Genomic DNA, 57671 nt, shown 5'->3' with positions numbered 1-57671 from the left:
TGATGGAAATGTCCTTTGTCTGCATCCGTGAATTTCTTTCCACTAAAAGTTCTTCTCACAATTGCACTTAAGGTATCCACAATTGGTACACTTAATAACAACATTGGAAAACCTAATGTGATAAATGTAGAACCTTTAAATCCCATTAAGGAAATTGCGGCAACCACAAACCCAAGGAACAAAGCCCCACAATCACCCATGAAAATTTTCGCAGGATGAAAGTTAAAGAATAAAAATCCTAATGTTGAACCAGCAATAATCAATGAAATCATTGCGATATCTGGTCGATCATCTGCCACGGAAATCGCAGCAATTGTCAAGAAGACAATCGTTGTAATTCCACCAGCAAGTCCATCCAACCCATCTACAAGATTGATGGCATTACTAATCCCTATAATCCATACAAAAGTAACTAGGAATGAAACTACACCCATATTGATAACAATACCAAATGGTAAGTGAATCACACCTAACTCGACTCCACCTACTTTGATTAGAATATATGCTGCTAATACTTGAAAGGCAATTTTTAGTATGGGTTTCAAATCCAACATATCATCAATTAGACCGCCGATAAACATAACCGTTGATCCAATCAATAAACCACGAAAAGCATCATCAATTCCATCCATAAAGAAGGTCATGGATAAGATAAATGCAACATAAATAGCAATACCACCCACTCTGGCAATTTTTCCATGATGAATGGTTCGCTCATTTGTATGTGCATAAATATCTAATTTAATCCCGATACGATTTACGATGGGAGTAATCACTGTCGACAGTAATAAAGGTACAACTAAGTAAAGTACCCATTGCATGTGCGAGCACCCCCTTAGCTAACGATATCTAGGTTTTCTAATAGAACTCCACATCCCTCAGCAACACAACTTAATGCGTTTTCAGCGATGTATACAGGAACTCCTAGTTCATTTGCAAGCAGTTCATCAATTCCATGTAACAAGGCACCACCACCTGTAATAACTATACCGCGAGTTACGATATCACTACTTAATTCTGGAGGTGTTTGTTCAAGAACAACTTTACAAGCACTTACGATTTGCACAAGGTGCTCACGCATTGCTTCTTCTGTTTCAGCACTAGTTAGTGTAATTTTGTGTGGTAATCCAGTCACAAGGTCACGTCCACTTACTTCTACAGATTCTTTTCTTGTTTTTGGCCAAGCTGTACCCACTTCTTTTTTGATGTGTTCTGCTGTACGTTCACCAATCAACAATTTCTTTTTATCTTTTACATATTTAATAATATCTTTATCTAATGTATCCCCAGCGATTTTTAATGATGTACTAGTTACAATTTCACCTAATGATAAAACTGCGATATCAGTAGTTCCCCCACCTATATCAAGTACCATACATCCACTTGGTTTACTAATATCCAAACCAGCTCCAACGGCAGCTACTTTTGGTTCTTCTTCAATAAATACTTTCTTCGCACCTGCACGGTATGCACAGTCACGGATCGCATTACGTTCTACACTTGTAATGTTACTTGGGCAACAAATCAAAATTGTTGGACGTTTGAACATCCCTTTAATATTGATTTTCTTTAAGAAGTAGTTAAGCATAATTTCAGTTACCTCAAAATCAGCAATCACTCCATCTTTTAATGGACGAATTGCTAAGATTTTACCAGGTGTTCTACCTAACATATCTTTCGCTTCATTACCAGCAGCTAAACAGCGTTTGCTATCTGCATCTATCGCAACTACAGAAGGTTCATCAACGACGATTCCTTCACCTTTAACATAAATTAATAAGTTTGCTGTACCTAAGTCGATACCAACTTCTTTGCTAAAAAACATCATCTTCCTCGCTTTCTACAATTTCATACATTTTCACGCTTTATCATTATAGCACAAATGTTTGAAATGAAAAGATTTGCTAGAGGAAAACTATTTTTTACATATTTCAACTATTTCATGACCATAATGTATAAAAAAAGGAATCTTGGTATGTACCAAAACCCCGTATCTTGCTTATATTTCTGTATCTTCTTGGGTTGGTTTATGTGCCAATCGATAATCGACAAATTGTTTCGTTAAGTAGTATAAAGCCGCAAAAACTGGCACTCCAATAAACATACCTACAAACCCAAATAATGCGCCACCAACTGTAACTGAGAATAGTACCCAGAAACTTGGTATCCCTAATTTATCTCCAAGGATTTTTGGTCCAAGAATATTTCCATCAAATTGTTGCAACACAAAGACAAAGATTGCAAAATATAATGCTTGAATTGGCTCAACTAATAGTAAGATAAATATGCCTGGGATTGCTCCAATGAACGGACCAAATACAGGAATCATATTCGTAACTCCTACAATTACACTAATAAACGGTGCATAGCTGATTCCTAATAATTCCAATCCAACATAACATATGATCCCGATGATAAGTGAATCTAAGGCTTTACCAACAATAAAGTCATAGAAGATTCTACGTAATACTGGAAAGAAATCTTCAAAGAATGTAGACACCTTACTTGGAAAAATCGCTTGGTTTAATTTTCTAAATTGTGAAATGAAGCGCTCTTTATCCATCAACATATACACACCAGCAATAATTCCAACTAGCACTTTTATGATAAGTGAAATAAATCCTAACCCAAAATTAAAGATCGTTGGTGCATACGCTTGAATATTCTTTAATAAATCACCAAGTAAATCTTCACTAGATTCTAAAATACCTTGCATTTCAGCTTGGTCAATGTGAAAGAAGTTTAATGTATCTTGCATAAACGTTTCAAATGTCTTCAAATAATTATCATAATTTGCAAGTAAATGGTCCAACGAATCACGCATTTGATTTCCAATGACAAAGATTAGCAAACCCACAACCACCACACCAAAGATAACTGCAATAATCGCAGAGATATTTCGTATTGCTTTTTTAGAGAATGGTAGTTTGGCAAATACCTTTTCTTCTAACATCATCATGACTGGATTCATTAAAAAGGCAATCGCAAACCCAATCACAAATGGCATTAATACTTGGAATACATTATTTACCCACACCTTCAATACTTCAAAATTGCTGAAGAAAAAGTAAATAGCTATCGCAATAAATGCAACTAGCCCACCAATGTATACGGTCTTCTTACTTCGTTCATCTAAATTAAACTTCATACATTTCCCTCACTAACACTTTATCGATAAATGGTTAAGCTAAATAGAAACTGTGTTGCCAAATACGAAAGTGCAAATGACAGCAATATCAACAACAAGCGAACCTTTTGTGGATTGCTTGTAAAACATAGTTTATCAAAACGTACTGCAGTGAGTGCCCACATACTTAAAGCAAACATCACAATATACGCTCCAACTTCTACAATATGAATTACACTCATGCTTCTAACTCCTTCTTATTCATTTCACTACATCCTAAAATCAAAAGGAAGAGTGTTCCTGTTTGAACCCAGAAAACTGGAAAATCAATAATACAGAATGCAATCGTACTAAGTAGTACCCCAGTAATTAGAGTTGCAGTACTTGCATCAATACGACGAGCAATCATACGAATGTATCGTTTTACTTGGCTTAGTATGTATCCACCAATAAAAATCGTTCCGATTAAACCAAAAGAAATAAATGGTTCAATAAACATTGAATGTGTATGTGGTGCAGAAATTCCTAAGCGTTTTGATAGATGAGAAGCTCCCCATTTATCAACATATGCATTATAGTAATTTGGATAGAAGTGATAGTACGTCAACGGACCTTTTCCAAACAACCATGTATCTTTTACCATCAATGATGCGGTTTGCCAAATGTGCAAGCGTCTACCAATACTCAATCCTTGTGAAGCAATACGTGGTAGTAATCCAGGTTTTAATGCAAGAAGGCCTAATGCCGCACCTATTCCTGCAATACTTGCAATAAACGTTTTATACCATTTTGCCACCAATAGCATTCCTAGAAGTGCAACTGCTAAACATAACCAAGCAATTCTACCTCCAGTTAAGAAAATACCAAATAAGTTGATCACTCCGGCAATCACATAGAATATTCTTCTTGATGTTGGTCTTGTAAACATAAATTGATGTACACAAAATGTACTTGAAAACACTAACATCATGGCATAATAATTCGCATTAAAGAAGAATGTATGAACGCGATGTTCTGGCTTGTTTTGGATATCAAAAAAACCGTGCATAGCATCTACATTATTCATATAGTAAATATTTTCACCAATTGCATACACCACACTAACAATGCTTAGCACAATCATAACGTTAATTACAATTTCAAGTAAGCTGCGATGTATATATTTTCGAAAATACACAACATTAATAAATATCGCTCCCATTCCTACACTTAATAGTGCACCTAAATAGTTTTGAAATAGTAAGGATACAACAAAAAGATAAATAGCAAACATAAATAGTAAATTTGCTCGTTTTACACTTTTCATGATCATTGGCATTTTCTTTCTTACCAATACATAAATCGCGATTCCAATAACTGTGGCAATCGATACTACATAAGGTAAAAATAAGGAAGCACACATGATTACAATCAATTTGTCTTCCAATGTATAAATATGTCTAAAGTCGTATAAAAAACTTCGTATATGTCCCATAGGTCTAACCTCGCATATAGAATTATACCATAGCCAAATTGAAAGACAAACTAGCGATGGTTTTATTCACATTACAATATTGAAAGAATACAAGTGAAATCACATAGAAAAGTAAGCACACCAATAAAAAAACACCATACATTTTTTAATGTACAGCGTTAACTTTTGAGTATCTTTTTAGTCCACATGATTTGTCTATGAAAACTTATAAGTCCTATACTAAAATACTTTAATTCTTCTTTTTGATGATAAAGTAACTTGTGATTAATCCACCTAGAATAATCAAATAAATAGTCGCTGGCATCACTAAGTAAATAAGTAGATCTTCCGATTCAATATCCATATAGAAATCATAACTCAAATAGAATTGCATCAATGCAGCAAACAGTACAAATCCGATTGCTATTTTTATTACTAATAATATGGTTTTTTTATTTTTCATGTTCCCCTCATTCTATCAAACACAGTTTTTTATGATTTGAATTTTAGTACTCTTTTAATTACCAAAATAAAAATCAAACAAGCAGATAATCCAAAGAAGATACTACTTGATAAGAAGGATAACTTTGGTCCAATCGTGTAAATCGCTCCTGCATACACACCACCAATAACCATCCCCATAGACTTCATTGAATTATAAAATCCCATAACTTCTCCACTATGTGCTTCATCTGCGTGTTTTGCACACAAGTCTTGAATGAGTGGAATATAAATCGCATTAGCTCCAAAGAATAAAATATTGAAGAACGCAAATGGAATAACATCTACACTCATATACACCCCAAAGAGTAGTAATGCTGCAATCATACAAACTACAACAAATGATTTTGCCACATTGGTATGACGCATAATCCATAAAGAAATTGTTGTATTGGCAAGTAAGGAAATTAGTCCTACTACTGCTTTCATGATTCCGTTATAACTTGAGTTGAAATTGAATACATCTTTAAGATAATAGTTCAAACTTTGATCATACGTTGTTGTTGCTAATGACGTTAAAAATACGACGATAAACAACACAACAAATCCAACATTCATAAACTTACGCGCATTGAAGAATGCACGAAATGGATTTGCTTCTTTAGAAAATGAGAATTTTTCAGTTTGGATTTCTTTATCCTCTTCTAAAATAAAATAGAACAAGATTCCACTGGCTACAAGTGTGACAACTTGCAACATAAATGTAAACTCCGTCGATATCAATCCACTAAATCCACCAATCATAAACCCAAATGCACCAAACACAGTTTGTATAGTTGCGTTGAGTGCCAAAAACTTCCCACGATTTTCATAATCTGCTTTATGAATGATATACGTTAATTGACTTACGAAGATTCCACCAACAAAGAACCCACTAACCATTCGTGCAATCATAATAAGAATTGGTGTTTTAAATACCATAAATAGGAATTGACCAAGTCCATACCCACAACAACAAATTAATAATGTCTTTTTACTACCAAGGCGTTTGCCTAGGGTTGCCCACATTGGTGAAAACAGAAAGTTTGTAAATGACATCCCAGCATACACAAAGCCAAACATATAGTCTGGCATGTGTAGATTTTTTAATAATGTAGGGGTGATTGGATGGGCAAAGTTTGCCGCCATAATCTCAACAGCAACAACGACTAAAAATAAATACATTCTACGATTTTGTTGCTTACTCATTACGTAACTCCAATAGTATATCTCTAAGTTCTGCTGCACGTTCGAAATCTAGAACTTTTGCGGCATCTTTCATTTCTTTCTCAATATTCTTAATCATCTTATCTTTATCTTTTTTCGACAATTTCTTATCTTTATTCATGTATTTTTTTGCCATCTCTTTTGTTTCTACAGAGTGCAATGCTTCATGAATCGGTTTAATAATTGTTTTTGGTGTAATTCCATGTTCTTTATTGTATGCTTCTTGAATTGCACGACGACGACTGGTTTCATCGATTGCATATTGCATACTATCCGTCATTTTATCTGCATACATAATGACACGTCCATGTTCATTACGAGCTGCACGTCCAATAATTTGGACAAGTGAACGTTTGCTTCGCAAGAATCCTTCTTTGTCTGCATCAAGAATACAGATCAAACTAACCTCAGGAATATCTAGCCCTTCTCGCAACAAGTTAATCCCAACTAGTACATCATATTTACCTTGACGTAGTTCACGAATGATTTCTGTACGCTCAATGGTTGTGACTTCGTGGTGTAACCATGCAACTTTGAAATCCAGTTGCTTTAGATGGGCAGTTAATTCTTCTGCCATACGCACTGTTAACGTAGTAATCAAAGTTCTTTCGCCACGTTCAATTTGACTGTTGATTTCATCCACAATATCATCGATTTGTCCCATTGTTTTACGGATCTCCACATTTGGATCTAAGAGTCCGGTTGGACGAATGATTTGTTCGACAATTTCTCCATCCGTTTTTTCAAGTTCATAATCACCAGGTGTCGCACTTACATAGATTGCTTGATTGACTTTTCCTTCAAACTCTTCAAATCGTAATGGACGGTTATCTAGCGCACTTGGTAGACGGAATCCATAATCTACAAGGGTTGTTTTTCTAGCACGGTCACCATTAAACATCCCGCGGATTTGCGGTAAACTTACGTGACTTTCATCCACAACAATTAAAAAATCATCTGGGAAATAATCAAATAAGGTATATGGCATTTGGCCTGGAGCACGTCCATCAATATGACGTGAATAGTTTTCAATACCTGGACAAACTCCAAATTCACGAAGTGCTTCTACATCATATGAACAACGTTGTTCCAAACGTTGTGCTTCTAGTAATTTATCATCCGCACGGAAGAATTCTAAACGATCTTCCAGTTCTTTTTCAATACCTACACAAGCACGTTCAATTTGTTCTTTTGGTGTGGCATATCCACTAGCTGGATAAATATTATACAGTTGATATCCTTGGTGTACTTTTCCAGTTAATGGATCGACTTCTACAATTCGTTCCACAATATCATCAAACAATTCAATACGTAAAATGTAATCATCTGTATATCCCAGTCCAATTTCTATACTATCTCCACGCACTCGGAAGGTACCCTTTTTAAGGTCCATATCGTTACGCACATATTGACGAGCAACAAGATTCCCAATTAATTCTTTACGATCAATTTGTTCATTCACTCGAATGTTCATAAACATTCCACGATAAATGGATGGATCACTACTACCATAGATACAAGCTACCGAAGCAACAATAATCGTATCACGACGTTCCAATACACTATTTACTGCAGACATACGAAGCATCTCAAGTTCTTCATTTTGCTTTGTTGTTTTATCAATATATGTATCACTTGTGGGAATATAGGCTTCTGGTTGATAGTAATCGAAATTTGATACGAAATATTCCACTCGATTATGTGGGAAGAATTCTTTAAACTCCGTATACAATTGTCCAGCAAGTGTTTTGTTGTGGACAAACACCAATGTCGGTTTATTTACCTTCGCAATTACATTCGATACAGTAAAGGTCTTACCAGTACCTGTTGCCCCTAGTAAGACTTGTTCTTTTTTATTATCAAGAATTCCTTGCGTCAACTCTTCGATTGCGTGAATTTGGTCTCCTTGTGGTTGGAATTCACTTACCAACTGAAACAATTGTTCTTCCATAGCATCCTCCCTTTGTATGCATCATTCTACCATAGAAGGCCTACTTTGTATAGAAATCCAACCTCCTACTTTTATGTGATTTTAAACGTAAAAACCTGGATTTCTCCAGGCTTTGTCTTTACTATTTTACGACTTCAATCGCTTTTAATAATTGTACGTCCAATGTTGCTTTTTCATCATGCCATTTACGTGCACACGCTGAATTTAAAGCAGTTAAAATATCATCATTGATCGTTTCACTAATTTCAAGTTGGTTATCTTTTTCAAATTGTTTTACTACATCTGCTGTTTTTTGTGAGTAGTATCCATCTTGACGATCTACATCATAACCTAAGAAATCCAAATAGATTTGCGCATCTTGAATCCCTGCACCAACAGCGTCTACTTTGTATGCAGTTGTATCTGCACTAGGTGCAAAGGTTAATGCAGTTGGTAAATTGACTTCTTCATCTGGTTTCAATCCAACCTTATTAATTTTCTCTTTGCTTGGTGTTAACCATTCCGCAACTGTAAATTTAAAGATACTTCCATCATTGAAATCAATGGATTGTTGGACTGTACCTTTTCCATAACTTTTTGTTCCTACTAAGGTTGCATCCAAGTGTTCTTGGAAAGCAGCGGCTAGTAATTCTGACGCACTTGCTGTATTTGCGTTCATTAAAATTGCATAATGATCAAATGTATACTCATCTTCAACATTACTTGATTCATAAGATGTTAAATTTCCATTTTTATCTTCTTGGTAAATAACAGTTTTTCCTGAACCCATAAAGATTCCAGCGATATCCAATGCAGTTTGCACATAACCACCACCATTATTACGTAAATCAAGCACGATGCTTTTTACGTTTTGTTCCTTAAATGATTTTGCATATGCAGCTACTTCATCCGCTGTGTTATCTGAAAATGAAGACAATTCAATAATTCCTACACCATCTCTGACATATCCATAGGCAGTAATGGAAATGGTTGCACGTGTCATCTCTACTGTTTTCACTTCTGAACCACGTTTGATTTCAACACGTACTTTTGTGCCTTCTTCTCCCATGATCATTTCTTTAATCTTATCGATGTCCACATCTGTAATATCCACTCCATCGACTTTGGTAATGACATCTCCTTGAATTAATCCACCTTTTTCAGCTGGTGAATCTTTATATACTTTATCTACTAGAATGGTATCATTTTGTCGGTAATACTGAATTCCTATTCCTGTTAAGGATCCACTTAATGAAGTCATTAAACTCTCTGCTTCTTCAGCGTTTAAATATTGTGTATGTGGATCTGCTTCATTGTAGTTTGCTAATCCAAAGATACTTTGATCCAGTAAGTATTCGCTAATATCTTTTTCATCTTTACCAAAGTACCATTCATTTTGCATGATTTCGTAAATTTCGTTGAATTTTCTTGATTCACTTTCCAATGATCCATTATTGTTGTTGATCATTGGTGTTGCACTTGTCACATGATTAAATAGGTATCCCCCTAAGAAAAATACAATGCATAGTGCAACAGTTAGAATTTGTTTTCTTCGTTTTTTACGTAGTTCTTCTAATTCATCAGGCCATACATGCTTTTCAACCTTGATTTTACGTGTATTGTTTTCGTCCATAATCTTTCCTCGCTCAATAATTTTACCACAACAAGCACCATAAACAAATGAAATCCATGTGAACGAAAGAAAACCTTCAAACATCGTCTGAAGGTTACCCTGTTATTTTATATCTTTATATGTGCAAACTTCGATACGCACTATGTGAATATCTTTTCCTGGCGTTCCATTTTGGTCAGCTTGTAGTGAAGCCATTTCATCTACAACATCCATACCATGAACAACCATTCCAAACACCGTATGCACACCATCTAACCAAGGAGTTCCTCCTAGACTTTGATATGCATCTTTGATGTTGTCGTAGTTTGCATTTGAATTATCATAGCTTTGGCTAAATCCATTACTTGAAGTTGCTTGTACGATAAAGAATTGTGAACCATTCGTATTTGGTCCACTGTTGGCCATTGATAATGCACCACGTACATTGATTAAGTGACTTGAGAATTCATCTTCAAAGCTACTACCCCAAATACTTTCTCCACCACGTCCAGTTCCTTCTGGATCTCCACCTTGTACCATAAAATCTTGGATAACACGGTGGAAGGATACATTATTATAGTATCCATCTTTTGCATGTGTGATAAAGTTTTCTACCGCTTTTGGTGCCTCTTCTTCAAATAAGACAAGATCAATTTCTTTTTCTACACCATCAACTGAGACAAACATCTTAACTGCAAGCATATCATCTGTATATGCCTTGCTCACTTGAATTAACTCTTCACTTCTTTTTTCTTTTTCTTCTTCTTTTGTATCTTGCACATTACTCTCATCTTCTGTTTTTTCACCAGAACATGCAACTAGCATCCCAATCATACAAAACGACAATATTAATTTCTTTAACACGATTTTATGCTCCTCTAACAATTGGATAGTTAACTGTTAACGCACGAACTTCTTCTTTGATTTTTGCAAGTTCTGCTTCATCATCGATGTTTTTAAGTGCGCGTGCAATCCAACGTCCAACTTGTTCAAATTCTTTTTCTTTAAATCCACGAGTTGTCATCGCCGGTGTTCCTAAACGAATTCCACTTGTCGTGAATGGTTTTTCCTCATCAAAAGGAATGGCATTTTTATTACATGTAATTCCTGCTTTATCTAATGCTTTTTCACATGCTTTTCCCGTAAGACCAAATGATTTTTTCACATCGACTAATAATAAGTGATTATCTGAACCACCAGCAACTAAACGGAATCCTTCTTCTGTTAATACAGTTGCTAATGCTTTGATGTTTTTGATTACTTGTTCTTGGTAAGTTTTAAATTCTGGTTGTAATGCTTCATAGAAACATACGGCTTTTGCGGCAATGACATGCATTAATGGACCACCTTGCATTCCTGGGAATACCGAACGGTCTAAATCTTTCGCGAATTTTTCTTTGCACATTACAACTCCACCACGAGGTCCACGTAAGGTTTTGTGAGTTGTTGTTGTCACAAAATCTGCATATGGAACCGGATTTGGATGTAATCCTGCAGCAACTAACCCTGCAATGTGTGCCATATCTACCATGAAGTAACATCCAACTTCATCACAAATCTCTTTAATTCGAGCAAAATCGATAATTTTACTATACGCACTTGCTCCAGCAACTAGTAGTTTTGGTTTTTCTGTTAAAGCAATTTCACGCAGTTGATCATAATCGATTTCTTCTGTTTCTTTGTCTACTCCATAACTAACAAAGTTATATAGAAGTCCTGAAAAGTTTAATGGGTGTCCGTGTGTAAGGTGCCCACCTGCTGCTAAATCCATACCGAGCACTTTATCTCCTGGTTGTAATACAGTTAAATATACTGCCATGTTTGCTTGACTACCAGAGTGTGGTTGTACATTTGCATGTTCTGCTCCATATAGTTCTTTAAGACGTTCACGTGCTAAGTCTTCAACAACATCCACGTATTCACATCCACCGTAGTAGCGTTTTCCTGGATATCCTTCTGCATATTTGTTTGTTAGTACAGATCCTGCTGCATCAAGCACATCTTGACTTACGTAGTTTTCTGAAGCAATTAATTCAATGTTGTATAATTGGCGATCTGCTTCTTTTTGAATCGCATCAAATATTTCTTTATCTTTCATCTAGTTCTTTCTCCTCTATGACACATACTTTATCGATTCGTCTTTGGTGTTTTTCTTCTTTCGAAAACTCTGTTTCTAACCAAATACGTACAATTTCTTTCATTACAAGTTCACCAATGACACCTTGTCCTAAGGCAAGTACATTGGAATCGTTGTGTTCTCTTGTGAGTTTTGCACTCACGATATCACTAACTAATGCACAGCGTACACCAACAACTTTATTAGCTGTAATACTTGCACCAATTCCTGTTGTACATAGTACAATCCCACAATCATTACTTCCTTTTGCGACCGATTTAGCGGCAGGATATACCGTGTCTGGATAATCCATGGAGGATATATCATGTGTCCCAAAGTCTTCAACTTCATGACCCAATTCCTGTACATACGTTTTTACAATTTCTTTGTAATCATAAGCTCCATGATCACATGCTAATGCAATTTTCATTTCTGTTCCTCCTGTAATACTGCTTGTATCTGTGCAAGTGAATACTTTCCTTCGCGAACTACACGAACGTCTTCACCTGTTAGATCTACGATTGTACTTGCAACATTTTCTTTCGCTTGACCAATTACGATTGCATCGATTCGTCCATCTAGTTGTTGCAGTACTTCTGTTTCATCTTTTCCTGGTGTTTGTCCTGACACATTTGCTGAAGTGACCAACATCGGTCCTTCTTCCAACATATCTAAAACAAATGCATCATCAGGAATACGAATCGCAATGGTTGGCTTCCCATCACTTACATATGCTGGAATTTCTTCCTTTTTATTTACAATGACCGTGAGTGCTCCTGGCATAAAATGTTTATACAGTGCATCCATTTTCCAATCCACATTCGCAATGGCTTTGATTTGTTGCAAATCTTTTACCATCGTTGGAATGGGCTTATCACGATCGCGATCTTTTGCTTGTTTTAATGCTTCAAGTGCATCGGGATTTCCATATCTTACACCAACCCCGAATACCGTATCTGTAGGAAATGCGATGACCTTTCCTTTATATATATAGTCTTTGATTTCCTTTATTTCAGCGGTTGTGAAAATTTTAGTCTTCATAACCTTCACCACTTGCTTTTGCACGATAAATTTGTGCTTTTAATTCATTGTATGCTGCAAGTGACATCATCACCACTGGTTGACCTTCACTACGTTTGATTAATACTTCATCATGTTCTTCTGTAAGCGCTAAAGCGGACGCTAAATGATTCAATAATAATGCCTCTTCAACTATCTTCATTTTATCACTTCCTTCATCCTATTATTATACGCTATTTATGTACGGATACAATTTTAGATATCACTTATTTTATTATGTTTTTTACTTGATTTTTAGCAAAAACATTGAAAACATTTTCATTATACACCAAATTGTTACAAATTTTTACATTTTCTTTCATATTCTCTTGCATTTCGCGAATAACTCGATATAATGAATATTATTATATATAATGTAGTGTAGTTATAAAGGGGGAACAGAATATGAAACTAAAAGGTTCACAAATCATTATGGAAATATTAATGGAACATGGTGTTGATACTGTCTTCGGTTACCCTGGTGGTGCCGCCCTTTTTATCTATGATTCTTTGTACGATTACCAAAAGCAAATTAAGCATGTACTTACAGCACACGAACAAGGTGCTGCACACGCAGCTGATGGATACGCAAGAGCGACAGGTAAAACGGGAGTATGTTTTGCAACAAGTGGGCCAGGAGCAACAAACTTGGTTACAGGAATTGCAACTGCACAAATGGACAGCATCCCACTGGTCGCTATCACTGCCAATGTAACAGATGATCTCATTGGACGTGATGCATTCCAAGAGGTATCGATTACAGGAGTTACATTACCAATTACAAAACACAATTATTTCGTTAATCGTGTAGAAGACTTAGCTGATGCATTACGTGATGCATTCCGCATCGCACAAGAAGGACGTAAAGGTGCCGTACTTGTCGATGTCACAAAAGATGTATCAAATGCACTTTGTGAGTTTACACCAGAGAAGCCTAGACCACTTGCACCACATCCTACGATCAACCCAGATAAAATTGAAGAGATCGCAGAAGTAATCAACAGTGCAAAAAAACCAGTTGTTTACTTTGGTGGAGGAGTTGCGAGTTCTGATGCTAGAGAACAACTTGCAACATTCTTAGACAAGATTGATGCACCAGCAACGTATACACTAATGGCTGCTGGTATTCTTGATGCAGATGATCCAAAAAACTTAGGATTGATTGGAATGCATGGAAGCATGGCAGCCAATCGCGCAGTAGATGCAGCGGATTTAGTTATTGCTTTAGGTACACGTTTCTCAGACCGTGTTGCATTAAATCCAAATCGCTTTGCGCAAAATGCAGCAATTATCCAAATTGATATCGATGAAAGTGAAATCAATAAAAACGTTGTGATTAACTACGATGTTGTTGCTGATATTAAAGAAGCTCTTGAGATGTTAATTCCACTTGTGGATAAAGCAGACCATAAGAATTGGGTCCAAAAAGTGCATGGTTGGAAAAAGGATATCAATGTTCCTTTAGAAAATGCACCACTTCGACCAAAAGAAGTAATTCAAAAAGCTTGTCAGCTTACCGATAAAGAAACCATCTATGTAACCGACGTTGGACAACACCAACTTTGGGCTGCACAGTTCATTAAACACAAGAACACAAAATCATTCTTAACAAGTGGTGGTCTTGGAACGATGGGATATGGATATGGTGCTGCTATTGGAGCACAACTTGGACAACCAGATAAACGCGTTATCCATTTTACTGGAGATGGTAGTTTCCATATGAATTTAAATGAGGCATGTACAGCAGTCTCACAAAACTTACCAATCATTACCATCATTATGAACAATCATGTCCTTGGTATGGTATACCAATGGCAAACTGTGTTCTATGATAAACACTACTCACAAACCGAACCACAACGGAAAACCGACTTTGTGAAACTCGCAGAAGGATTTGGTGCAACTGGATATCGTGCAACCACTCCTGAAGAGTTCATAGATGCATTTACTAAAGCACTACAAAGTGATGGTCCTGTATGGATCGATTGTGAAATCAATAAACTTGAGCGTGTACTTCCAATGATTCCAAACGGTGGAACAATTGAAGACATGATGATCGGTTAGGTAAGGGGGATAACATGAAAAAAGAAATTATTAGCGTATTTGTTGAAAACAAAGCAAATGTACTTACCCGTATTGTTAGCTTATTTGGGCGAAGAGGCTTCAACATCGATTCTCTTACTGTGAGTGCAACAAACGATCCTAGCATTTCTAGAATCACCGTTGTATTTATCGGTAATGATCAATCGTTATCACAGATTCTTACACAAACGCGAAAGCTAGAAGTTGTTAAAGACATCTTCACTTTAGAAAAAGAAAGTAGTTTATATCGCGAACTGTTACTGATGAAAGTTAGTGCAGATAAAAAAGTACGTTCTGCAATCAAAGAGATTGTCGATATATATAGGGGGAAAATTATTAGCTTAAGCAAAGATTCTCTCATTGTTGAGTTAACAGGAGCACCTGAAAAACTCGATGGGTTCATGGATCTCATGGATTGTTATGAGATTATCGAAGTTTGTAGAACTGGTATTACAGGTATTTCAAGAGGTCCGTTAAGTAATACGGATTCAGACGATTGAGGAGGAGAACAAGATGATTAAGAAATATTATGACACAGATTGTAATTTAGGTTTATTGGATGGAAAAACTATCGCAATTATTGGGTATGGTTCACAAGGACATGCACATGCACAAAACCTTAAAGATAGTGGAGTGAACGTAATTGTTGGATTACGTGAAACAAGTAAAAGTGTTGAAGAAGCAAAAGCTGCAGGTTTAACTGTAATGTCTGTTGAAGATGCTGCAAAAGCTGCTGACTTTGTAATGATGTTAGTACCAGATGAAACATGTGCAGACATCTACAAAAACCAAGTAGAAAAACACATGAAAGATGGAGACGTGTTAATGTTTGCTCACGGGTTTAACATTCACTTCCACCAAATTCAACCAGCTGACTACATTGATGTAATCATGGTTGCACCTAAAGGACCTGGACATACAGTACGTAGTGAATATACAGAAGGAAAAGGTGTCCCTTCTCTAATCGCTATCCACCAAGACAACAGTGGTAAAGCAAAAGACTACGCACTAGCATACGCTTGTGGAATTGGAGCTGGACGCGCAGGAATCCTTGAAACAACATTTAAAGAAGAAACTGAAACTGACCTATTCGGTGAACAAGCAGTTCTTTGTGGTGGGGTTACAGAATTAATGTTAGCAGGATTTGAAACATTAGTTGAAGCTGGATATGAACCAGAAATGGCATACTTCGAATGTGTTCACGAAATGAAATTAATCGTTGATTTAATCAACTCAGGTGGATTTGAAATGATGCGTTACTCAATTTCAAATACAGCGGAATACGGAGATTACCGCACTGGAAAACGTATGATTACTGAAGAAACACGTAAAGAAATGAGAAAAGTATTAGCAGAAATCCAAGATGGAACATTCGCTAGTGAATTTATCCAAGAAATGAAAGCTGGAAACAAAGCAAAATTCTTAACTACACGTACAAAAGAAGCATCTACAGAACTATGTAAAGTTGGTAAAGAATTACGTAGTATGTACAGCTGGTTACAGAAATAATTAAAGAAGGCAGCTTGCCTTCTTTTTCTACATTATGAATCGAAATGAAATATTGAAACTAGCGATCAAAACTTGGGGAGTCGATGCACAAACCAACTGTGCAATGGAAGAACTTGCTGAGTTAATCCAAGCGATTTCAAAGTTTAAAAGAGGTTACGATAATAAAGAAGATATCATTGATGAAATTGTTGATGTACAAATTATGATTGATCAAATCAAGCTTATATGCGACATTGATGATACAATGTTAGAAAAGCGAGCGACTTACAAGTTGCAACGTATCAAAAACCGTTTAGAGGAGTAGAACTATGATTGATAAGAAAAATCTAAGAAGTGCAAATGTTACGGAAGGTGTAGAAAAAACACCTGCACGTAGTTTGTTTTATGCAATGGGATATACAAAAGAAGAATTGGATCGACCACTAATTGGTGTAATAAGTGCACATAGTGAAGTTGTACCTGGACATATTCATCTAGATAAAATCGCGGAAGCGGTAAAAGTTGGAGTTCGTATGGCCGGTGGTACCCCAATTGAAATTCCTTCGATTGGGGTTTGTGATGGAATTGCAATGGGACATGAAGGTATGAGATACTCACTTCCTTCACGTGAACTGATTGCAGACTCTGTTGAAAGTATGACAATTGCCCATGCACTTGACGGACTTGTCTTAGTCCCTAACTGCGACAAAATCGTTCCTGGAATGATCATGGGAGCAAGTCGCATCAATATTCCAACTGTTGTATGTAGTGGTGGACCTATGCTTGCAGGAAATGTAGCTGGTGAAGAAGTTTCTCTATCCAAAACATTTGAAGCAGTTGGTGCCTATAAAGCAGGTATCATTGATGAAGCACAATTACTCGATGTAGAAGAAAATTCATGTCCTGGATGTGGTTCATGTGCAGGTATGTATACGGCAAACTCAATGAACTGTTTAAGTGAAGCACTAGGTATTGCTTTACCAGGTAATGGAACCATCCCTGCTATTTCAAGTCGTAGAACACAACTTGCTAAACGCGCAGGTATGCAAATTATGGAAATGGTCGAAAAAGATATTAAAATCCGCGACATTATCAATCCAGTAAGTATTCGTAATGCTTTAGCTTGTGATATGGCTCTTGGTTGTTCATCAAACAGTGTCCTTCACTTATTAGCTATCGCTAATGAATCTGGAATCCCATTAGATTTAAATATGTTTAATGAAATGAGTGAAAAAGTACCTAACCTTTGTCACTTAGCACCTGCCGGAGATACACACATGCAAGATCTTAATGCAGCTGGAGGAATTCCTGCCGTACAAAATGAGCTAGCAAAATTAAACTTGCTGGATTTAGATGCACTCACAGTAACTGGACAATCTGTTGGTGAAAACATCAAAGGAATTACCAACCGCAACCCAGATACAATTAAACCAGTTGAAACACCATTCTCAAAAACAGGTGGAATTGCTATCTTGTTTGGTAATATCGCACAAGAAGGATGTGTCGTTAAACGTAGTGCAGTAGCTAAAGAAATGTTAGAACACAAAGGACCTGCACGTGTATTTGATAGCGAAGAAGAAGCAATCGATGCCATCTACAAAGGAAACATCGTTGATGGTGATGTTGTAGTGATTCGTTATGAAGGTCCAAAAGGTGGTCCTGGAATGCGTGAAATGTTAAACCCAACAAGTGCACTTGCTGGAATGAAGCTTGATAAAACAGTAGCTTTAATTACAGATGGCCGCTTCTCAGGAGCGAGTCGTGGAGCAAGTATTGGACACGTATGTCCAGAAGCTGCTGCTGGTGGAAACATTGCACTCATTCAAGAAGGAGATATGATTGAAATCAATATCCCTGCGTATTCAATTAACGTGGATGTAAGTGATGAAGAACTTGCAAAGCGTAAAGAAGCATGGCAACCAAAAGAGCCAAACGTGAAACATGGATGGTTAAAACGTTATTCTATGCTTGTTGATAGCGCCGCTAAAGGTGCCATCATGAAAGACTAATTCATATATGAAAAAGTGCCTACATCAAGTAGACACTTTTTCATTTACAATTATCTTTTCATTTGAACGAAGTAGCTGCATCAATAAACCGATATTGAAACCCACATATCCAAATACAAGTGAAGATATATTCTGATAAACTGATTCCAATTCACTATATAGTGGTTTATCTGCAAGATTTACATAGGTAAGACAAATAGCACAGAAGGTAATTGACAACACGACAATCAATATCAGCAAATTACGATTTCCTGTTTTTGAAGCATATATCATCGCAATAAAGCATCCAATTAAAGTCAGTTGTATATATGCAAAATTACCTTTACCAACATCTGCTTGAATTCCATATGTGAAACCTAAAATCAACAATAAACTAACTACGCTAATTATAATTCCTATTCGTTTCATAGATTGATTCATAACCAACCCTCCTTTTACTTATCATATATCTATTTTTAATATCAAACTAATATATATATATATATATTACGTCTACAGCAAGAAAAAAGCCCAGGTAAGGGGGTTCCTGGACTTTCTCTGTTGCATAATGTATGCAACTATATAATTATGAAAACATGATTTCAGCAATTTCTATTAGTTAAGTAAATTACGTACATAGTTGTATGATTGTGGAGCTGCTGCTCGCAATGTACCTTGATCATAATAGTAATATACGACAAGGTTTGCTAACCATTCATAACGGTTATCGCGCATGTTTCCACTAAATTTAGCAGGCAAGTTATTCTTTTCTGCTTGGAAGATACCTTCCAAGTTACCTGATGCATTGTTTGCATAGTCATACATATGTGTCATTTCATGTAATGCTGTTGTTGCATAATATGCAGAACCATTTAGCCACAAGCGACCATCGCTATATGCCATTCCTAAATATGGATATGACAAGCTATTATCGATTGTGATGGTATGTAAGTTCGAGTTATTAAAGATTGCTGGCAATCCTTGTAGTTCACTCATATATGAACGAATGACTCCATCACTTACATCATTTCCAACAACAATTTTCCATCCACGTACATACAAATTGTTACGGTCTAGTGCTGGCGTAGTATAAGTAGGTGACGCTGGTGTACTAACTGTATTTGTAGGTTCACTATATCCTGTATAACCGCTTTGTTCTTCAGTCGTTTGTTCTACTTCATTCACTACTACTTGAACACTTTTACGTGATGTATTATGGTTTGCATCTGTTGCCTCCATAATGACTTCGTATGTTCCTGCTTTTGTACTATCTACATCATTTTTCACGTATTCAATTGGTAAATCACCATCAACAACATCATAAGCACTTGCTTCTAAATCATCAGTTGTAAATGTATCACCAACAGATAATGTAAGATCATTTGCTTTAATTACTGGAGCTTTCGTATCTTTCATTTGTACGTGAACCATATATATATGTTCGGCAATTGGGTTTTCAGCTTCAATTACTGGATTACTATCACTAATTGTTTCTACACGATAGATATCATGTAATTTAGAATCTGTACCACGTGCACTTTCGTTAACGATATGGATTACTTTTTCATTGTCTTGTGCAAACTTCTCTTTAATTTGTTTTTGGATTGTTTCTGGTTTATCATACTCCATTTGCATATCCACTTTTTGTTCAATTGCGTTGTTTGCTAACGCATTTTCATTAAAACGATTCAATGAGAACATTGATCCGGATGCTATCATTAACATCACCAATATAATACTAATTTGCTTTTTCATACATCTCTGACCCCTTTCGTCATATTCTGTTTCACAATTTAATACTTTCTAAACTATATACTTATCATAACCTACATTATTAGTAGGAATTAATATCTAAGGGAAATCCAGTTTAGCGACATGGATTGGTCGAATGAATAAATGTGTGTGTTGTGTGTGTTTATAGAGGGATTTTTCACTTAAACCTATATTTTTGGTAGGAATTTAGATTTAAGTAATAACCGCTTACACATCGCGGTTTGTAAATAGAGTAACCTTTATTTACATGCACATTCTAGCATAACTGAGGGGGTAGTCAACTATAATGCCTATCATATTAATAGGAATATAAATCTTAAGAATTACTGCCCATTATCAGCAGTTAATTCAAAGGTATCTCTCTCTTTACACTCTCATAATACCACATATTATCCACACGTCAACAGATAAGCCTATAAACTTAGTAGGAATAACATAATTTACCAAAATTGTCTTTGCATATAAAAAGAAGACTGGATTATTCCATATCTTCTTGGATCTTTTGCATCTCAACAAATTGCTTTGCTGTACGTGGACTACGTCCATTATTACGAATCGCAAACATCTCTGCTTGTGTAATCAATTCATCTCCACTGATTGTCAGTTGGTTTTCTCTAGCTAAGCCTTGCACAATTTCTAAATATAAATCTTTGTTTGGTTTTTGGAATGTAATGGTTAGTCCAAAGCGTGCAGCTAAACTCATTGTTTCTTGAATGGAATCATTGGTGAATAGTTCATCACTATTTCGATCTTTCATACTTTCCTTAACAAAATGACGTCGGTTCGTCGTTGCATAGATTAGTACATTTTTTTGACGCCCACCAACACCACCTTCTAAGATGGTCTTCAATGCCACAAAATTATCATCGTTACCTGAGAAACTTAAATCATCGATAAAGATAATAAACTTTAACGGGTTCTTTGCAAGCTCATCCATCAGTTCTGGTAGTTTGTGCAGCAATTGTTTGCTTACTTCAATTAAACGCAAACCTTCTTTATGGTATGCATTAGCAATCGCTTTTACTGTTGAACTCTTCCCAGTTCCTGCATCACCATACAGCAATGTATTACTTGCTTTCATTCCTTGCAAGAATGCCAAAGTATTTTGTTTTACCTGATTTCTTTCACGTTCATATCCAATGAGTTCGGATACATCTTGTGGATCTGGATGTTTAACCGGGAGCAATCCATGTTGTTCTAAACGGAACACATGATATTTTGCATAAACTCCATATCCATCAATTGGTAAACGCTCCATTTTTGTTAAATAGTCTTTTTTGAATTGATATTTCGTGTTTTTCCATTTCGGTAAGAACCCTGGATATGGTAAGTCTTTTAGTAATTGTTGCGAAGTTAATGAACTTACTTCTTGCAGTACACGAAGTTCATGCAACAAACTTTGATGCAATACATTTTCAACTGGTTTTTGTTGTGCAATTCTAGACACGTATACATTTTCATTACGCATCACAAACTTATATATGTAACGTGACAAGTTTGTATCTTTATCAAATAAACTTGCACAAAAATCACAATAGTAATTGATATACGATTCCACTTCTTGATCATTAGCATCTAGCAGTGTTCTAAGTTTTATAATTACTTCATCTTGTAGGAAACTACGAAAAATCACAAGTGAATTTAAGCGTTTTTGTAATTCCGTAAACTTCATATAATCACCCCTCTATTTATGGTATAATTGTAGCATTAAATAAGGGGGTTGACTAGAATATGGCAAACAATGAAGAAAACAAATCTTTGAGTATTGATTTGGTATTAGATGCACGTCGTGTGCTGAATGATGTGATTCGTAAAACTGACGTTATCGCTGCCACAAATATTCCAAGTCCAAATAACCTGTTTTTAAAAACAGAGAATTTACAATTAACGGGGAGTTTTAAAGTTCGTGGATCTTACTATAAGATTAGCAAACTTTCAGAAGCTGAAAAAGCAAAAGGAATTATTGCTTGTAGTGCAGGAAATCATGCACAAGGGGTTGCATTAGCTGCACAAAAGAATAACATTCCTTGTATTATATGTATGCCAGATAGCGCACCTATTTCAAAAGTAGAAGCAACAAAGAGCTTTGGTGCACAAATCGTACTTGTAGAAGGTACATATGATGATGCATACAAAGAAGCTGTTCGCTTACATAAAGAACATGGTTATACATTCATTCATCCATTTGATGATGTAGATGTTATTGCTGGACAAGGTACAATTGGTTTCGAAATTGTAAACCAGATGGATAATGTTGATGCAGTTGTGGTTCCTATTGGTGGTGGTGGCCTTATTAGTGGTGTTGCCTACACTATTAAAACCCTACGCCCTGAAATCAAAGTGTACGGTGTACAAGCTGCTGGTGCTGCATGTATGTATGAAGCATGTAAGCAAAATAACATTATTGAACTTGACCAAGTAAACACATTTGCCGATGGAATTGCGGTTATGCGTGCTGGTGAGTTAACCTACGATTTAACAATGAAGTATGTAGATGAAATCATTACTGTTAGTGATGATGAAATTGCCGCTGCTATCTTGATGATGTTGGAAAAACAAAAACTACTTTCAGAAGGTGCTGGAGCGGTTGCAGTTGCTGCTGAAATGTTCGGCAAAATTCCAATGGAACATAAAAACGTAGTTTGTATTGTCAGTGGTGGAAACATTGATGTAAACATTCTATCTAGAGTTGTTACACGTGGATTAATCATGAGTGGACGTAAAACATCACTAACAATTGCACTTGTTGATAAACCTGGACAATTATTAGGGGTTAGTAAAATCATTAGTGATTGTGGTGGTAACGTTGTCGCTATCGATTATGATGCAGGAGATCCAGAAATGGACATTAACTCTTGTTTCTTAAAGATTACGATGGAAACCAAAAACCACGAACATATTGAAGAAATTAAAAAAGCCCTCACGAAGGAAGGCTTTGAAATCGTTAAAGAACGTACGTAAGGATGCAATGCATCCTTTTTTTATTTACTTGATTCGTTCTATTTCTTTTTTAAATAGATCATTAAGACTGCAATATCTGCGGGGTTTACCCCACTAATTCGACTTGCTTGTCCTACTGTAATCGGTTTTACTTGATCTAGTTTTTGTCTAGCTTCTAGTGATAGATTATCTACATGTTGGTAATCGATGTCCACTGGAAGTTTTAATTTATCCATGGAAAGCATACGTTTTGCTTCTTTTTTTGCTTTTACGATATACCCTTCATACTTTACTTCAATTTCAACTGCTTCAAGTACATCAGGCGTATATGATACCCCTAGATATTCACATAATCTAGCTAGTTCTACTTTTGGACGCTTAAGTAAATCATATGCAGAAGTTCCATCATGCAATGCATCATATCCAATTTCTACTAAGTATGTATTTACTTCGCTTTTTGGTGTAAAGCGTGTTTCTTCCAATAATTGCTTTAGTTCAACGATGTGTTGTTGCTTCAAAATAAAGCGCTCATATCGATCTTGTGGAAGTAAGCCAATTTCATGCCCATAGCCACTTAAACGTGTATCTGCATTATCATGACGTAATAGTAAGCGATATTCAGCACGACTTGTAAGTAAGCGATATGGTTCTTTTGTTCCTTTATTGGCAAGATCATCTATTAACACTCCAAGGTATGCTTCATCACGACGTAAAACAAACGGTTCTTTTCCATCAAGTTTGCGCACTGCATTAATTGCTGCCATCAATCCTTGTCCTGCAGCTTCTTCATATCCGCTAGTTCCATTGACTTGACCAGCAGTAAATAAGTTTTCTACAATCTTGCTTTCTAAACTCACTTTCATTTGCAAAGGATCAATTGCATCGTATTCAATTGCATATCCATATTTATCAATAATTGCATGTTCAAGTCCAGGAAGTGAATGAATCATCAAATCTTGAATATGTTCAGGCATTGATGTTGAAAAACCTTGTACATAGGTTGTGTCTAATTCTAAACTCTCAGGCTCTAAAAAGATTTGATGACGTTCCTTATCATGGAAACGTACAAGTTTATCTTCAATACTTGGACAGTATCTAGGCCCTACACCTTCTACCAATCCAGAATACATCGCACTCTCTTTTAGATTACCATTGATAATTTCATGTGTAGCTGGACTTGTATACGTTAAGTAACATAATACCTGTTTATCTAAATCTAAGATTTTTTTCGTATCATAACTGAATGCCACAAAACCATCCGTTCCTGGTTGTGGTTCCGTTTTTGTAAAATCAATGCTATTTGTTTTGACACGTGCCGGTGTTCCTGTTTTTAAACGGAACGTTTGTAAACCTAAATCACGTAACGATTGTGATAAAGCATTCGTTGTTGGTTCTTGATCTGGACCACTAGGTGTTGCGCTATGTCCAAGCAAGATTTTTCCACTCATGTATGTACCTGTTGTTAGTATTACAACTTTTGCATATACTTCTTCTCCATCCGCAAGTTTTACCCCAATTGCTTTTCCATCTTTTGTAAGTAAGGTTTCAATCATCGCTTCACGTACAGTAAGATGTTTTTGATGTAAAACTTTATCTTGCATGTAACGACTATAGGCAAGTTTATCACTTTGCACACGAAGACATCGAACACCTGGACCTTTGTTTGTATTTAACATTTTGAATTGGATCGCTGTTGCATCAGCAGCTTTCCCCATTTCTCCTCCAAGTGCATCAATCTCACGAACGACGATTCCTTTTGCAGGTCCACCAACCGAAGGGTTACATGGCATCTTCGCAATATTCTCTTTTGATAATGTAAATAAGATGGTTTCTTTTTGCATTCTAGCACTTGCTAAAGCAGCTTCAACACCTGCATGTCCACCACCTACAACTATAATATCTACCATGTCTACACCTCCTTGTGAAATCTTTCCTATAATATACCAATTGTGTCAATACTTCAACTATTTGCGCTTGTTTTATACTTGCGAATTCCACGTATACATATCGTTATAACACCATAAGTAAAAACCTATGTAAAGGTGATTGATTTGCATTTTCATGTAAAATGCAATATAATACCAAAAGTTAGCGCATATATGCTAACGGAAAGATATATTTCGAATAGCTAAAAATCAAATATCGAGATTTCGAAAAAGGAGAGTATACTATTATGAAAAGAAACGTTGAGAAACCCACCTCCCGTTTGGGAGATAAAGTAAAGATTCTTGTTGCACGTGGGACGCAACTTCTTAACAATTCAAAAACTAGATTGAGTAACGTATGTACTCAAATCATGAAAACAGCAAAACACTTGTTATCTACTTCTGTAACTAAGGTGATGCAAGTCTTATGCAAAACAACAAACTTCATTCATGTTGAATTCGACCGCATGAATGGTCGTACATTAGGTCGTCATATATTAATCTACGTCAAAGGCGTAGAAGTTACACTACCACGTACGGTAGCAATCATAACTGTTTGTTCATTACTTGTTTATACAAGTGGAACTCAAATCCAAAAAGCACCTACAGTTATGCGTAAAAACGTGGTTGCAGAAAACTTTAGAGGTATTGAATCACAACAAAGCCCAACAAGCTTTGCCATTCAAGCTGAAGTTACACAAGGTGCAAAAGCTATTGAAATTCAAAAAGCAGAGGAAGCAAAACGTTTAAAAGAAGCTGAAGAACTTCGTCGTCAACAAGAAGAAGCAGCTCGCTTAGCTTATGAAGCACAACTTGCAGCAGAAGAAAGCAAGTATAACGTAAGCGGCACTTGTTCCCTTAGCGCAGATAACATATCATTTATGGATTATCGAATGATTCGTGTTGGTAGTCTTCAATACAATTATTTGACTTCATATATGAACGTATCATCAGATGGACTTTTACGCACAGACGATGGTTTTATCGCTGTTGCCTTAGGTTCATACTATGGTCCAATTGGTTCTAAATACCGTTTCACTACATCGACTGGACAAACATTCAAAGTAATGAAGATTGATGAAAAAAGTGACAACCATACAACTGGTGGTTGTATTGATAGTACAAACTCTATGATTGAGTTTATTATTGATACGCCAAATATTAATGGTGCAGTAAAGATGAGTGGTACTTTTACATCACTTGCTGAATTTAGTGGAACCATTGTACAAACAGAATACTATAACGAATAATATATCTAAAAAAGACATCCACCGATGTCTTTTTTAATTCAAATCCATTAATTTTGCAGTGATACCCTCAATTTCATTAAAGGCAGTCATCATATCATCAATTTCAGCTTTCGTTCCACAAGCTTGGATGATGATCAATCCATCATTTGAGCAATATTTTTCATCTGTTTCATGTAACCCCAAACGTGTTTTAATGTTACATCCAGATTTTGTGAGCACTTCTTGTAATTTTACTGCATTATGTACTCTTGATGCTAAACGTAGTCCAATTATGTAATAACAATCCATTTCTTAACTCCTCCTTATGTAACTCAAATATATCACACAAGAAGTTAGAAATACATGAATACAAATGGAAAAAGCCCTCGCGGGCTTTATACGTTAAATCTAAAGTGCATGATGTCTCCATCTTGAACTACGTAGTCTTTTCCTTCCAAACGAAGCTTCCCAGCTTCTTTTACTGCTTGTTCACTACCATATGTGTCCATATCTTCAAATGACATCGTTTCTGCACGAATGAATCCTTTTTCAAAGTCGGTATGAATAATTCCTGCACATTCAGGAGCAGTCATACCTTTTTTGAATGTCCATGCACGAACTTCGACAACACCTGCTGTAAAGTATGTACATAAATCAAGCATTGCATAACTTGCTTTAATCACTTGATCTAGTCCAGATTCACCAATTCCTAAATCTTGTAAGAACATATCTTTTTCTTCTTTGTCTAAAACAGATAACTCTTCTTCAATTTTTGCAGAGATAGCAACAACTTCATTGTTTTCACTTGCTGCTAATTCTACTACTTTATTGAAGTGTGGATTACTTTTTGGATCATTGATTTCTTCTTCAGCGATGTTAGCAACATAAAGCATAGGTTTCATCGTTAATAATTGAAATCCTCTAACAAGGTTTCTTTCATCTTTAGTAAGTTCTACACTACGTGCGGGTTTACCAACTGCTAAAGCTGCTTTGATTTTATCAAGCACTGCTTTTTCAGCAATTCCTTCTGCATCTTTTGCTTTTACTTTTCGTTCAACTTTAGATAAGCGATTGTCTACAGTTTGTTCATCTGCTAATACAAGTTCTAAGTTGATGATTTCGATATCACGAATTGGATCTACAAAACCTTCTACATGGGTTACATTTGGATCTTCAAAACAACGAACCACATGACAAATTGCGTCAGTTAAACGAATGTTACTTAAAAATTGGTTTCCTAAACCTTCCCCTTTACTTGCCCCTTTTACAAGACCTGCAATATCAGTAAATTCAAACGTTGTAAATAATGTTTTCTTTGGTTGAACGATTTCTACCAAACGATCAATTCTACTATCTGGTACTTCTACAACTCCCACATTTGATTCAATTGTCGCAAATGGGTAGTTTGCTGCTTCTACTTGCGATTTTGTAATCGCGTTAAATAATGTTGATTTTCCTACGTTGGGTAAACCAACAATTCCTGCTGTTAATGCCATAGTTTATACCTCTCAAATACTGTTATAGTGTACCTTCTTTTGCACTTTTAAGCAATATCAATTCAAAAGAATCCAACGGATTGTCCAATTATTGTGCATTATTATTTCAGGATTCTAATATCTAGCGTTTTTTCATAGCATGTTATAAATTATCGATTTCTACATCCATCGATTTTGGACATAAAAAAACTGACAATTGCCAGTTTTCAAACATTCGATTATTTCTTTACTACCTTACATGTATAGCCTTGATCTTCTAAAGCTTTACGTGTGCTTTTTAGTGAATAGTAATCACTACCTTCAGGTAGTTCTTTAAAGATACTCAACTTTTCATTTGCTTCAAGTGCCTTTTTTACATAGACAACACTTTTTGTACTTAGAACATTATCCTTTTGTTTCCAAGTGAATGTTGCATTCTTTGTACATGTATCTTTATCTGTCTTATCTGGACATTTTTCTAAGTCTTTATATGAAGCAATTTTTAAGTCTATATCTTCTTGATAGCGTTCTACATTATCAAATGTATAACTCATATCATCATCAATTTGCACGATTTCATCATCTTCAGCATGTAAAGTGATGTCTTGTTTCATGTCTATTCCATATTCTTTCCCTTGAAATGTGCATATGACTGTAACCTTTTCCGGTTCACTTTGACATCCTACACAAAAGGCAAAAATCATTAAGATACTAATTAGTTTCTTCATCGTTGATATCCGCTTTCTTTACAATCTTTTTCAATTTCTTTTCAAAATCTCTGCGTTCCATTAATACTGATGATCCGCACCCTAAACATTTGATACGAATATCGGCACCCATACGAATGATTTTCCATTCGTTGCTTTTTTTACATGGGTGTTGTTTTTTCATCTCTACAATATCGTTAAGATTGTACTCCATCTTCTAGATCCTCTCTTTTCCGATACGATTCCACCGTATTTTCTAATAACATCGCAATCGTCATTGGTCCAACACCTTTCGGCACTGGCGTAATGTATTTTACTTTATCAATCACATCATCAAAATTAACATCACCACAAAGTTTTCCATCTTCACCGCGATTTACACCTACATCAATTACGACTGCACCTTCTTTGATCCATTCTTTTTTCACAAGTTTGGCTCTTCCAACAGCAGCAACTACGATATCGGCATGTTTTACAATATCTTCAATGTTTTTTGTGCGTGAGTGTGTCATTTGCACAGTTGCATTCTTATTAAGTAATAATTGTGCAATTGGTTTTCCAACAATATTACTACGTCCAATAACAACTGCATTTTTTCCTGATAAATCATCATAGCCAATCGATTCTAATATCTTGATAATTCCTTTTGGGGTACAGGGTAGAAAAGTATCTTCCCCAATAATCATTTTTCCGATGTTATATGGATGGAATCCATCTACATCTTTATCTGGGTTGATACTGAATAAGACACGATTGGTATCGATATGTGATGGTAATGGTAGTTGTACCAAAATTCCATCTACATTGTCATCATAATTTAATTCTTGAATCTTTTCAATCAATTTTTCTTCGCTAATACTTGCATCATAACGGATAGTTGCATTTTGCATTCCAATGGCTTCACAGGCTTTTTCTTTACCTTTCACATAGGACTGACTTCCTACATCATCACCTACAAGAATTACTACAAGTTGCGGTAACCGCATCCCTTTGGCTTTATATCCTTCGATTTCTACTTTTAAATCTTCTTTACACTTTGCGGCAATTTCACTACCGTAAATAATTTTATCCATACATTTCCTCACTATCTAACATGATGGTTACAGGACCATCATTGCATAATTCTACTTTCATATCTGCACCAAAGACTCCTGTTTTTACATGCAATCCATGAGTGCGCAATTGTTCATTGAACATTTCATATAATGGATTTGCTTGTTCGGGTCTTGCCGCTCTTGAGAAACCTGGACGATTTCCCTTTTTCGTATCTGCATAAAGTGTGAATTGCGAGATACTTAATATACTTCCCCCTACTTGTTGAATATCAAAATTCATCTTGCCATCTTCATCTTCAAAGATGCGTAGTTGAGCAACCTTTTTAGCTAATTTTTCACTTATTTCTTTTGTATCATCCGTTGTGATTCCAACAAGTAATACGTATCCTTGTTGAATTTCACTATACAATGCTCCATCAATTGTGACACTTGCATGTTTCACTCTTTGAATTAATACTCTCATAGATTCTCTCCATTGTAGATGTCATCAAAATACGTATATAGTTCAGGGAAGCGTCTTTCCAACTCTTGCCCTTGATTGAAGTATGTATCACTAACTTCTGCAAAGAATTCAGCTGCACTACTTCGTGCATATTGCACATCTAATAAATTAAATAATCCATTAAACTGTTCATCTTTTGTGAAATCTTCAAATTCTTTTTTAAACTTCTTTGTTTCACTGATGAAATCATGTGAGACATCATAGTTATGTGATAATTCATGAGTAACAACACGATACATACCAACACGACTTGCATCAATATAGATATGACGATTGGTTGGCACAGCAAACGCGACTGCTTGTGCAATATCGTTCTCTTTACGAATTTCTTCAAATTGTTCGCGACTACATAAGAAAATTCGTGTGGTTTCTTTTAATAGTTCATATGGTTGTGGTTTGATACATTCATCGATGAAGTAGCTTTTTTCTTCAACACTTAAATCTCCAACAATTGTAATTGGTGGTAAATCATCTGCAATTTTAATTGTTTCATTGTCATCATATTTTGTATTTTCTCCATATAAGGAATTTTGATTACGGAAATAATTAAAAGATATCGCAACAAGTAACATGAAAACCACCAGTAAAGTTCCATAAAACTTCAATGCTGATGATTTTTCTTTCTCTTTTCTTCTTGCGACAATGGTTGCTAAACCAAACATGACAACACAGGTTACACATAATGCGTAAACAAGTGATGCATGGCGTGCTAACCAAAGTGAAATTAGTGTATGCCACCCTTGTTCATAACCAAGGTAACTCACTACCACGACCATCAACACCAGCATCACAAATGCAACAATGCCCAAACCACTATTTTTTTTCATTATAACTTGTCGTTAATCTCCTTCATTTTGTAAGCAAGTCCTTTTACTTTATCTACACTGAGTGAACATAAAGCAACTCGGATTCCTTTATTTACTTTCACAGTAAAGATGTTTTCAGCCATACAGGCTTCATGCATTTTTGTTTGCATGTCTGGATCTTCATAACGTAATGTCACAAAGAATCCTTCACGATATGGATAATATGTTAGTCCACAAGCATCTGCTTCTTCAATAAAGATATCACTACGTTTCTTTAATAAAGCAACATATGAATCTTTTTCTTTTTCAAAGTCTTCTTTTCCTTCTTTCGTTACATAGACGAAGTTTTTCATCGCAGCATTTGGAATGTTTGACCATATCGCTCTTGCGGCTTTTTCCATGACGATTTCTACTTGGCGTACGCTTTCTTTTTGTTTTGCCAAAATCATTGCTGCACCACAACGTAATCCGTATGCAGTTAATGTTTTTGAACATGAGAAAGCAACAATTACCATCACATCATCACTCATTTTATTAAATGCATGCATATAGTTACGACTTGCTTTAAAGTCCCAAGCAAAATCAATATATGCTATATCATTTAAGATAATAAATGGACCTTCTTTTCCAAGTTCATTTGCGATATCCATTACGGCATCCCATTCCTCACTTGTTAAAGTATATCCAGTAGGATTATGACATGGGTCATTAATAATCACAAGAACTTTACCTTGCTTTTTCATTACAGTTTTGCAAGTTTTCTTAAAGTCATCAAGATTGAATCCATCACCATCAAATAATGAGTAACAAACTGTGTCAATATTGTTCATTGTAGCCATCAATTTATATGAACCCCAAGCAATTTCGGGAATGATTAATGTTTCATTTTCATCTAGTAACATTGAGATCGTTGTACTTACTGCACCACTACCTCCTGGCGTAGCTAATACCGAATGTTCTAAGTCAAGTTTACTATCTTGAACAACCCAGTCGTATACCGCTTTACGATAATCATCATTACCAACAAAGCTTTGTGCATATGCTGCTTTTAAACGATCATCAATTGCATCGTATGGACGATATACCGATTCAAAAGCTACAAGTTTTCCATCTTCACCATATAGAGATCCAATTGTTGCATCAACAACTTGATCTGCTCCTACTTTTGCGATTGCTTCTTTTGCTTTTGACACAATTGAGAATACATTATCAACAATTGGTGTTGTATTTACGTTTTCTTTAATAAATGTTTTCATATGTCCCCCTACTTATTGTATGAACCAATATATTTTAAATCACGGCAAACCGCGCCTAATTCTTTTAACATCGCTTGTGTCGATGCATCTTCATAAAATCCTTCGAGTTCTACTTGGAAGTAATACGACCAAGCATTTTGTGGAATCGAACGCGATTTAATGCTTTTCATATTAAAGCCACGTGAAGCGATACTATTAATCGCTTGTGCTAATGTTCCTTGTTTGTTGGCAAGGGTAAAAATAATTTGGAAATGATTTCCTTGCGTATTTGCTTCTTTTGCGACAATCGCAAAACGTGTTGTATTATCATCATTTGTTTGTATATTATCTTCAACGATCTTTAATCCAAACAGTTGAGCAGCTTCCTTACTTGCGATAGCTGCAATCGTTGGATCTTCTTGTTTACTTACAAATTCAGCAGCTAGTGCAGTGTTTGGAAATTCAATAATCTCGATATTTCTTCCTTTTAGAAACTTAGAACACTGACTAATCGCTTGTGGATGTGAATAAATCTTTGTGATTTGATCAATTGGAATATCTTCTTTAGCAAGCAATGCTTGATTCACTTGTAAATCAAAGATGTCCACAATATATAAAGGATAGCGATACAGTAAATCACTGACTTCACCAACTTCACCACTATGAGAATTTTCTAATGGAATTACACCATAGCGAATTTCTTTACTTTCCACTGCTTTACACACATCTTCAAAACTTTTGAATCGAATTAGTTCATCATCTGGAAATATTGCACGTGCTGCTAAATATGAAAAGGCACCATAGGTTCCTTGATAACCAATTTTCTTTTCAATAAGTGTTGCATGTTGATAACGACGACTTACTTTCATAACATCTGTAATGAATTCTTCATAATAGGAGCGCAGTTTTTCATCTTGAATATGTAATAGATTCTTTTGAATGACTTGTTGCTCACGTGAAAAATCAAGAACTTCCATTTGGTGTTCTTGTTTATATGAAATGACATCCTCAACTGCATGCATTCGTTTTTCAAATAACTCAGCCATGGCTTGATCAATTTCGTTAATTTTCACTCTTGCTTGCTCTAATTTATTCATCGCAAATCTCCTTTATTTATTATACAACAAATATAGTTTAGTTTTTATATATTCCCCTAACTTTGTATTATACATGATTTTTATGAAAATTGTTTCATAAATTGTAAAATTTTCATAAAGTGCTTGCAAAACGAAATATATCGTATTACAATGTACGCATGAAACTAACATCAACTTTTTATTTTTACTTTAGATAGAGCCAAACAAACTAATACAATGTATTGGTTATTTATTCATGTTTGGCACACAACTAGGCACAGCAATTGATGTTGGTGCTTTTTTTATTAAAGGAGAGTTTTTATGGAAATTCAAATCAATCTTGATCACAAATCATATCCTATCTTCTTAGGAGAAAATACCATTGATAAACTTCAAGATTTTGTCAGTGACACAAAAAAATACTTCATTTTAACGGATACTAATATTCCTGAATATCTTGTAAGTAAAGTGCAATCCTACTGCAAACAAAGTACAATATATAAGGTAGAACCAGGTGAAGGAAGTAAGAGTTTTGCAACGTATAAAGAAGTGTGTGAAGCTTGTCTAGCTTATGGTATGCAACGCAGTGATGTAGTAATTGCCTTAGGTGGTGGTGTTATTGGTGATCTTGGTGGATTTGTCGCAAGTAGTTATATGCGTGGAATTTCCTTTATGTCCATTCCAACAACCACACTCTCACAAATCGATAGTAGTATCGGTGGTAAAGTAGCAATCAATTTAGATCATGTAAAAAATATTATCGGTGCCTTTTATCACCCAGATGCAGTATTTATTGATTTTAGCACTTTAGATAGTTTACCTAAACGACACATTCAAAGTGGACTGGTTGAAGCTTTAAAAGCAGGATTGATTCACGATGCTTCCTTATATGAAATCTTTAAACAAGATAATTATATGGATCAACTGGAAACGATCGTTTATAAAGCCTTACTTGTAAAAAAAGCAGTTGTCGAACAAGATGAAAAAGAAAGTGGTTTACGCAAGACATTAAACTTTGGCCATACTATCGGTCATGGAATCGAAGCGTACTATGATTTAAAAACATATTATCATGGTGAATGCGTGGCTTTAGGTATGTTGTATTTCCTTGATGATCCTACTTTACAACAACAAGTAAAAACCATCTTACAAAACATGCATATTCCTATCGATGTTGATTATGATATCCAAGAAGTGATGCAAATCATCGCAAAAGATAAAAAAGCAAAACAAACGCATATCGATGTAGTTCGGGTAGATGTACCTGGTCACTCGTATATACAAGCATTAGAACTCAGTGAAATACAACAACTGATAGAAAGGAGTCATCATGAAAAGTAGTATTGGTGAAGCATTACAAATATCCCTATTTGGTGAATCTCATGGAGAAGCCATTGGAGTTTTGATCAACGGTTTACCTGCAGGTATCCCACTTGATGAAAACTATATCAATCACTTTTTAGATTTACGAAAACCAAAAGGAAAAATATCAACAAGTCGTAAAGAACGTGATGAACTTCATATTGTAAGTGGGTATTTTAATGGATATACCACAGGTACACCACTTTGCATTGTATTTGAAAACAGCAACACGCACTCTAAGGACTATCATAACGATAAAATGCGTCCATCGCATGCAGACTATACAGCCAACGAAAAATATCGTGGCTATCAAGATTATCGCGGTGGTGGTCACTTCTCTGGCAGACTTACTGCCCCACTTGTGGCAGCAGGAAGTATTGCACGTCACATCTTAGAAAAAAAAGGAATCGTTATTGGAACTCATATTGCAAAACTACAAGAACTACAAGATATCCCCTTCCCAGAAAGTGAAGATGTTGCTGTATCTGTATTGCAAGAACTCAATCAAACCTATTTTCCTGTATGTGATGTAGAAGTGAGCAAGCACATGCAAGAACGTATTGAAACCCTAGCTAAAACCGGTGACTCTACGGGTGGAATTTTAGAAACGATGGTGCTAGGTATGCCTACGGGTGTTGGTGAACCGTTCTTCTCAAGCTTAGAAAGCGTACTAGCTAAATTACTATTTTCCATTCCTGCAATCAAAGGAGTTGAATTTGGGCTAGGTTTTGAATTTTGCAACTTCAATGGAAGCGAAGTAAATGATGCCTTCTATATGGACCAAGAAACAATAAAAACCAAAACGAATTATAATGGTGGAATCAATGGTGGAATTTCTAATGGAATGCCATTACATCTAAAAACGGTCGTGAAACCGACTCCTTCCATCTTTATTGAACAAGAAACAATTGACTATCAAACAAAAGAAAATACAACCATCCAAATTGAAGGACGTCATGATCCTGCCATTGTACACCGTGCACGTGTTGTCGTGGACAGTGTTGTTGCTATTGGGATATTGGATCTATGCATCCAACAATTTGGTCCAGCATGGGTAGGTGAATAATATGGAATACGGATTAATTGGTGAAAAACTCGGTCATAGTTTTTCCAAAGTCATTCACGAACAACTCGTAAGTGACTATACATACCAACTAAAAGAAATCGCAAAAGAGGATATCGATGCATTTATGAAAGCAAAAGATTTTAAAGCGATTAATGTGACAATACCATATAAGCAAACGGTAATTCCTTATCTTGATGAAATCGATGAAAGTGCCAAACGGATTGGTGCTGTAAATACCATCGTAAATCGAGATGGAAAACTGATTGGCTACAATACGGATTACTTAGGTTTTGCATATACCTTACGTAAACACAACATTTCCTTACAAGGAAAAAAAGTGCTAATCATTGGGAATGGTGGAGCCAGTAAAGCCATTCAAGAAGTAGTACGTCAAGCAAATGCAAAACAAGTGTTGATTGTTGATATCATCGCTAGTAAAGAAACTACGACACTCGATGAAATCTATAAAAAGCATAGAAACTGTGAAATTATCATTCAAACAACACCAGTAGGAATGTCACCACAAGTTGATGCTTCACCAATTGACCTTGATGGATTTGATAAACTTGAAGCATGTGTGGATGTAATATACAATCCACTGCGTACCAGTTTTCTATTAGAAGCGAAAAAGCATAACATTCCTTGTGTAAATGGACTTGAAATGTTAGTTGCTCAAGCAAAATATGCAGTTGAGTATTTTAAAGACATCACCATTGATGATGTACATATTGAGAGCATTTATCAAGAACTCTTACTCGAACAAAGTAACTTAGTGTTTATCGGTATGCCTAGTAGTGGCAAAACCACCATCGCAAATGAAGTATGTACACAGTTAAAGCGTGAGGTTATCGATATTGATGCACAAATTGTTGAACGCATCCAAATGCCAATTGCCAAGTATTTTGAATTACATGGCGAAGCTGCTTTTCGCGAAATAGAAACACAAGTCACAAAAGAACTTGCTAATTCACATCACGTAGTTATTTCATGTGGTGGTGGAATTGTTAAGAACTATGAGAATATTAAAAATTTACAACACAATGGCTTCCTCATTTATATTGATCGAAATATCGAGCAATTACTTAGTGATCCATCAAGACCGCTAAGTTCTAGTAAAGAAGCAATTCAACAATTATATGATACGCGTGCACCATTATACGAGAACTATAGTGATGCAACTATTACCAACCACGATACACTCGTGGATGCGGTGGATCAAGCAATCGCAACATATACCAACCAAATCACAATCATAAATATGTAGGGGGACAAAACAAATGATTATTACGATAAAGAAAAATGCTGACCAACAAGCGGTCAAAAAATTAATCGATAAGTTAGAAACACTTGGTGTTACTGCTGTTGAAATTCAAGGTAGCGACCTTACGATTTATGGGTTAACTGGGGATACAACCGCAATCGATGAAAAACGCATTATGGCAAACGAAAGCGTTGAACACGTTACACGTATTGCCGCAAAATACAAACTTGCTTCACGTCAAATGCACCCAACAGATACCATCTTTGATATCAATGGAATCAAGATTGGTGGACAAGAAAAAATTGTGGTAATTGGTGGACCATGTTCCGTTGAAAGTGAAGAAATGGTTGTCCAACTTGCTAAAGACGTAAAAGATGCTGGTGGAAAAATGCTTCGTGGCGGAGCATACAAACCACGTACATCACCATACGCATTCCAAGGGATGCAAACCGATGGAATTCTTGCCATGGTCAAAGCACGAGAAGAAACTGGATTACCAATTGTTAGTGAACTTATGAGTGCTGACAAAATTGATGAATTTGAAACATACGTAGATGTAATTCAAATTGGGGCAAGAAATATGCAAAACTTTGAATTACTAAAAGAATTAGGAAAACGTACGACAAAACCAATCTTATTAAAACGTGGATTTGCCAACACGATTGATGAATGGATTATGAGTGCAGAATACATTATGGCAAACGGAAATCCAAACGTTATCTTCTGTGAACGTGGAATTCGTACATTTGAAACAGAAACAAGAAATACGTTAGATTTAAGTGTGATTCCAATTATTAAACGTAAAACACACTTACCAATCGTGATCGATCCTTCACATGCAACTGGAGATTGGTCACTTGTAGAAAGTGCTTCACTAGCAGCGGTTGCTGCTGGAGCAGATGGACTTATTATTGAAGTACATAATGATCCAGAAAATGCATTCTCTGATGGAGATCAATGTTTAAAACCAAAACGTTTTAAAGCATTAATTAAAAAAGCTAGAGAAATTGCACAAGTTATCGGGAGAGATATCTAATGAAAGTAGAAATTACACCTTCCGAATGTTTTGGAAGTGTACATCTCCCACCTTCAAAAAGTATGTCACACCGTGCAATCATTTGTGCAAGTTTAGCTAAAGGAAGAAGCATCATTTCGAATGTTGCATTTTCTGATGATATTCTTGTGACGATTGCAGGGATGCAACAACTTGGTGCACATATAGAAACAAAAGATGATCAAGTGATCATTGATGGTGGAATTGACTTTGCCTCATTTGCAGATAACCAAGATGTGTTCTGTAAGGAAAGTGGAAGTACTTTACGCTTCTTCATTCCAATTTTCTCACTAACGAATAAAAGCGTTTCCTTTACTGGTGAAAACCGTTTACTTCAGCGCCCACAAAAAGTATATGAAGACCTATTTCATGAGAAACAATTACATTACACACAAGATGCATCATGTATTCGTATTCAAGGTAGTTTACAACCAGGTGCATATAGTTTAGCTGGTGATGTATCTAGTCAATTCATCTCTGGCTTACTATTTGCTTTACCTTTACTAAAACAAGATTCAACCATTCATATTCAAGCACCTTATGAAAGTCGCAGTTATGTGGATTTAACCCTTCAAATGCTTGCACATTATGGAATTGATGTTGTCTATCAAGATCCATATACGCTATACATCAAAGGAAATCAAACATACCAAGCTGCAGATTACACAATCGAAGGTGATTACTCACAAGCAGGATTCTTTGCTGTCTTAGCTGCCATCAACAATGACTTACAAATCACTGGATTATCGCATGATAGTAAGCAAGGAGATAAGCAAATCATTGATATCTTAAAAGATTTCCATGTGGATGTTACTCCCATACCTTTTGGCTATGAAATAAAAAAATCGCAACTATCTCCAGCAACGATCAATTTAGAAAACTGTCCAGATTTAGGGCCTATATTAAATGTACTACAAATGTATACACAAAAAGAAAGCACCATTATCAATGCAGGCCGGTTACGATTAAAAGAAAGTGATCGTATTCTTGCAATGGAAAGTGAACTACAAGCATGCGGTGTCAATTATTCAAGTACACCAGATACGATTACAATTCACGGAAATCCACCGTATGAAGCAACACGTCAATTGAGCGGACATAAAGATCACCGTATTGTTATGGCATTAGCGATTGCAGCAACCTGCATGAAAGATAAAGTGATGATTGATGAAGCAGAATACATCAATAAATCATATCCAACCTTCTTTGAAGATCTAGCAAGTGTTGGCATTGAGGTGCGCTATGTCAAATAAACCTGTATATGCAATTATTGGTTTAGGTTTACTTGGTGGTAGTTATGCCAAAGGTCTACATGATGCAGGATATCATGTGATTGGGATTGCTAGACGTCAAGAAACAATTGATTATGCGCTAGCGAACAATTTCATCACTGAAGGAAGTATTCAACCAAGCGATATACATAAAGCTGACATTGTCATTCTATGTTTATATCCAAAAGTGATGATTCAGTGGGTACAAGAACATAAACACGACTTTAAACCAGGTGCAATTGTATCAGATATCGCTGGGGTAAAGCGTAATGTTGTAAAACCAATTCAAGATATCTTAAAGGATGTGGATGCCGAATTTATTTCAACACACCCGATGGCTGGAAAAGAAGTCAGTGGAATTGAACATGCAGACCCTTCCATATTCAAACAAGCAAACTTCATTATTGTTCCAACTGTAGACAATAGCGAAAAAGCGATCAATGCTATGATGGATGTTGCAGATATACTAAAGTTTCATCACATCTCACTATTAAGTATTGATGAGCATGATCGAATGATTGGCTTTCTGAGTCAACTTACCCATGTAATTGCTGTAAGTTTAATGAATACACACGATCATGATAAGTTGGTTGATTACACTGGAGATTCCTTTCGTGACCTCACAAGAATCGCCAAAATCAATGAAGATATGTGGAGTGAGCTCTTCTTATTCAATAAGGATATTCTATTAGAGGAGATCGAAGCATTTGAAGCTTCCCTAGATATCTTTAAACAAGCATTAAAAAACGATGATGAAGAAACGATGAAACAACTGTTTATTCAAAGTACCAATCGTCGTAAAAAGTTCGATAAATAGCAAAAAGGAAGCACGTGCTTCCTTTTTCTATGTAAGTGGTTTATAGGTACGAAATCCTCGTGAAGAATAATAGGAATCCGCACTATTATGATATACAAACACATGATTGTAACGTTTATCACCAAATAAAGCTCCACCAAGTTCACGTATCGCATCTGGTGTTTTTAGCCAACTACTTGTTTTGCAATCAAGATCTTCAACACTTTGTAGATAACGGTATTGATCTTCATCAAGTACGTTTACTTGCATGTCCTCTACTAATTTTTCTACGCTTGTATTTGGTGCATTTTTCTTTCGTTCAAGTCGTGCTTTTTCATCATAACAAGCACCCACTCTTGCTTTTGGACTTTCTTTTGCCATATCCACAAATGCCAAACCTACATTGGGTAAATCTTCTACTACATCAATTTCACCACCACTTGCTTCAATCGCTTGTAAACTTACTAAAACTTCATCTGTAAGTAAAGGTTCAATCATTTTCCACGAAGTGTTTGGGTGACGATACATATGACTTTCAAATCTTACTTTTAATGTTTCTATTAACCTTTCCATAAAGCACCATCCTTATTTACGTTATACCATAGATTATCTGTATTTATGCATTTCATGCATTCAAATGAAAAGGTGGAACTTGTCCACCCTCTCATTATTCAATTGCAATTGGTTTACTTTCTGCAATTTCTTTTGGTTTATCTTTTGGGAAAGTTACATGTAACTCACCATTATCATATTTGGCCTTAATGTCTTCTTCAGTAACTGCATCTGAGACATAGAAACTTCTTGTGCATGTTCCTGCAAAACGTTCACGACGAACTACATTTCCTTTATCGTCTTTGTCTTCCTTGTCATCATTACGTGTAGCTGTTACTGTCAAGTAACCATCCTTAAGTGCGATTTTGATGTCTTCCTTATTATAGCCTGGCAATTCCATATCCAATACATAGTTTCCATCAACTTCACGAATATCTGTTTTCATAAAACTTGATGTCTTATTGACAGGTCTAAAGAAATTGTCATCAAACACATCATCAAATAAACTAAATCCTGGTAGTAATTTCATAGTCATCGCCTCCATTTCTTAATGCTATTTATACTATCCTTTCCTAGGATACTTGTATTATAACACCACTTAGCACTTAATCAAGCGAAGTGCTAATCCAGTTTGCGATTGCCCATATTTACCCAAAATTACAGCTTATCCATACTTATTTTCGATTTTCTTTATATACCTTTTCTACCATTTCTACTGTCGTTATACTCATTTCAGGAGTCATAATTGGACTGTAAGTTAATCCTTGATTAATACAAGATTCAACATGCATCACTTCATAGACAAATTCACTGTCACTAGCAAAATCATAGTTTTCTATCTTACCGTTTGAAGATATAATCACTTCTTGCGCTTTCCAAAAGTATGGAACAACCACTTCTCCATGATCAAATGTGAATCTTGCTTCATCCGGATACTTTGTCGTACGTGAAATAATCGAGCGACAATCCACCTCACCTATTTGAAATGATAGATCACTAATATCATCTACCTCATAGGTTGTATAAGTAAGCACTCCTTTATATGATTTTACTGTAGCATCCAATACGTACATCATATATTCAATTGCATACGACCCACTCCCATAAAGTGAGCCACCACCTTTACTTGGATCGAGCATCCATGCTTTTTCATTTTTCATATATGGATAGAAACACGATAACTTTACATGTCGTAAATTTCCAAAACATTTTTGTTGGATCAAGGTTTTGACATAATTCGTCGTTGGTAGAAACACACTTTTTTGCGCTTCCATTAGAAACAAGCCTTTTTTCTTTGCGAGTGCAAAAAGTTCTTTTGCATCACTAGACGTTAAAGTAATTGGCTTTTCACATAGAACATGTTTTCCTGCTTCTAGTGCTGCTTTCACATATGTAACATGTGCAAAATGTGGTGTTGCGATGTAAATGATATTGATATCTTGATCTCGAAACAACGCTTCATAACTTCCGTATGCTTTTGCGATATCTAAGTTTTTTGCATATTCCTGCGCTTTTTGCAGATCTCTAGAAGCAATTGCAACGACTTCACTATTTGCACTTGCTTTTACCCCTTTAACAAAGCGAGGAACAATACTTGCTGTACTCACAATTCCAAAGTGTAATTTTGTGTCCATTATTTACACCTCCTAATACTCACAGTATATCATGCAATCCCCCCTTTCAAAAGCAACACCCTTGTGCTATAATGAGCAAGTCATAAGGGAGTAGTTATCTTACTTTTGTAAGTGTTTTAGTCAACATAATGGCGAAAGCCTGGCTAATTGTAAAAAATGAGACTTATACGATTTTTTTCGTATGAGTCTTTTCTTTACTCTCACATAAAGGAGTACAACATATGAGCATACTAACAATTTTATTAACCAGTATTGGACTTGCAATGGATGCATGTGCAGTTTCACTAGCAAAAGGAATGTGTTACACAAAGAAAAACGCAATTAAATTTTCACTAATTTATGCGATTAGCTTTGGTTTTTTCCAAGGTATAATGCCACTAATTGGATACACTGTTGGTGTAAACTTCACAGGCTCTATTACCTTTCTTGATCACTGGATTGCATTTATCCTTCTTGTATTTATCGGTATCAAAATGATCTATGAAGCCTTTGGTGAACAAGACTTATCTTGTGAACTGGAAATTAAAGTAAAAGATATTTTATTACTAGGTATAGCTACAAGTATTGATGCACTTGCTGTTGGTGTCAGTTTCGCCTTCTTTGAAGTAGATATACTGTTTGCATGTCTAATTATTGGACTTGTGACATTTGTATTATCTTTTCTTAGTGGATACATTGGTCGATTTGTGGGTTCTTTACTTCATACGTATGCCGAAGTTGCTGGTGGAGTAATTCTTATTCTTATTGGAAGTAAAATACTCATCGAGCACTTATTTTTCTAGTGTGGTAAAATAAGAGTATGAATAAACAACCTCTAGCTTTCCGTATGCGTCCAACAACACTAGATGAAGTTGTTGGGCAACAACACTTAATTGGAAAGAATCAAATATTACGTAAAATGGTCGAACAGAAACAACTCTTTTCGATGATTTTTTATGGTCCTCCTGGAACTGGAAAGACGACACTAGCAAGTGTATTAGCTAACGAAATGGGTGTAAAATACCGCAACTTCAATGCTGTAACCGGAAATAAAAAAGACTTAACCATCATTTTTGAAGAAGCTAAGTTTTTCCCAGGTTTAGTTGTCATTGTTGATGAGGTACATCGCTTAAATAAAGATAAGCAAGATTTACTACTTCCACATATTGAGAATGGAAGTATCATCATGATTGGAGCAACTACTGCCAATCCACTATTTTCTATTAACCCTGCCATACGTTCAAGAACCCATCTATTTGAAGTAAAATCTTTAGATGAACAAGATATCAAGATCGCTTTATCACGCGCACTACGCTCCCCTAAAGGCTTTGATGATCAAGTTAAAGCAGATAATGAAGCACTCACTAGCATTGCACGTCTAGCTAATGGAGATATCCGTTATGCATTAAACCTATTGGAGTTGTGTGCAACAGCCACAAATGCAATTGATAAGGAAACGGTTGAAGTTTATAGTTTTACACCAAATGTCGCAAGTGACAGTGATGGAGATTATCATTACGACTTGTTAAGTGCATTTCAAAAATCCATTCGTGGAAGCGATGTTGATGCTGCATTATATTATTTGTCGATACTGATTGAGATTGGGGACTTAGAATCCATTGAACGCCGTTTACTGGTAACTGCGTATGAAGATGTAGGCTTTGGTAATCCACAAGCAGTCGCTCGTTGTATCAATGCAATTAATGCAGCAAAGCGTGTGGGATTTCCTGAAGGTCGCATTCCTTTAGCACACACAATCATTGACTTATGTCTTTCACCAAAAAGTAAAAGTTCAGAAGTTGCCATTGATGCAGTAAAACCATATCTAAAAGATCAAGCATATCCAGTACCTGGTTACTTACGCTTAACCCCAGTTGGTATGAAAGATGAAGATAAGTATGATTATGGCAGACTTGATCTTGTGGATAAAATCCAATATCTACCGGACGCACTAAAAAACGTATCTTTTTATACACCAAGTCTTAACTCACAATACGAACGTGCACTTGCCGAAAATTGGAAAAAACTAAAACAAACAAAACGTACAAACAACTTAGCTAAACTAAAGAAATAGTACAAATCTTACACATCAAAAAGCAGTATGACATCATCAAAGTGTCATACTGCTTTTGCATTTCATATTATCCTTATTGTGTTAATAACTATATTCTCTATTGTTTTTCACATTCAATATGGTTGTTTTGATGATATTCTAAGAATTTTTCTACACTTGGTCGATACACATCTCGATAATGTGAATATTCCCATCCGACATCATTTAGAACATTAAATGCAGCAACTGTGAAATCAATATCAACTGTAGCAATGACCTCATTATTAACTATATCGACATCCACGATTACTCCATCAATATTTCTTAATTCATCAAGTTTTGCATTCAACTCTTCTACGAATTCTTCTTTTGTTTGGTCATCAAATATTTTATACTTATATTCCGTTGAAAGCGACAATATATCATCACCTTCATATTCAATACTTTCTTTTACATCCATATTCACTGCTAAATTCTCACATACATATTTATCGCTCGTGGAATTTGTACACGAACTCACCACACAAACAATCAATATAAATAATACATATTTCTTCATTCTTTTGATCCCCTATTAATGCACTTACTTTTACTATTTATCATACTTCAGTTTCTTACTTTTGAATTGTATGTCTTGTTTGAGACTCTAATTAATCTTTCTTTTGATATGCCTTAAGAATTCCCTCATATTTTTTCACTCGATTGTCATCATCTTGTAGAGAAGAGATGTTGAACATAATTCCACAATAGAAACCCCATAAAGAATCCTCTCCTATGCCGACTGAGTCTGAGAGATTTTCTAACTTTAACAGGATTTCATATATTTCTTTTTGCTTGTTTACTGCAATTGATGATTCAACTTTGTCCATCTCATTTTTTCTAATTCTAACAAAATCGTTATTCGGCAATATAAAGATAAATCCGATTTTATTTAAAGTTCCTTCATCTATACTTGCATAATTTTTTTCATAAATTGTTATTAATTTGTCTAAATCCTCGATATATTTCTTTTCATTCTCAGTTCTGTATAAATAATCAAAATGATCATTTAGAAAACTTGTATCTGTATTACTGTCGAACGTGTCAACATCAAACACCCTATCCCCATATGTCTCTTCATAATAACGGATAAATTTTGTTGATTCATCTTCAGCTTTTGTTATGTCTTTGTTTTTATTACATGAAGCTAAAAAACATGTAAACACTAATAGAACTAAAACTAGTCTTTTCATTTAACCTTCTCCCTCAATATAAACACTTCAATACTATCGTGTATATTTCCAGTAAAATCAAAATATACTTTGTAATGTATCTCAGTAAGAACGTGATCCATACGTTTTTTCTCGTAGTACGTCTTAATTAAATCAACATATATCCGCAGCAAAAACGAAAGAAAAAGACATAAGACTAGTTTGACTTTTGCGGATAGAATTCAAAGCCAATCCAATCATGTTCAATAATAATATCCTTAACTTTTTCTGAAATGTAAATAGGCACAGAATTCTTATCTGCCCGAAAAATATCATAACTACTACATGTTTTAGTATCTAAAAATATCGCATTCGGAACAAATATATACATATTGTATTTTTCATTATAGCTAAAGTTGCTCATACTCATATCATATGCGTCAATGTAATTCAAAACATTCATAACTACATAATCTTCGTTTAATTTATTTGTCACAACATCAATTAAACGAATTGGTAAATACTGGATTCCTTTAAATCCACATCCTTCAAATACCTTTCGAACTTTTTTATGAATTATTGGCCATCTCCAAGAATTTAATAAATATTCACTCTCCAAATCAGACGCTTTGGAACTATAATAGAATTTAACAGTCGGCCAGTCACTAATCAATTTTCCTTCTTGTATAATATATCGAAAAAAACCTTTCTTATAATTACCATATTCTATTTCATCTAGATTTGATTCTTCTGCAAAAATTGTATTAGTACCATTTTTATTGCAGCATCAATTCTTTCCATATCAAATGTTAATTCATAAAACATATTCCTTCTCCTTCATAATCATACCATACTTGTTTTTGGTATGTTCGTACATCTTGTTTACTTTCACTGATTTTATCTCCTTGTGCACCATATGAGATCATAACCTGAAATAGTGCTAATTTACTTGTTAGTATCGTTTATTACGTATTGCTTGCATTTCTCTAATTATAGTTCATAAATTTGATATGATCACATGCTATAAATGTGTATTTAGTAGAAAATAATTATTGGATACAACATCAAAGTTGTTAACTTATGTCATTTTTGAATCATTATATATACTACTTTTTAAACATCTCTTCGAGCATTAATCTCCTATTGTAGTAGTTCCAACTAACTTCACAGCCTAATAAGTTTAAATCGGGGCTAGTGGTGATTCAGTTTGCCTTTAATTTATAAAAATAAACAACCTATATCTGGTCAATTAACTCCAATTATAGGTTATTTTGAATATATTCACTGAAATCCTAGAAAAGTAAAATATTCTATTTTCTCTGCTTTAACGCAAAATCTTCATCTAAGCTTAAATAGTAATCTCTATTTTCTAACAACAGCGAATTCCATTCAATGATTTTATTAGAATCTATATAAATGGTAATAACTTTAGAGGATAGAAAATTATTGCTCACAATTTGTAATGGTGTATTTAAAATATTATTCAATTTACTAATATCTATAGATTCATCTGAGAATGCAACTATATTACCAAATATCTCATTATTTAGTTCATGAAAATTTTCGCATAATGGTCTTCCATCTAACGTACAAATCCAAATTTCCAATAAATTATGGTGACTACATTCAGTGATTTTAGATAATAACTTTTCATCAACATATGTAATATTCCTTAATTCCGCAAATTCCTCCTTTGTAAAAATCACAGGAATATACGGTCTTGAATTTTTAATATATTCCGTTTCTAATGGTACTCCAATAACTAAATCTTCGTAAAATCTCAATTTATATGTATAGAAGATGCTTGAACCAAAATTCAAAGTAATTACTATATCTCCATTAATAGGAATAATTAATCCTATGAGTGGTCCATCATGATACACTTCATCATTCTTAGTTATTTGACACCAATCATTATACAAACCTGATATTTTATATTTATATCTTTTCATTTATTTCTCCTACTTTAAAATTGGTATATCTTTAATACTTTTTTCTTCACACTTCTTTAGTGTAGATAATAATAATCATGAATTTTGAAACTTCTTATGATTGAATACCGTTGATGAGCATGTTACCTTTCGTGGACTTGTAATATAAGTGTTTGCCACTACCACATTCAGTATTCTAGATGCGACAAAGAGACTTTATACCCTAAAGATTGATAATCCTAGTTTGTACTTATCCTATATATACGTATTTTCTTTTTTCTAAACTTTCTTAGCTAATAAAAAAAAGACTCTTTTAGTTTTAAATTATAGAGTCTTTTTTGAAAAACCTTATTTTAATAAATTCAAATAACTAAGTCTAGTTACTTAATCTTCTTCATTTATTCTTATTGCAATGTAAGGTTTAAAAAATAGCTTGTAAAATTCATTATTTTCCATATTTATGTATAGACTATTTTCCTTCCTTATTAAGTGTGTAACTTTTTTTGCTTCTATTTTGAATATAGGGGTTTCTTGCCCTTTACTTAATATTGATATGTAGCATTTATTCTCATAAGAAAAGACATCTAATGTTAATATTATATTTTTTTCATCACTTGTTTTATACCAATAAATTTGCTGCTCCTCTCCATAAGGAAATCTAGGATAAGATTCAAATAACTCTAATAAATCTAATGTATCAAACTTCATAATTACCTCCTATTTAGGTATAACAGTAATAACCTTTCCAGATGAATTAGTAATTACTGTTATATCAACTGTTGTATACTTTAATGTTCCAGGATAATCTCCCATACTTTTCATTCCATTTATTATAGCATCTTCTACCACCATTGGAGGTATATTTCTAGGTTGAACATAATTAGTGACAAACTCATAGTATTCATTTGTTCCTGGAACTAATCCTTGGTTTTGAGCTATCGTATTTGCTCTAGTTGTTAATTCAGCTCTAACTTCGGCTGTATCTGGTGCCATTCTTTCTAGCGCATGTTGAGAATATTCTCGTCCATTTATAGTTGAACCACCCTCTTGCATATTCCAACTAGTATTATTATTCGAACCCTGTACAGTACTCACACTTTGTGCCTTCCAAGTATTTCCAACTCTATAAAGTGCATATCCTCTAGCATAACCATCAAGTCCTGACTGATGCAAAAAGTAATAACCAGTCTCAATATATGCACTAGCTGCTGAAAAAGTTTTCTGCCAGTCTTCTTTCAGTTCGACTTGAGTCAAATAATTTTTTCCTTCACCTTTCATTCGCACTTTCAAATCTAGTACATTTAGATCCCATACACTTATTACTCTATACATGTTGGTTGGAATTTTAGAGTCGTTTATTCTTAAGAAATCTTCTAGGTTCTCATTAAATAGTCTATTCCCTTTTCCATCGTCAATAGCCCATACAACATCTTCTCTAAATACCATTTTATAAATTGTGTATTTCTTTAACTCTCTTATTCTTTCTTGATAATATCTACTATTTGGATTAGTATAATCTTCCACAAACTGCATATACGCGAAAATACAATCAACTTCCGTTTGAGTTGCTTTAGCGACTCCCTCTACTACCTTGTACTCAACTGATTGTGGGTCAATTTTTTCTAGAAGTTTAGTTGTTGTCTTTTCGAGCATTCCTTGAATTGTTTCCCGCAATACTTGTTTATGCGTCTTTTTATTCTTTGATGTTGTCTTGACAATATGCTTTTTAACACTCGACACTACCTTTTTCACGCTACCAACAACAGCACTTACTATACTTTGTTTCTTCTTTTTCTTTGCTTTATTTCCATCCTTATCCACATACTTGTAAGGATTACTTAATGCATAGTTGTAACGGTTTTGAGTTGCTACATCTGTGTTTTCACCTTTGTAGTTGCGATCGATTTGGATAAAGTTTCCAATGGTTGGATCATAGTATCTAGCACGTAAGTAGATGAGTCCTGTTTCTTGTTGGTACTCTCCATTGTATGCATGACTTTGTGCTATATTGCTCGTTTTTCCATAATCACTGTACGTTAGTTTCGTAACTTTGTTGTTTTTTACTTGTAATGCAATACTGTCATTTAAACTCGCTACTAATGTAGTTCCATCTTCTTCCAAGATGGATAATCCATACACATTACTATTTCCATTTGTTTCTAGAATTTGTGTATACTCTACGTTCTTATCAAGAACGAAATCTGTCACTTCTACATCCTTTTTGTAGCTTGCAGTATATGAACTTGTTCCTTGATATGTACAGACACCACCATTTGCTTCTTTTGTTTTTACTTGTTGGCGTAGTCCATCAAATGTATTTTTAACTTTTGTATCACTTGAAGTTGTTACATCGATGACTCCTTCATAATCATACCATACTTGTTTTTGGTATGTTCGTACATCTTGTTTACTTTCACTGATTTTATCTCCTTGTGCATCGTATGCAAAGGTATAGATATAATCACCTTTTTGATGTTCAACTAATTGGTCAAATGCATCATATGTATACACTTCTTTACTACCATCAGAATTCACTTTACTTGTAAGGTTTCCATTATCGTTATAATAGTAACGACTTACACCTTTTGCACTTTCAACACTTTCTAATTGGTTTTTATCATTATATGTATACGTTTTAACACCTTCATCATTACTTGAAACACGTTTGTTTCCATACATATCGTATGTGTAAGATGTCTTAACTAATTTTCCATCTACATATTTACTACTTTCACTTAGTTCATCTGCATCATTATACACATAGTTATTTTCTTTGCCGTCAATAACTTCTTTAACGACATTATCATTTGCATCATATGCATACGTACGGCTTTGTTCGAGTTTCTTATCCTTGTAGATATCTTGTTTTACAACATTTCCTAATTTGTCATACGCAAATGTTGATTGCATATTTCCTTGCACAAGATCAACAAGTTCACCTCTATTGTTATATGAATACGTTGCAATTGTTGCATCGTTCTTCTTCACAGTAGACAACATACCATCTTTATAACTATAAGTAACGACGTCTTTATTTGCGTAAGTCATTTTAGATAATTGCTTATCTTTATTGTAAGCATAACTTACAGTTTCTTTGTTTGCATTTGTTGAAGTTAACATTTGGTCAAATGCATCATATGTATATGTGATTGTGCCATTTGCACCTTCTGCTTTAATTAGATTGTTTCGTTTATCATAACTGAAGGTTTGACTATTCTTTTGAATCTGGTTGTTATTGTTGTCATAAGCATATGTGATAATTGTGCCATCTGGTTTTGTTTCTTCAACTTTATTACCAAATACATCATATTTTGTTTTCTCAACATATCCATATTCATTTTTCTCATATGTACATTGATTGAAATCATCATATGTATATACTGCCATTTTTGTTCCTACAGTTTTTGTAAGTGCATTTCCATTTCCATCATACGTATATCTAACAACACGTCCTTGTGCATTCTCAGCTTTTTCTAGTTGACCAAGTGTATCATAGGCAAATAGTTGTTTGACACCTCGCTTATTTATAAAGCTAGTTTCATTTCCATTTGCATCAAATGTTCTTTGTTCTGTATTACCATTAGCATCTGTAATTGTAATTGCATTACCACTTTCATCATATGTAACACTTTGAATTACTTGCATACTTCCTTCATATTCTACAAGATATGCAGATGGACGATTGCATGCATCATATTGTGTTTCGATTACTTTTCCATACTCTGCTTCTTGGATTACATTTCCATTTGCATCGTATGCTTTTGTTTGTGCAGTTTTACCATTTACCTTTGTTTCAATAAGCTGGCTTTTTGCATCATATACATAACTTTCTTTGTATGTATCATTTTCAACTTTTTCAAGAAGTTCTCCATACACATTGTATGTATATGCTGTTTTATAACCTGCAGCATCTTCAGTACTAACATTTCCGTATGTATCATATGTGTAAGTTGTAACATTTGAATTTCCATCTTTTTTTGTAGCAACTTGATTGTAATCATTGTAGGTAAATTGTTCTTGAACGACATCATTCACACTTGTTTTTACATGATTTCCTTTTTCATCATAAATAGAAGTTGTTGTTTTATTTGCTGTCGTTTCTTTTGTGACATTTCCTAGTACATCATAACTTCGTTTTGTAATGACACTATTATAGTCACTTTCTTCAATGATTTGACCATAGTCATCGTATACAAATGTCTTACTAAAACCTTCACTATTGGTTTCTTTGCTGACTTTATTTGCATCATTATATGTATATGTAATAGAGCCACCAATAGCATCTTCTACCTTAATTAGACGCAGTGCGTCATCATAGCTATACAGTGTTTCAAACCCACGCGCATCTACTTCTTTTTCAAGTTGTTGGTATGCATTATATAAACTTTGTTTTGTATTTCCTAGTGCATCGATTTCCTTAGTTACATTTCCGTTCGCATCATATTCCGTTTTGCTGGTATTTCCTAATGCATCAGTTGTTGATACTTTTTGGTTTTTTGCATCGTATGTGTAAGTGATTGCATTTCCTAATGCATCCACTTCTTTAGTCACATTTCCATTTGCATCATAACTTGTCGTCGTTTCACTCTTACGTTTTACATCTGTCGTCTTTGTTAATTGACCCAGTCCATCATAACTATATGCTAATTCTTTATCGCCAATGACTTCTTTGATTTTCTCATTACGTTTGTTGTATGCGTATGTTGTACTTACACCAAGCGGTGAAATACTTTCAATCACATTTCCATTTTTGTCGTACACTTGGCTTGTTGTTCCTTGCACATTTGTTGTGGATGTAACTTGTCCAAGTTGGTCATATGTATAGCTTATTGTACGACCATATGCATCGATTTCAGTCAATTTTTGGTTATATACATCATAAGTGAAAGAACTACTTCTTCCATTGCTATCTTCTTCTTTAGTTACATTTCCATATACATCATAGCTTGTTGTTGTTTGTAGTTGCGTATATTGATCTGTTTTTGTTACTTGTCGACCAAAATGATCATATGTATAACTTTCATTCAGTTCTGTATTTTTCTTTGTTCTTACATCCCCATATTTGCTGTAGGTAATACTTTCAATTAATGTACCTTCTTGATATGTATTAAGCAATTGATTGTATTTACTATATGTAAATGATGTTGTAAATCCATATGGATCAACAACTGTAATGCATTGTCCTTTTTCGTTGTATGCATACGTTGTTGTATTTCCTAGAGCATCCTTATCAGCAACAAGAAATCCTTGTGCATTATAAACATGTTCTACTGTATTTCCATTTTTATCTGTTTCTTTAATTAGATTTCCTTCACCATCATACGTTTGTGTTGATATATTTCCTAATACATCAGTTGTTGAAATGATTTCATCATCAAAGTTATATGTATACGAAGTCGTGAAACCTAATGGATCTGTTTCTTTGATCTTACGGTTGTACACATCATATGTATACGTTGTGATCACACCATCTACATCTTCTTTTGTAATATTGTTATTACTGTCGTAGCTATATGTTGTTACATGTTCAATCTCACCAATACTCACTGTCTTTGTTTTGATGCGACTATATGCATCATACGTATACGTTGTTTTTTGTCCGCGAATATCACTTTCTTCAGTTAAAAGCAAACCAGTATATACTTTACTTTCTTTGGTTCCATTGGTATATGCTTTTTCGATTTCACGGTTTTTATCATCGTAGCTATATGTCGTTTCTAATCCAGTAGCATCAACATGTTTGATTAATAAATCCTGATCATATGTATCTGTACTTTTTTGTCCACGTACATCAATTGTTTTAATTACATGGTCTAAGGCATCATACGTATAACTTATTTCATTACCTAATCCATCACTTTCCTTAATTAATCTAAGTTTAGCATCATAGGTATATGTTTTTGTAATTCCTTGTGCATCTGTTTCTTTGATACACTGGTTATTACTATCATAAACTTTTGTATTTGTTAGACTTCCTTTTTTACTAGCAATTACATTATTGTTTTTATCATACGTATTTGTAGTAATTCCACCAATGCGATCACGATAACTTGTAATGTTTCCATTACCATCATAACCCCACTCTTCATAAGTCCCATCCGTATACGTTTTCTTAATCATTTGATTATTATCGTTATACAAATACGTTTGATTTTTACCCTGGTTATCACTTTCTTTTAGTACGTTTCCACTTGCATCATACGTAAAGTTTTCAACTAGACCATTTGAATGTGTAATGCTGGAAATTTGATTTCCACTATATGTATATGTCTTTGATGCACCTGTAGCACTTGTTTCTGTTACTACACGATGGTTTGCATCATACGTATATGTTGTAAATGTTCCATCTGCTAGCGTATGTTTTACTAGATCATTTCCTTGATATGCAAAATACTCTACACCACCATCACGACCCGTTTTACTTGTTACTTGGTGTGCGCTATTATACGTATAACTTTCTGTCGTTCCATCTGGATATACGATTTCAAGTAAATCATGTTTATCATACGTATACGTTGTTTTATTTTGATCTTCATCGATTTTCTCAATAATATTGCCATACGTATCATAGCGATATGAACTACTTGAACCATCTCCATAAGCAACTTTCGTTGTTTTAAAGTCTTCATGTTCATACGCCACTTTTGTATTATCAGCTAGAGTAATATCCGTCTTCTTATTTGTATAAGAAAACTTCATTTCTTGACCTTTTCCATCCTTTTGGCTTTTTACTTTACCTTCATTATCATAAGTATTTGTGGCAATGGTATTTCCATTTTTATCAATGATACTACGCATGAAGTTCTTATCATCATAGTTATATATTTCTTTATGTCCTAATACATTTGTATATGATGTTAAATTACGTTTTGCATCATAGGTATAACTTACACTTTTTCCATTTGGTAATTGGATACTTTGCACTAAATTGTTTTCATTGTAGGTAAAGCTAATTTCCTTTTCACCAACACGAATACTTTGAATTGCACCATATGCATCATAAGAAATAGTCGTTTTGTGTCCAGTTTTTTCAATGATAGTCACAAGTGTTCCATAACTATCAAATACATACGTTTTTCCAGTTTCAATATCAAAGATTTGAACTTCATCTTGTTTCACTTCGATTTCAATACGATCTGTTGTTTTTGGTGTATATCCATTTGCGGTTTTATCAATTTGAAGAATCTTCCCATCCCCTCTGAAAAATAAGATGTTCTTATTTTCATCATAGGTTACATATTGCTCCAAATTACTTGTAAACCCATTTCCAAACATATTTGAAACTTGTTCTCCCGTTGAGTTGTAATAACGGTGGAAAGTAAATGCATCATAATCTTTTAAAGTGAAATCTTGTGTTTCATAATAAAAGTTTCCATTGGTTGTCGTAATTGGATCCCCAATTGGACAAGTTCCATAACATTGTGGTCCTCGATATACATATTTAGCTTCATACGTAATCGTACGTAGTGGTGGTGTATAAACATCTTTTGGTACTTTGGTATTATCTTTCTTAAAACGGATAAATAAAACTTGTCCAGCATAGACACTATTGCTACTTTGATTATTATCCAATTTGATTTGATCAATACTTACTCCATAATACGAAGCAATAGAACGTAATGTATCTCCATTTTTAACTTTATACTTGATAAATCCATCCGTTATGATACTTTTTGAACTCTCTATACCATCTTTTTTAACCTTCATAACATACTCGTATAAAGTATCAAATTTTGGAATGCTTTCTGCTTTTACATAATTTGTTGTATAGTTTTGACCTTCTTTATTTCCATTATATGATGGTTGTACTGTATGTCCACTTCCATATGGGTTTGTAAATACGATAGGATGAGAAAAATATGCTCCTCCTACACTCATTGAAAGAAGTTCATTAATTACTGTAGAGTTACCGTCTTGTTTTTCATGTAATTTAAATACAGCTGTTGCATATGGTTTTATTAGACCATCTAAACTTAATGCTTTAAATCCATCATTTAATTTACTAACAACACGTAGCTCTTGATCAAAATTTTCAATGGAAAGGTTTGGATCCACATCATAATCTTCACGATATTCAATCGTAATTCTTGGACGACTTCCCGTACTTTCACTATTAAAAACATTCGCAAATACGTTAATTGATTCATTTTCCGCCTTTAATAATAGTGTTTTTTCGCTACCTTTGTATCGACTACTAACATAACCTGTAATATCAAATTTATAATATTTGTTTTTAACTCCTTCAACATTATTTGTTGATAGTTTTTTCTCTGCAGCAGGTTGGGTATTCCAAGTTAGTGTATTTAAATTTGCATTGGCACATTCATACGCTTCAATATTTTTCCCCATCAAGTGACTCACACCTTGCTCAATACCGTCTTGTTCTTTATATAATTCTAAGTTTGCCTTTTCGACACGCATATTATTTCCAAGATTTGGTTTATCGATGTAAAAATATGAACGGTTTACACCTGTTCGTACACCAATACCTGCCCAAAACTCGTTATCATATCCAACAAACAAATCACTATATTGACTTGAACTAAGGTTTGGTGTTTCACTACGCACGTAACATGATGTAATATTCAGTACTTCAAGATTTGCCGCTCTTGTGCTTAAAGCAATTGGATATACTTGAGCACTATCATTAATCCAAGTTTGATCTAAGCTCAATGATACATGTACGCCATCCTGTGCATTTTCGTATGCGATTTGACTGTTTCCAATCGCTTCTGTTGCACTTCGAATTGTTGGTTTAGTAAACACATATACATCTTGATCTGGATTATCACTACGATAAAACACAACTCCATCGTCTGTCTCTTTACTTGTCAAATGTTGACTAGTAAAAATAAAATCCAATGTAGATTTTTCAACAGGTCCATTGATATAGAACGTAGTAAATACTTTATTTGAACGTATTACATATTCCATATCGATATTTTTATATACATTCGTAAATAAAATTACATTATCTTTTACACTATAATGTGAAACATCTGCATCTGGCAAACTCCATTGCAAATCACTTGTTTCTTCATTTGTTACACGAACACTGTTTCCATCAATTTGTACATCAAGCAATCCATCTTTACTTTTATAAATCGCTTTATTTGAACGTGTTCGATTTACATTTTCTAATCGATCATCAATATCAACTAGTTTCCCATCTTCTTCTTTATGAATTGGCTCAAAGTACGTTTCCTTAACGAAAACGCCTTTTTGAATTTCATACGTTTTTGAATTAATTTCACGCTTGTCTTCAACCTCTTCATACGATTCGTATGGATCACTTAAATCATAGTTACTTGCTTCTTTTGTAACTACAGTTTCTTCCTGTTCATCATCATTTGCATCATATACATTAACAATCTCTCTTTGTATATCTTTTTGATACATACTTCCATAACTTGCACCTGGAGTAATTCGATTTGACTGCGCAGCTAATACACGCAGCCCGGTATCAGATACTTGTAACAGCATCAGACACACTAAAAATACTGGTAATAGTTTCTTTCTCATGTCTATTCTTTCCCTTTTCATTCTATGTTTAATTATTTACACGCACTTTTTGCATATGTTCGATATTCTTCATATGCTTTTTCTAAAGCATTCACACTTGCTTCAGTTTCTTTTTCTTTGAATTCTTTAACTGCTTTAATCAACACTTCTTGTTTTTTATACAATTGTTTTTGTTTTTTCCCCTCATGTTTCTTAAGCAGTTTATGCTGTTCAACTAATGCATCTTCATAGTCCTGATAATCTTCGTACCATTTTTCACTACATAGATCGCTACGTTCCAACAATATTTGTAACTCATCTGTATTAATTGATGCTAATTCACAAACATCTTCAATGGTATCTGCTTTCTTTTGATCATCATCCTTAACACTTGTACATTGTTGCAAAAGCAGAAGTAATAACAGTAGCAACAACACAACAACAACTACATGCTTTACCTTCACTTCTTTCGTCTTTATGGTAAATAGTACCTTGTTCCAAATCTCTCTCAAAATGTTCCCCCTTTATAAAAAAAGTGCAAAGTAAAAAAACAAACGTTTTGTTTCTTAACTTCGCACACATAACATACACATTTTAACATATAATATGTGTCATTTTCTATATATTTTTTTTCGTACTCTTGGTAGTGTAAAATATCTTGTGTAAACTCCTTGAACCACCAAACCATGAGAAATGGTTAATATAGAAAAAGGGTGCCGTTCCTAGTAGAATTAAT

The 57671-nt window shown here is 34.7% G+C and carries 52 protein-coding genes (1 of these 52 running past the window's edge); 15 read left to right on the top strand and 37 right to left on the bottom strand.

Going from position 1 to position 57671, the window contains the following annotated elements; translation table 11 throughout:
* The 14 genes from M2098_RS07260 to M2098_RS07195 form a co-directional block, all read right to left on the bottom strand.
* Positions 1–821: the 5' portion of an MraY family glycosyltransferase gene (locus tag M2098_RS07260; protein WP_280683181.1), read on the bottom strand. The gene continues 247 nt to the left of window position 1, outside the view; only the first 821 of its 1068 coding nucleotides appear in the window; its start codon is at positions 819–821; its stop codon lies off the left edge, out of view.
* 14 nt (positions 822–835) lie between these two features.
* Positions 836–1825 (bottom strand): rod shape-determining protein, encoded by a 990-nt coding sequence (locus tag M2098_RS07255; RefSeq protein WP_134170861.1) that lies wholly within the window; start codon positions 1823–1825, stop codon positions 836–838.
* 174 nt (positions 1826–1999) lie between these two features.
* A complete protein-coding gene (locus M2098_RS07250) occupies positions 2000–3148 on the bottom strand; it encodes an AI-2E family transporter (protein WP_280683179.1) in 1149 nt (382 codons plus the stop codon).
* Positions 3149–3168: 20 nt separating this feature from the next.
* Complete coding sequence (locus M2098_RS07245) at positions 3169–3369, bottom strand: DUF1146 family protein (protein ID WP_134170746.1); 201 nt, start codon at positions 3367–3369, stop codon at positions 3169–3171.
* Positions 3366–4601 carry an O-antigen ligase family protein gene (locus M2098_RS07240; RefSeq protein WP_280683177.1) on the bottom strand — a complete coding sequence of 412 codons (1236 nt, stop codon included), beginning with the start codon at positions 4599–4601 and terminating at the stop codon, positions 3366–3368. Before M2098_RS07240 ends, M2098_RS07245 begins: the two co-directional genes overlap by 4 nt.
* 229 nt (positions 4602–4830) lie before the next feature.
* Positions 4831–5043 carry a hypothetical protein gene (locus tag M2098_RS07235; RefSeq protein ID WP_280683175.1) on the bottom strand — a complete coding sequence of 71 codons (213 nt, stop codon included), beginning with the start codon at positions 5041–5043 and terminating at the stop codon, positions 4831–4833.
* Positions 5044–5072: 29 nt separating this feature from the next.
* The gene (locus tag M2098_RS07230; RefSeq protein ID WP_280683173.1) at positions 5073–6269 is read right to left on the bottom strand and encodes an MFS transporter; all 1197 of its coding nucleotides are present in this window, start codon (positions 6267–6269) and stop codon (positions 5073–5075) included.
* Positions 6262–8238, bottom strand: coding sequence for an excinuclease ABC subunit UvrB (uvrB, locus tag M2098_RS07225; RefSeq protein WP_280683171.1), 1977 nt, complete (start codon positions 8236–8238; stop codon positions 6262–6264). The genes M2098_RS07230 and uvrB overlap by 8 nt, the downstream gene beginning before the upstream one ends.
* A gap of 121 nt (positions 8239–8359) precedes the next feature.
* Positions 8360–9850, bottom strand: a complete 1491-nt coding sequence (locus tag M2098_RS07220) for a S41 family peptidase (protein ID WP_280683169.1) — start codon at positions 9848–9850, stop codon at positions 8360–8362.
* Between the two features lie 102 nt (positions 9851–9952).
* A complete protein-coding gene (locus M2098_RS07215) occupies positions 9953–10693 on the bottom strand; it encodes a peptidylprolyl isomerase (protein WP_280683167.1) in 741 nt (246 codons plus the stop codon).
* Between the two features lie 4 nt (positions 10694–10697).
* Positions 10698–11927 (bottom strand): serine hydroxymethyltransferase, encoded by a 1230-nt coding sequence (gene glyA, locus M2098_RS07210; RefSeq protein WP_280683165.1) that lies wholly within the window; start codon positions 11925–11927, stop codon positions 10698–10700.
* A complete protein-coding gene (rpiB, locus tag M2098_RS07205) occupies positions 11917–12375 on the bottom strand; it encodes a ribose 5-phosphate isomerase B (protein ID WP_280683163.1) in 459 nt (152 codons plus the stop codon). The genes glyA and rpiB overlap by 11 nt, the downstream gene beginning before the upstream one ends.
* On the bottom strand, positions 12372–12986 hold the full coding sequence (locus tag M2098_RS07200) for an L-threonylcarbamoyladenylate synthase (RefSeq protein ID WP_280683161.1): 615 nt from the start codon (positions 12984–12986) through the stop codon (positions 12372–12374). Before M2098_RS07200 ends, rpiB begins: the two co-directional genes overlap by 4 nt.
* Positions 12976–13167, bottom strand: a complete 192-nt coding sequence (locus M2098_RS07195) for a hypothetical protein (RefSeq protein ID WP_134170763.1) — start codon at positions 13165–13167, stop codon at positions 12976–12978. Before M2098_RS07195 ends, M2098_RS07200 begins: the two co-directional genes overlap by 11 nt.
* A 242-nt stretch (positions 13168–13409) precedes the next feature.
* Between M2098_RS07195 and ilvB the strand changes: the two genes are divergently transcribed.
* From ilvB to ilvD, 5 genes are read left to right on the top strand one after another with little or no spacing between them, the layout of a single operon-like run.
* A complete protein-coding gene (ilvB, locus tag M2098_RS07190) occupies positions 13410–15068 on the top strand; it encodes a biosynthetic-type acetolactate synthase large subunit (RefSeq protein ID WP_280683158.1) in 1659 nt (552 codons plus the stop codon).
* Between the two features lie 14 nt (positions 15069–15082).
* Complete coding sequence (gene ilvN / locus M2098_RS07185; RefSeq protein WP_134170768.1) at positions 15083–15586, top strand: acetolactate synthase small subunit; 504 nt, start codon at positions 15083–15085, stop codon at positions 15584–15586.
* 13 nt (positions 15587–15599) lie between these two features.
* The gene (gene ilvC / locus M2098_RS07180; RefSeq protein ID WP_134170770.1) at positions 15600–16595 is read left to right on the top strand and encodes a ketol-acid reductoisomerase; all 996 of its coding nucleotides are present in this window, start codon (positions 15600–15602) and stop codon (positions 16593–16595) included.
* A gap of 52 nt (positions 16596–16647) precedes the next feature.
* The gene (locus M2098_RS07175; RefSeq protein WP_134170772.1) at positions 16648–16899 is read left to right on the top strand and encodes a hypothetical protein; all 252 of its coding nucleotides are present in this window, start codon (positions 16648–16650) and stop codon (positions 16897–16899) included.
* Between the two features lie 4 nt (positions 16900–16903).
* Positions 16904–18583, top strand: coding sequence for a dihydroxy-acid dehydratase (gene ilvD, locus M2098_RS07170; protein ID WP_280683151.1), 1680 nt, complete (start codon positions 16904–16906; stop codon positions 18581–18583).
* Positions 18584–18607: 24 nt separating this feature from the next.
* Here the strand turns inward: ilvD and M2098_RS07165 are convergent, their stop codons facing one another.
* The 3 genes from M2098_RS07165 to M2098_RS07155 all read right to left on the bottom strand — a co-directional run bounded on the left by M2098_RS07165 (position 18608) and on the right by M2098_RS07155 (position 22007).
* Complete coding sequence (locus M2098_RS07165; protein WP_280683149.1) at positions 18608–19003, bottom strand: hypothetical protein; 396 nt, start codon at positions 19001–19003, stop codon at positions 18608–18610.
* A gap of 174 nt (positions 19004–19177) precedes the next feature.
* On the bottom strand, positions 19178–20317 hold the full coding sequence (locus M2098_RS07160; RefSeq protein WP_280683147.1) for a hypothetical protein: 1140 nt from the start codon (positions 20315–20317) through the stop codon (positions 19178–19180).
* 496 nt (positions 20318–20813) lie between these two features.
* A complete protein-coding gene (locus M2098_RS07155; protein WP_280683145.1) occupies positions 20814–22007 on the bottom strand; it encodes an ATP-binding protein in 1194 nt (397 codons plus the stop codon).
* Between the two features lie 59 nt (positions 22008–22066).
* Here M2098_RS07155 and ilvA point away from each other — a divergent pair, with 59 nt between their 5' ends.
* Positions 22067–23296 carry a threonine ammonia-lyase gene (ilvA, locus tag M2098_RS07150; RefSeq protein ID WP_280683143.1) on the top strand — a complete coding sequence of 410 codons (1230 nt, stop codon included), beginning with the start codon at positions 22067–22069 and terminating at the stop codon, positions 23294–23296.
* A gap of 38 nt (positions 23297–23334) precedes the next feature.
* Here the strand turns inward: ilvA and mnmG are convergent, their stop codons facing one another.
* On the bottom strand, positions 23335–25182 hold the full coding sequence (mnmG, locus tag M2098_RS07145) for a tRNA uridine-5-carboxymethylaminomethyl(34) synthesis enzyme MnmG (RefSeq protein ID WP_280683141.1): 1848 nt from the start codon (positions 25180–25182) through the stop codon (positions 23335–23337).
* A 266-nt stretch (positions 25183–25448) separates the two neighbouring features.
* Here mnmG and M2098_RS07140 point away from each other — a divergent pair, with 266 nt between their 5' ends.
* Entirely contained in the window at positions 25449–26450 is a 1002-nt protein-coding gene (locus M2098_RS07140) for a hypothetical protein (protein ID WP_280683139.1), read from the top strand.
* A gap of 33 nt (positions 26451–26483) precedes the next feature.
* Here the strand turns inward: M2098_RS07140 and M2098_RS07135 are convergent, their stop codons facing one another.
* The 9 genes from M2098_RS07135 to M2098_RS07095 all read right to left on the bottom strand — a co-directional run bounded on the left by M2098_RS07135 (position 26484) and on the right by M2098_RS07095 (position 33306).
* Positions 26484–26738: a hypothetical protein gene (locus M2098_RS07135; protein ID WP_134171323.1), complete on the bottom strand. Its 255-nt coding sequence runs from the start codon at positions 26736–26738 to the stop codon at positions 26484–26486.
* Between the two features lie 86 nt (positions 26739–26824).
* Positions 26825–27925, bottom strand: a complete 1101-nt coding sequence (gene ychF, locus M2098_RS07130; RefSeq protein ID WP_280683136.1) for a redox-regulated ATPase YchF — start codon at positions 27923–27925, stop codon at positions 26825–26827.
* Between the two features lie 218 nt (positions 27926–28143).
* Complete coding sequence (locus M2098_RS07125) at positions 28144–28632, bottom strand: hypothetical protein (RefSeq protein ID WP_280683134.1); 489 nt, start codon at positions 28630–28632, stop codon at positions 28144–28146.
* On the bottom strand, positions 28616–28825 hold the full coding sequence (locus tag M2098_RS07120; RefSeq protein WP_134170503.1) for a DUF951 domain-containing protein: 210 nt from the start codon (positions 28823–28825) through the stop codon (positions 28616–28618). Before M2098_RS07120 ends, M2098_RS07125 begins: the two co-directional genes overlap by 17 nt.
* Positions 28809–29684 (bottom strand): bifunctional methylenetetrahydrofolate dehydrogenase/methenyltetrahydrofolate cyclohydrolase FolD, encoded by an 876-nt coding sequence (gene folD / locus M2098_RS07115; protein ID WP_280683131.1) that lies wholly within the window; start codon positions 29682–29684, stop codon positions 28809–28811. The genes M2098_RS07120 and folD overlap by 17 nt, the downstream gene beginning before the upstream one ends.
* Positions 29677–30129 carry a D-aminoacyl-tRNA deacylase gene (gene dtd, locus M2098_RS07110; RefSeq protein WP_280683129.1) on the bottom strand — a complete coding sequence of 151 codons (453 nt, stop codon included), beginning with the start codon at positions 30127–30129 and terminating at the stop codon, positions 29677–29679. Before dtd ends, folD begins: the two co-directional genes overlap by 8 nt.
* A complete protein-coding gene (locus M2098_RS07105; RefSeq protein WP_280683127.1) occupies positions 30126–30995 on the bottom strand; it encodes a zinc-dependent peptidase in 870 nt (289 codons plus the stop codon). The genes dtd and M2098_RS07105 overlap by 4 nt, the downstream gene beginning before the upstream one ends.
* On the bottom strand, positions 30995–32230 hold the full coding sequence (locus tag M2098_RS07100) for an aminotransferase class I/II-fold pyridoxal phosphate-dependent enzyme (protein ID WP_280683121.1): 1236 nt from the start codon (positions 32228–32230) through the stop codon (positions 30995–30997). The genes M2098_RS07105 and M2098_RS07100 overlap by 1 nt, the downstream gene beginning before the upstream one ends.
* Before the next feature lie 8 nt (positions 32231–32238).
* Positions 32239–33306: a chorismate mutase gene (locus M2098_RS07095; protein ID WP_280683119.1), complete on the bottom strand. Its 1068-nt coding sequence runs from the start codon at positions 33304–33306 to the stop codon at positions 32239–32241.
* A 300-nt stretch (positions 33307–33606) separates the two neighbouring features.
* Between M2098_RS07095 and aroB the strand changes: the two genes are divergently transcribed.
* Genes aroB through M2098_RS07065 form a run of 6 tightly spaced genes read left to right on the top strand, consistent with a single transcriptional unit; the run spans position 33607 to position 40116 of the window.
* Complete coding sequence (aroB, locus tag M2098_RS07090) at positions 33607–34626, top strand: 3-dehydroquinate synthase (RefSeq protein ID WP_280683117.1); 1020 nt, start codon at positions 33607–33609, stop codon at positions 34624–34626.
* The gene (gene aroC, locus M2098_RS07085) at positions 34616–35713 is read left to right on the top strand and encodes a chorismate synthase (protein WP_280683115.1); all 1098 of its coding nucleotides are present in this window, start codon (positions 34616–34618) and stop codon (positions 35711–35713) included. The genes aroB and aroC overlap by 11 nt, the downstream gene beginning before the upstream one ends.
* A gap of 1 nt (position 35714) precedes the next feature.
* Positions 35715–36977 (top strand): shikimate kinase, encoded by a 1263-nt coding sequence (locus M2098_RS07080; protein WP_280683113.1) that lies wholly within the window; start codon positions 35715–35717, stop codon positions 36975–36977.
* 13 nt (positions 36978–36990) lie between these two features.
* Positions 36991–38010 carry a 3-deoxy-7-phosphoheptulonate synthase gene (aroF, locus tag M2098_RS07075; RefSeq protein WP_280683111.1) on the top strand — a complete coding sequence of 340 codons (1020 nt, stop codon included), beginning with the start codon at positions 36991–36993 and terminating at the stop codon, positions 38008–38010.
* Positions 38010–39281: a 3-phosphoshikimate 1-carboxyvinyltransferase gene (gene aroA / locus M2098_RS07070; RefSeq protein ID WP_280683109.1), complete on the top strand. Its 1272-nt coding sequence runs from the start codon at positions 38010–38012 to the stop codon at positions 39279–39281. The genes aroF and aroA overlap by 1 nt, the downstream gene beginning before the upstream one ends.
* The gene (locus tag M2098_RS07065; protein ID WP_280683108.1) at positions 39271–40116 is read left to right on the top strand and encodes a prephenate dehydrogenase; all 846 of its coding nucleotides are present in this window, start codon (positions 39271–39273) and stop codon (positions 40114–40116) included. The genes aroA and M2098_RS07065 overlap by 11 nt, the downstream gene beginning before the upstream one ends.
* Positions 40117–40143: 27 nt before the next feature.
* On the opposite strand, the gene M2098_RS07060 is transcribed toward M2098_RS07065, so the two are convergent.
* From M2098_RS07060 to M2098_RS07050, 3 genes are all read right to left on the bottom strand, one after another.
* A complete protein-coding gene (locus tag M2098_RS07060; protein WP_280683106.1) occupies positions 40144–40668 on the bottom strand; it encodes a DUF4256 domain-containing protein in 525 nt (174 codons plus the stop codon).
* A gap of 94 nt (positions 40669–40762) precedes the next feature.
* Positions 40763–41176, bottom strand: coding sequence for an Hsp20/alpha crystallin family protein (locus M2098_RS07055; protein WP_280683104.1), 414 nt, complete (start codon positions 41174–41176; stop codon positions 40763–40765).
* Positions 41177–41321: 145 nt separating this feature from the next.
* Positions 41322–42281, bottom strand: coding sequence for a Gfo/Idh/MocA family oxidoreductase (locus tag M2098_RS07050; RefSeq protein WP_280683102.1), 960 nt, complete (start codon positions 42279–42281; stop codon positions 41322–41324).
* A 221-nt stretch (positions 42282–42502) separates the two neighbouring features.
* Between M2098_RS07050 and M2098_RS07045 the strand changes: the two genes are divergently transcribed.
* Positions 42503–43063 (top strand): manganese efflux pump MntP family protein, encoded by a 561-nt coding sequence (locus M2098_RS07045; protein ID WP_280683101.1) that lies wholly within the window; start codon positions 42503–42505, stop codon positions 43061–43063.
* 17 nt (positions 43064–43080) lie between these two features.
* Positions 43081–44334, top strand: coding sequence for a replication-associated recombination protein A (locus M2098_RS07040; protein WP_280683099.1), 1254 nt, complete (start codon positions 43081–43083; stop codon positions 44332–44334).
* 97 nt (positions 44335–44431) lie between these two features.
* On the opposite strand, the gene M2098_RS07035 is transcribed toward M2098_RS07040, so the two are convergent.
* The 7 genes from M2098_RS07035 to M2098_RS07005 form a co-directional block, all read right to left on the bottom strand.
* A complete protein-coding gene (locus tag M2098_RS07035; RefSeq protein WP_280683097.1) occupies positions 44432–44872 on the bottom strand; it encodes a DUF1307 domain-containing protein in 441 nt (146 codons plus the stop codon).
* A 91-nt stretch (positions 44873–44963) separates the two neighbouring features.
* The gene (locus M2098_RS07030) at positions 44964–45545 is read right to left on the bottom strand and encodes a hypothetical protein (RefSeq protein WP_280683095.1); all 582 of its coding nucleotides are present in this window, start codon (positions 45543–45545) and stop codon (positions 44964–44966) included.
* 175 nt (positions 45546–45720) lie between these two features.
* The gene (locus M2098_RS07025; protein ID WP_348521742.1) at positions 45721–46191 is read right to left on the bottom strand and encodes a DUF1629 domain-containing protein; all 471 of its coding nucleotides are present in this window, start codon (positions 46189–46191) and stop codon (positions 45721–45723) included.
* 622 nt (positions 46192–46813) lie between these two features.
* Positions 46814–47455, bottom strand: coding sequence for a hypothetical protein (locus tag M2098_RS07020; RefSeq protein ID WP_280683091.1), 642 nt, complete (start codon positions 47453–47455; stop codon positions 46814–46816).
* A gap of 363 nt (positions 47456–47818) precedes the next feature.
* Positions 47819–48142 (bottom strand): hypothetical protein, encoded by a 324-nt coding sequence (locus M2098_RS07015; protein WP_280683089.1) that lies wholly within the window; start codon positions 48140–48142, stop codon positions 47819–47821.
* Between the two features lie 9 nt (positions 48143–48151).
* Complete coding sequence (locus tag M2098_RS07010) at positions 48152–56956, bottom strand: DUF6531 domain-containing protein (protein WP_280683088.1); 8805 nt, start codon at positions 56954–56956, stop codon at positions 48152–48154.
* A gap of 32 nt (positions 56957–56988) precedes the next feature.
* Entirely contained in the window at positions 56989–57447 is a 459-nt protein-coding gene (locus M2098_RS07005) for a hypothetical protein (protein ID WP_280683086.1), read from the bottom strand.
* Positions 57448–57671 lie beyond the last annotated feature (224 nt).

The sequence above is a fragment of the Breznakia sp. PFB1-19 genome, from assembly GCF_029893935.1.
Taxonomy (GTDB): Bacteria; Bacillota_I; Bacilli_A; order Erysipelotrichales; family Erysipelotrichaceae; genus Breznakia; species Breznakia blatticola.
This window is presented reverse-complemented; position numbering and strand designations above follow the sequence as displayed.

Coding starts and splice junctions, on each gene's coding strand:
- M2098_RS07160 (WP_280683147.1), bottom strand. CDS start 20,317: ATGAAAAAGCAAATTAGTATTATATTGGTGATGTTAATGATAGCATCC.
- M2098_RS07035 (WP_280683097.1), bottom strand. CDS start 44,872: ATGAAGAAATATGTATTATTTATATTGATTGTTTGTGTGGTGAGTTCG.
- M2098_RS07080 (WP_280683113.1), top strand. CDS start 35,715: ATGGAATACGGATTAATTGGTGAAAAACTCGGTCATAGTTTTTCCAAA.
- uvrB (WP_280683171.1), bottom strand. CDS start 8,238: ATGGAAGAACAATTGTTTCAGTTGGTAAGTGAATTCCAACCACAAGGA.
- aroC (WP_280683115.1), top strand. CDS start 34,616: ATGAAAAGTAGTATTGGTGAAGCATTACAAATATCCCTATTTGGTGAA.
- M2098_RS07095 (WP_280683119.1), bottom strand. CDS start 33,306: ATGAATAAATTAGAGCAAGCAAGAGTGAAAATTAACGAAATTGATCAA.
- M2098_RS07045 (WP_280683101.1), top strand. CDS start 42,503: ATGAGCATACTAACAATTTTATTAACCAGTATTGGACTTGCAATGGAT.
- M2098_RS07055 (WP_280683104.1), bottom strand. CDS start 41,176: ATGAAATTACTACCAGGATTTAGTTTATTTGATGATGTGTTTGATGAC.
- aroB (WP_280683117.1), top strand. CDS start 33,607: ATGGAAATTCAAATCAATCTTGATCACAAATCATATCCTATCTTCTTA.
- M2098_RS07245 (WP_134170746.1), bottom strand. CDS start 3,369: ATGAGTGTAATTCATATTGTAGAAGTTGGAGCGTATATTGTGATGTTT.
- rpiB (WP_280683163.1), bottom strand. CDS start 12,375: ATGAAAATTGCATTAGCATGTGATCATGGAGCTTATGATTACAAAGAA.
- folD (WP_280683131.1), bottom strand. CDS start 29,684: ATGGATAAAATTATTTACGGTAGTGAAATTGCCGCAAAGTGTAAAGAA.
- M2098_RS07155 (WP_280683145.1), bottom strand. CDS start 22,007: ATGAAGTTTACGGAATTACAAAAACGCTTAAATTCACTTGTGATTTTT.
- M2098_RS07140 (WP_280683139.1), top strand. CDS start 25,449: ATGAAAAGAAACGTTGAGAAACCCACCTCCCGTTTGGGAGATAAAGTA.
- M2098_RS07165 (WP_280683149.1), bottom strand. CDS start 19,003: ATGAATCAATCTATGAAACGAATAGGAATTATAATTAGCGTAGTTAGT.
- M2098_RS07065 (WP_280683108.1), top strand. CDS start 39,271: ATGTCAAATAAACCTGTATATGCAATTATTGGTTTAGGTTTACTTGGT.
- M2098_RS07195 (WP_134170763.1), bottom strand. CDS start 13,167: ATGAAGATAGTTGAAGAGGCATTATTATTGAATCATTTAGCGTCCGCT.
- ilvD (WP_280683151.1), top strand. CDS start 16,904: ATGATTGATAAGAAAAATCTAAGAAGTGCAAATGTTACGGAAGGTGTA.
- M2098_RS07050 (WP_280683102.1), bottom strand. CDS start 42,281: ATGGACACAAAATTACACTTTGGAATTGTGAGTACAGCAAGTATTGTT.
- M2098_RS07020 (WP_280683091.1), bottom strand. CDS start 47,455: ATGAAAAGATATAAATATAAAATATCAGGTTTGTATAATGATTGGTGT.
- M2098_RS07250 (WP_280683179.1), bottom strand. CDS start 3,148: ATGAAGTTTAATTTAGATGAACGAAGTAAGAAGACCGTATACATTGGT.
- ilvB (WP_280683158.1), top strand. CDS start 13,410: ATGAAACTAAAAGGTTCACAAATCATTATGGAAATATTAATGGAACAT.
- dtd (WP_280683129.1), bottom strand. CDS start 30,129: ATGAGAGTATTAATTCAAAGAGTGAAACATGCAAGTGTCACAATTGAT.
- glyA (WP_280683165.1), bottom strand. CDS start 11,927: ATGAAAGATAAAGAAATATTTGATGCGATTCAAAAAGAAGCAGATCGC.
- ychF (WP_280683136.1), bottom strand. CDS start 27,925: ATGGCATTAACAGCAGGAATTGTTGGTTTACCCAACGTAGGAAAATCA.
- aroA (WP_280683109.1), top strand. CDS start 38,010: ATGAAAGTAGAAATTACACCTTCCGAATGTTTTGGAAGTGTACATCTC.
- M2098_RS07060 (WP_280683106.1), bottom strand. CDS start 40,668: ATGGAAAGGTTAATAGAAACATTAAAAGTAAGATTTGAAAGTCATATG.
- M2098_RS07230 (WP_280683173.1), bottom strand. CDS start 6,269: ATGAGTAAGCAACAAAATCGTAGAATGTATTTATTTTTAGTCGTTGTT.
- M2098_RS07125 (WP_280683134.1), bottom strand. CDS start 28,632: ATGAAGAAACTAATTAGTATCTTAATGATTTTTGCCTTTTGTGTAGGA.
- M2098_RS07015 (WP_280683089.1), bottom strand. CDS start 48,142: ATGAAGTTTGATACATTAGATTTATTAGAGTTATTTGAATCTTATCCT.
- M2098_RS07010 (WP_280683088.1), bottom strand. CDS start 56,956: ATGAGAAAGAAACTATTACCAGTATTTTTAGTGTGTCTGATGCTGTTA.
- M2098_RS07100 (WP_280683121.1), bottom strand. CDS start 32,230: ATGAAAACATTTATTAAAGAAAACGTAAATACAACACCAATTGTTGAT.
- aroF (WP_280683111.1), top strand. CDS start 36,991: ATGATTATTACGATAAAGAAAAATGCTGACCAACAAGCGGTCAAAAAA.
- mnmG (WP_280683141.1), bottom strand. CDS start 25,182: ATGGTAGATATTATAGTTGTAGGTGGTGGACATGCAGGTGTTGAAGCT.
- M2098_RS07220 (WP_280683169.1), bottom strand. CDS start 9,850: ATGGACGAAAACAATACACGTAAAATCAAGGTTGAAAAGCATGTATGG.
- M2098_RS07120 (WP_134170503.1), bottom strand. CDS start 28,825: ATGGAGTACAATCTTAACGATATTGTAGAGATGAAAAAACAACACCCA.
- ilvN (WP_134170768.1), top strand. CDS start 15,083: ATGAAAAAAGAAATTATTAGCGTATTTGTTGAAAACAAAGCAAATGTA.
- M2098_RS07255 (WP_134170861.1), bottom strand. CDS start 1,825: ATGTTTTTTAGCAAAGAAGTTGGTATCGACTTAGGTACAGCAAACTTA.
- M2098_RS07235 (WP_280683175.1), bottom strand. CDS start 5,043: ATGAAAAATAAAAAAACCATATTATTAGTAATAAAAATAGCAATCGGA.
- M2098_RS07200 (WP_280683161.1), bottom strand. CDS start 12,986: ATGAAGACTAAAATTTTCACAACCGCTGAAATAAAGGAAATCAAAGAC.
- M2098_RS07040 (WP_280683099.1), top strand. CDS start 43,081: ATGAATAAACAACCTCTAGCTTTCCGTATGCGTCCAACAACACTAGAT.
- M2098_RS07240 (WP_280683177.1), bottom strand. CDS start 4,601: ATGGGACATATACGAAGTTTTTTATACGACTTTAGACATATTTATACA.
- ilvC (WP_134170770.1), top strand. CDS start 15,600: ATGATTAAGAAATATTATGACACAGATTGTAATTTAGGTTTATTGGAT.
- M2098_RS07030 (WP_280683095.1), bottom strand. CDS start 45,545: ATGAAAAGACTAGTTTTAGTTCTATTAGTGTTTACATGTTTTTTAGCT.
- M2098_RS07105 (WP_280683127.1), bottom strand. CDS start 30,995: ATGAAAAAAAATAGTGGTTTGGGCATTGTTGCATTTGTGATGCTGGTG.
- ilvA (WP_280683143.1), top strand. CDS start 22,067: ATGGCAAACAATGAAGAAAACAAATCTTTGAGTATTGATTTGGTATTA.
- M2098_RS07135 (WP_134171323.1), bottom strand. CDS start 26,738: ATGGATTGTTATTACATAATTGGACTACGTTTAGCATCAAGAGTACAT.